Genomic DNA, 56751 nt, shown 5'->3' with positions numbered 1-56751 from the left:
CCAATAGAGCATCGTGTTGGTCAGGATGAAGTCGTCGTCGACGTCCTCACCGAACAACTGGGCGTTCCAGCCCAGCAGCCCGGCCGGCGAGTCGAAGATCCCGTACGACAGGGTCTGCGGCTGCTGCGAGTGGACCATGTTGAACGACATCTTGTTCTCGTAGAACCACTGCAGCACCTCCAGGCCCTTCCGCTCCTCGTCGGTGAGGTTCGCCATCTCGGCGGGGTCGCCGGAGGGGAAGGAGAAGATCTGCGTGACATGGACACCGACGACGTGCTCGGGGTCCACCCGCCCCACCTCGGGCGAGACGAACGAGCCGCCGTCGTTGCCCACCGCGCCATACCGGTCGTAGCCGAGCCTGCGCATGAGCTCCGCCCACGCCCGGGCCGTACGGAACCGGTTCCAGCCCCGCTCCCTCGTCGGGCCTGAGAAGCCGAAGCCGGGCAGCGACGGGATCACCAGGTGGAACGCCTGCGCCGGGTCCTCGGGGTTCGTCAGCGGTTGGATGACCTTGAGATACTCCACGATCGAGCCCGGCCAGCCGTGGGTGAGGATCAGCGGGAGGGCGTCCTCGTGCGGCGACCGCACGTGCAGGAAGTGAATGTCCTGCCCGTCGATCTCGGTGACGAACTGCGGATATCGGTTGATCTCGGCCTCGTGGGCGCGCCAGTCGTACCCGTCCCGCCAATACTCGGCCAGCCGCTTCACGTACGCGACCGGCACGCCGTACTCCCAGCCGGTTTCCGGGATCTCGTCGGGCCAGCGGGTCCGGCCGAGCCGGTCCTTCAGGTCGTCGAGGTCGGCCTGCGGGACGTCGATGCGGAAGGGCCTGATGGGCGGCGTGATCTGCGTGTTCTCGCTCATGAGGCCGACATTACGGACCCTTCCGGACAGGTTCCGTCCGGAAGTGCCGCCAGACTGAGAACATGCTGGAAACCTCGGCGCGGCTGCTGCGCCTGCTGTCGTTGCTCCAGGCCAGACGTGACTGGCCCGGCGCGATCCTGGCCGACCGGCTCGGCGTGAGCGAGCGGACGGTGCGCCGCGACGTCGACCGGCTGCGCGAGCTCGGCTATCCGGTGGAGTCCAGCCGCGGCACGGACGGCGGCTATCGGCTGGTCGCCGGGGCGGCGATGCCACCCCTGCTCCTGGACGACGAGGAGGCGGTGGCCGTGGCGATCGGGCTGCGGGCCGCCGCCGGTGTGACGGGCGTCGAGGAGGCGGCCGACCGCGCCGCCGCCAAGCTCGAACAGGTGCTGCCGGCCCGCCTGCGCCGCCGCGTGAGCGCTTTGCAGACGTACACCGAGCCGGTGCCGCCCGACCGCCCGGGTCCCGCCGTGGATCCCGCCGTGCTGAGCACGCTCGCCGCGGCCTGCCGCGACCGCGAGCGGCTGCGGTTCGACTACCGCGGCCACGACGGCTCCACCGGCGTCCGGCAGGCCGAGCCCCATCGGCTGGTGTCCTGGGGCCGCCGGTGGTACCTCGTGGCCTGGGACCTCGACCGTGACGACTGGCGCACGTTCCGGGTGGACCGGATCGCGCCGCGCACGCCCACCGGCCCGCGCTTCCCGCCCCGCGACCCGCCGGAGGGCGGCGCGGCGGCGTACGTCGCCCGCGGCGTGTCGGCGGCGGCCTGGCGGCACCACGCCCGGGCGCTCGTCCACGCCCCCGCCGAGGTGGTCGCCGCGCGGATCAACCCGGCCGTCGGCGTCGTGGAGGACGTCGACGGCCGCACCTGCGTGCTCGTGACGGGGGCCGACACCGTGGGCTCGCTCGCCGTCCACCTCGGCCTGCTCGACCTCGACTTCGAGGTGACCGGCCCGCCCGAGCTGGTGGAGCACCTGCGCGCCCTGACCGCCCGCTACGCCCGCGCGACCGCCGCAGCGGCAGGGAGGCCAGGCTGAGAGGCCGGGCTGAGGCTGCGAGGTCAGGCCGTGGCGCCGCCGTCGAGCACCAGGTCGAGCCCGACAGCGAATCCGGCGTCCTCGGAGGCGAGCCAGAGCGCGGTGCCGGTGATCTCGTCCATGGTGCCGACCCGGCCGATCGGCAGCTCCCTCTGCAGCCGGTTCGCCCGATCCGCCTCGGTCTCGCCCGGCCGCATCGACATCGGCGTGTCCAGCGGCCCCGGGCTGATCGCGTTGATCCGGATGCCGTCCCTGATGCACTCCAGCGCGGCCGTACGGGTCAGGACGCTGACGACGGCCTTCGACGCGCCGTAGGCGCCCAGCCCCGGCACCCGCATGTGCGCGCCGACCCGCGAGCCGATGTTGACGATCACACCGGCGCCCTGCGCGCGCATCGCGGCGATCTCGTGCTTCATCGCGAGGAACATTCCGGTCGCGTTGACCTCCATGACCCGTGCCCAGTCGTCCTCCGCCAGGTCGGCCACCGGGCCCGCGACGAACGTCCCCGCGTTGTTGACCGCGATGTCCAGGCGGCCGAAGTGCGCCACGATTCCCTGGACGAGCCCGGCCATGCCGGCCGAGTCGGTCACGTCCACCGTACGCGCGACGGCACGGCCGCCCTCGGCCTCGATGAGCTTGACGGTCTGCTCCAGCGCGTCACCTCCCCGGGCCGCCGCCACGACGACGGCGCCCTCCCGGGCGAACCCCTGGGCGATCGCCCGGCCGGCGCCGGAACCCGCCCCGGTGACCAGCACGACCTTGTCCGCGAACCTCATCTGTCGCTCCTTTGTCCATGCGAATTTGCCGGAATTCGTCCGCCGCGAACTTGTCCACTACGAACTCGTCCACTAGGGATTCGTCCGCTGCGGATTCGTCCAGGCGAACGCGACGGCGACCGTCGCCGCCGCGAGTAGGAAGGCCGGTGCCATGGCGGTGAGGGCGAACCCGTAGCCCTCCGTCATGGCCCGGGCACCGCCCGCGGGTACGGCTCCCGCGCGGGCGGCGGCGAGTGCCACGAGCGCGGCGAGGCCCACCGTCGGGCCCGCCTCCATGGCGGTGTTGACCAGTCCCCCGGCCGCCCCGGCGTCCTCCGCCCGAACGCCGTCGAGGGCCGCCACGGTGGCGCCGGAGAAGGCCAGCCCCGACGCGACCGGGAAGACCAGCAGCCCGGCGAGCACGGTCCCCCCGGACGCGACACGGCCGAGCAGCAGCATCGACACCGCCGCGAGCAGCAGCCCGGCGACCAGCACATGCCGTACGCCGAGGCGGCGCAGCAGGCGGCCGCTCACCGGGCCCATGACCACGACCAGGAGGAAGGGCAGGAAGGCCAGGCTCGTCGCGATCGGCGACAGCCCGCGCACCTGCTGCATGTAGAGACTGAGCAGGAACGTGATCGTCGCGCTGGCGGCCGCCGTGAGGAAGACGACGAGCAGGGCGGCGCCCCTGCGGGGATGCGCCACCAGCCGGAGCGGCAGCAGCGGCCGGGGCGTCCGCGCCTGGAGTGCGACGAAGCCCGCCGTCAGCACCAGGCCGGCGACGACGACGGCCGTCTCCCCCTCCAGCAGGCCGTACGCGAACGCGATCAGCCCGGCCGTGGCGAGCAGCGCGCCGGGCACGTCGAGGCGGGCCGCCGTACGCGGCACGGGCGGCAGCAGGGCGATCCCGGCGGCCACGGCCGCGACGCCGACGGCGGCGGGCAGGAGGAACGACCAGCGCCACGAGGCCACGGCGGCGACGAGGCCGGACAGCAGGCTGCCCGCGACGGCCCCGGTGACCGACAGGGTGCCCCACACCGCCAGGGCGCGCTCGCGCTCCCTGCCCTCCGGGCGCAGCCGCGTGACCAGCGAGACGGCCGCAGGGGCGGCCATCGCGGCGCCCGCTCCCTGCGCGAAGCGCGCGGCGAGCAGGACCGCGTTGCCCGGGGCCAGCCCGCCCGCCGCCGAGGCCAGCGCGAGCAGGGCCATCCCGGCGAGGAACATCTCCCGGGCGCCCCACCTGTCGGCGAGCCTGCCCCCGAGGAGCAGCAGCCCGCCGAAGGTCAGCCCGTACGCCGAGGTCAGCAGTGCCAGATCCCCCTGGCCGAGGCCGAACTCCCGCTGGATGGCCGGCAGCGGCACGGTCAGAAGTGTGATCGCCGCGACGAGCGTGACCTGCGCCCCGCCGAGCACGGCGAACGCCACCCTGTTTCTGGATCGATCGGTCAAGAATGAGGGCATGAAAACGCCCTCCCCTTCCTTTGCGAGACGGCTTCGGGAGACGGCTTCCCGGGAGAGATCAGCGGAGCAACGCGAGTGCCTGTGCTGCGGCGTCGCGGAGGCGGGCGGGGTCGCCATGCCCCTTGCCCATCACCCGCAGCCCTTGCAGGAAGACGAGCATGAAGCGCGCCAGCGCCCGGGGGTCGGACTCGGCGGAGATCTCCCCCTGGGCGCGGGCGCGGATGAGAGCCGAGGTCAGCGCCGTCTCCAGGCCCGTCCAGTTGGCCTCGACAAGCCGGGCGACCGGCTCGTCGCGTGGGAGGAGCTCGGTCGCCGCGTTCACGATCATGCAGCCGCGCCGTTCGCGGTCGCGGATCGAGTCCTCGGTGTAACGCTCGACCAGCGTCCGTACGGCCGGCAGAGCGGGGCCGGGCTGCGACAGCAGCTCGATGGGGTTGGGATCGCACGTCTGCGCGTAGCGCTCCAGCGCCTTCATGTACAGGTCGTGCTTGCCGCCGAAGGTGGCGTAGAGGCTGGCCCGGCCGATGCCGAGGTGCTCGACCAGGTCGGCCATCGAGGTGGCCTCGTAGCCGCGCCGCCAGAACAGATCCAGCGCCCGCTCCAGCACCACGTCGGGGTCGAACTCCTTGGTCCTCGCCATGTCCCCGACCTTAGACCAATTGAGAACGATCGGTCAATTAAGCCGCGACCGGATCGTCCCAGGTGATCCGGTAGTCGTGCATCCAGGCCAGCGCGTTGCGCTTCTCCACCTGCCGCATGACCACGGGAAGGATCAGGTCGCGGACGAAGGCCCCGCCGGCGCCCGGCGCCTTGCCGTTCCCGTTGCGCTTGCCCTGCGCCACGACACGCTCGACCCGGTCGCGCCGCAGCCGTTCGAAGGCGGCGAACGCCCCCGCGAGGTCCGGCACGTCGCGCAGGCACTTGCCGAGCACCACGGCGTCCTCGATGGCCATCGACGCGCCCTGCCCGGAGGACGGCGAGGTGGCGTGGGCGGCGTCCCCGACGAGGATCATGCGCTCGCCGGACCACTTCGGCACCCTCGGGAAGTCATAGGTGCTCCAGCCGGGCAGGATGTGCGGGGTCGCCGCGATGATCTCCCGCATCGGCCCGGTGTCGCCCTCGAACAGGTCCATGAGCCGTGCCCGCCACCGCTCGGGCGTGATCGCCGCGAGCTCCTCGGGGGTCATCTCCCTGCGGCTCGGCGGGTTGGCGAACCACCACACGTCCCCCTCCGGATGGATCAAGTATCCGAAGAAGCACCGCCTGCCGAAGATGAAGTTGCAGACTCCCGGCCTGCCCGGCACCCGCACCCCCTTCGCATAACCACCGGTGTTCAGCAGCCCGACATAACGCGCGCGGGGCGCGTTGGGGTCGATCAGGGTGCGGGTGCGCGAGCGCAGCCCGTCGGCCCCCACCAGCAGGTCGCCCTCCGCCCCGGTGCCGTCCGCGAAGACCGCCCGCACGCCGTCCGGGGTGGCCGAGGCGTCGGCGAGCCGCTTGCCGTAGTGGATCCGCACGCCCCGCCGTACGGCCTCGTCGCGCAGCGCCTGGTAGAGGTCGGCGCGCCGGAGCGTGCGGCTCGGCTGGCTCGTGGTCGCCAGCAGCCTGCCGCGCGCGTTGCGGATCTCCATGACCGGCGTGTCCATGCCGAGGTCGCCGACGAGGTCGCGGAGATCGAGCAGGCGCAGGGCCTCCAGGCCGTTCACCGCGAGCGTGAGGAAGGCGCCGACGCCCTCGGCTCCCCGGTCATAGGCCTCGAAGACCTCGCTGTCGATTCCGGCGCGTTGCAGCGCCATGGCCGTGACGGGACCCGCGATCCCGCCGCCGATGATCAGTGCTCTCTTGGTCATGAGATGACTATACATATTATGACTAATCGCCGACAAGGCCCCTATGATGGGGCGCATGTCGACGCGGCGCTCCCCTCTGGCCACGGCCGTGCTCGCCCTGGTCTGCGAGTCGCCGATGCACGCCTATCGGATGCAGCAGCTGATCAAGGAACGGCACCAGGACGACGTGGTCAACGTCGCGCAGCGCAACAGCGTCTACCAGACGATCGAGCGCCTGCTCCGCGACGGGCTGCTGGCGATCCGCGAGACCACCCGCGAGGAGAACCGGCCGGAACGCACGGTCTACGAGGCCACCGAGACGGGCCGCGAGACGCTCAAGCAGTGGATGCGGACCATGCTGTCCACCCCGGCCAGGGAGTTCCCCGAGTTTCCCGCCGCGCTCGCCTTCCTGCCCGTGCTGACGCCGGAGGAGGCGCTGGCGGCGCTGCGGCAACGCATCACCGCACTGGAGGCCCGGCTGTCCGCGCTCGACACCGAGATGACCGACAACCTGCCCTCCGTGCCCCGCCTCTTCCTCGTGGAGACCGAGTTTCAGCGGGCCCAGATCGCCACGGAGCTGGAGTTCGTACGCGGCCTCGCCGCCGACCTGAGCGAGGGCCGCCTCACCTGGGACTTCAAGATCTAGGGCGTGCCGGGCTGGCCTGGAGTCCACTCCAGGCACCTAGGGTGGAGGCCATGGAATACGGACACCTTGGCCGCACCGGCCTGCTGGTCAGCAAGCTCTGCCTGGGGACGATGAACTTCGGTCCGCTGACCACGGAGGAGGACTCCTTCGCGATCATGGATCGCGCCCACGAGCTCGGGATCAACTTCTTCGACACGGCCAACGTCTATGGCTGGAAGAAGGGCGAGGGGATCACCGAGAACATCATCGGCCGCTGGTTCGTCAAGGGCGGCGGCCGTCGTGAGCGTACGGTCATCGCCACCAAGCTCTACGGCTCGATGGGCGACTGGCCGAACGAGGAGAAGCTGTCCGCGCTGAACATCCGTCGGGCGGCGGAGGCCTCGCTGCGCCGGATGCAGACCGACTACATCGATGTCTACCAGGCCCACCACATCGACCGGGACACCCCGTTCGAGGAGTTCTGGGAGGCCATGGACATCCTCAAGCAGCAGGGCAAGATCCTGTACGTCGGCTCGTCGAACTTCGCCGGCTGGCACATCGCCAAGGCCCAGGAGGCGGCCCGCCGCCGCAACACCCTCGGCCTGGTCAGCGAGCAGTCCCACTACAACCTGCTCGTCCGCGCGCCCGAGCTCGAGGTCATCCCGGCCTGCGAGGACTACGGCCTCGGCCTGATCCCGTGGAGCCCGCTGGCGGGCGGCCTGCTCGGCGGCATCCTGCGCAAGATCGACAAGGGCCGCTCGGCATCCGACCAGATCGCGGCCCAGCTCGACAAGCACCGCGGCAAGATCGAGCAGTACGAGGCGTTCTGCGACGAGCTCGGCGAGGACCCGGCCAACGTCGGGCTGGCGTGGCTGCTGCACCAGCGGGCGGTCACCGCGCCGATCATCGGCCCCCGCACGGTCGAGCAGCTCGACGGCACGGTCCGGGCGCTGGAGATCAAGCTGGACGACAAGGCGCTCGCCCGGCTCGACGAGATCTTCCCCGGCTTCAAGACCGCCCCGGAGGAGTACGCCTGGTAGCCCAGGCACCGGTGATCGCAGATCAGGCGCTGTTGAGCAGCGCGCCGACGATCACGATGAACACGAGCAGCGCGAGCACCGTGGGCAGCAACCAGCGACGAGGACGATCCACGCCATGGAGCCTAGTCGCGGACGGCCAATGGGTACGCCTCGACCTGCTCATACCGCACAGTCGCGCCGGTGTGGCTGCGTACGAGGTGCACCGACGACACCTCCCAGCGCCGCCCGCCGAAGGCGCCCAGGGCGCCGACCAGGGGGCGCAGGTCGTCGCCGTGGCGTGACCGGGTCCGGGAACGGGCCAGGGTGAGGTGGGGATGGAACCGCTTGCGGTCCGTCTCCGCCGCCCCGGCCCGCCGGGCGCCGGCCGCGACCGACCCGGCGAGCCTGGTCAGCGCCGGCCCGGCCTCCAGGCCGACCCAGAAGATGCGTCCCCGGGAGGCCGAGGGGAAGGCCCCTGCGCCGCCGAACGACACCGTCTCGGGGGAATAGCGGGCGGCCGCGCGGGCCAGCCGCGCGCTCAGCTCGGGCAGCACCTCGTCGGGCACCTCGCCCAAGAAGGCCATGGTCACGTGCCACAGCGCGGGATCGACCCAGCGCAGCTCCGACCACTCGGCACGTACGGTCTCGACCGCCGTGGAGAGCTCCGCCAGCGCCTCAGGCGGCGGCAGCAGCGCCACGAACAATCTGCTCACGTGCCGATTCTTCCCTGCGCGCCACGCGAGCCGCGACCATCCGGGTCACCAGTACGGCCAGGCAGACGCCGCACATGCTCAGCAGGCCGGCGGCCACGACCGAGGCCCGGGGACCGGCCAGTTCGGAGAGCCAGCCCACCAGCGGCGCCCCGATCGGCGCTCCCCCGGTGAAGACCAGCACGTAGATGCCCATGACCCGGCCGCGCATCTCGGGGGAGGCGCCGAGCTGCACCATCGTGTTCGCGGTCGTGTTGACCGTGATCATCGCCATGCCCGCGGGGACGAGCATCAGCAGGAACGCCGCATACACGGGGGCGAGCCCGGCGACGACCTGGAACAGCCCGAAGCACAGCGCCCCGGCGATCAGGAACCTGCGGCTCGGCTTGACCCGGCGCGCGGCCAGCAGCGCCCCGCCGAACGCCCCGACGGCGAACGCGCTGGACGCCACGCCGAACGAGGACGCGCCCGCGCCGAACGCCTGCTTGGCCATCAGCGCGATGCTGGTCGAGAAGCTCTGGGCGAAGATCGCCATGAACGCCACGAGCAGCAGCGGCAGCAGCAGGTCGGGCCGGCCGCCGACGTAGCGCAGGCCCTCGCGCAACTGGCCCTTGCCGCGCGGCACGGGCTCCGGCGAGCGCAGCTCGGACGTCCGCATGAGCGCGAGCCCCGAGATGACCGCGGCGAACGACACGGCGTTCAGCACGAAGATCGGGCCGGTGCCCATCCAGGAGATCAGCAGACCGGCCACCGCCGGGCCGACGACCCGGGCGAGGTTGAAGGTCGAGCTGTTCAGCGCGATGGCGTTCGGCAGGTCGCGCCGGCCCACCATCTCGACCACGAACGACTGCCGTGTGGGCACCTCGACACAGGACACCAGGCCGAGCGTGAACGCCATGGCGTACACGTGCCAGACCTGGGCGGTGCCCGTGATGACCAGGACGCCCATGGTGAGCGCCAGCAGGCCCATGAGCGTCTGGGCCACGATGAGGATCCGGCGCTTGGGGTAGCGGTCCGCGATCACCCCGCCGAACATGCCGAACAGCATCGTCGGCAGGAACTGCAGCGCCACGGTGACGCCGAGCGCCGAGCCGCGGCCGTGCGCGAGGTCGAGGACCAGCCAGTCCTGGGCGGTTCGCTGCATCCAGGTGCCGACGTTGGAGATCACGCCGCCGGAGGCGAACAGGCGGTAGTTGTAGGTCCGCAGGGAGCGGAACATGCCGCCTACATCGTGGACAGCTTCTCCAGGATCGGCGCCGCCGCTCGCAGCGTCGCCCTCTCCTCCGGAGTCAGGTCCTTGAGCCGCTGCGCCAGCCAGGCTTCCTTGGTGCGGCGTTCCTCCTTCAGCAGCGCCGCTCCCTGCGGCGTCACGCTGACCGTCACCTGCCGGCGATCGGTCGGATGAGGTTTGCGCTCCAGCAGACCCCTGGCCTCCAGCTTCGCGATCACGCGGGTCACCGAGGGCGGCTGCACCTTCTCGTGCTCCGCGAGCTCGCCGGGGGTCATTGAGGTGTGGCGCTCGACGGCGACGAGCGTCGCGAGCTGTGTAGGCGTCAGTGAGTGGTGCGCGGCCTGCTTGCGCATCCGTCGCGTCAGCCGGGCGAGGGACACGCGCAGGGCCGACGCGAGAGCGGCGTCGCTGCGCAAGTTCTGGGCGTTCGTTAGCATGACTCATTACCTTTGCTAACTATATGACGCATGTCCGTATTCCTCCAACTCGTCCGACTATCCAGGCAAATTTTGTGACGCTGCACGCCGATCGCGACACACCGTACCGGCGCGGTCCGGGTCGGCGACCTCCGTCGCCTCGCACCACGATCCGGAGCCGCGCACCCGATCACGAGCCGCGCACGATCGGGAGCCGTGCGCACCGTGGGGCGGTGGTCATCTGCCCGTGAACGACCGAGGCCCGGCCCCCGCATGGGGACCGGGCCTCGTATGCGCCTCGCGTCAGGCGAAGTCCTCCGGCGTGAACTCCCTGGGCTCGACCAGGACGAGCCAGTTGCCCTGGTTGTCGCGGATGACCGCCTCCACCCCGTACGGCCGGTCGGAGGGCTCCTGGAGGATCGTCACGCCCTTGGCCGCGAGCTCCTGACAGGTCTTGCGGCAGTCGTCCACGCGCAGCCCCAGGCCGCCGGCCTGCCCCTTGTCGAGCTGCCTGCGGTAGAAGTCGGCGCCCTCGTCGTCGAGCGGCGGCCCCGGCTTCATCAGCGTGATTTCCAGCTCCGGGTGGTCCGGGTGGTTGATGGTGACCCAGCGGAACCCGTCCATCTGGATGTCGGTGTTGGAGACGAAGCCGAGGACGTCCACGTAGAAGTCGCGGGCCTCGTCCTGGTCGCGGCAGTAAAGCGTGATCAAGGAGACGTTCCGAATCATGTGGCGACGCTACTGCGACCCCTCTGACCTGGGCTTCTCCGAAATTGCACAATCGTCGTCGCGCTTGGGCGCACCACGCAGGTCGAGCACGCCGTTCATGAACAGGTAGCACCCGGGGACGCGGGGGCCGCCGCGCGCCGCCCACCGGTCGCGGTATTCGCTCGGGCTCTCCCCCACCATCCGGCGGAACTTGGCCGAGAACGAGCCCAGGCTGCTGAACCCGACGGACATGCAGACCTCGGTCACGGTCAGGTTGGCGAAACGCAGCAGGTCCTGGGCGCGCTCCAGCCGCCGCCTGGTGAGGTAGCGCATCGGCGTCTCGCCGTACGCCGCCTCGAAGCAGCGGACGAAGTAGAACTTGGAGACCCCGGCGACGGCGGCGAGCCCGTCGAGATCGAGCTCGCTCCGGTAGTCGCGGTCCATGCGGTCTCTGGCCAGGCGCAGTCGCGGCAGCAACTCCGCCGGCACCACCCGCTGTCCCCTCACGGCCACGTCACGACCCTATTCGGCCCCACCGACAGATTCCCGCACGCCAGGGCCCTGGGACAGGCGAAGGCCGCCGCGGCGTCGCCACGGCGGCCTCCGTACCGCGCGGATCAGCCCAGGCCGAGCAGGCTCTTGATGGGCTCCAGCGCGAAATACACGACGAACAGCGCGCCCACGACCCACATCAGCGGGTGGAGCTCGCGCGCCTTGCCGCGGAGCACCTTGATGACGATGTAGCTCACGAAGCCCGCACCGATCCCGGCGGTGATCGAGTACGTGAACGGCATGAGCACGATGGTCAGGAACGCGGGGATCGCGGTCTCGAAGTCGCTGAAGTCGATCTCCTTGACCTGGGTCATCATCAGGAAGCCGACGACCACGAGAGCCGGGGTCGCCGCCTCGAACGGCACGATCTCCGTCAGCGGGGCGAAGAACATGGCCAGGAGGAACAGCACGCCGGTGACGATGCTCGCCAGACCGGTGCGCGCGCCCTCGCCGACGCCGGCCGCCGACTCGATGTAGGTGGTGTTGGACGACACGCTGGCCGCGCCGCCGGCCGCGGCCGCGAGGGAGTCGACGAGCAGGATCTCCTTGGTGCGCTCGACGGTCCCGTCCTCCTGCACCAGGTTGGCCTGGCGGCCCACGCCGACGATCGTGCCCATCGTGTCGAAGAAGTCGGCGAGCATGAGGGTGAAGACGAACATCACGGCCGCCAGGCCGCCGATCTTGGCGAAGCTCCCGAACAGGCTGAACTGGCCGAGCAGCGACAGGTCGGGCAGCTCGATGAAGTTCTTCGGCCACGCGGGCACGTTCAGCGACCACCCGTTGGGGTTGCTCCCGTCCGGGGTCTGCGGCCCGATCTTGCCGATCGCCTCGACGATCATGGCGAGCACGGTCGTGCCGACGATGCCGAGCAGGATGGCGCCCTTGACCCTGCGTGCGACGAGGAAGGCAGTCACGAGCAGGCCGACGACGAAGACGAGCGTGGGCCACCCGGTCAGCGAGCCGTTGCCCAGCGCGCCGAGCTTGACCGGGACCGTGGTGTTGCTCGCGTCGGGCATGCGCCGTACGAACCCGGCGTCGACGAACCCGATCAGCGCGATGAACAGGCCGATGCCGACGCTGATCGCCGTCTTGAGCTGGGCGGGGATCGCGTGGAACACCGCCACCCGGAAGCCCGTCACCACGAGGATCGCGATGACGATGCCCTCAAGCACGACCAGGCCCATCGCGTCCTCCCACGACATCTGGCTGGCGATGCCGAAGGCGAGGAAGGCGTTCAGTCCAAGGCCGGTGGCCAGGGCGAACGGCACCCGGCCGAAGACGCCCATGATGATCGTGAGGATGCCCGCGACGAACGCCGTGGCCGCGGCGACCAGCGCGATGTTGGGGTTCTGCCCGTCACCGAGGAACTGGCCCGTCTTGTCGGCGACGGTGCCGATGATGAGCGGGTTGAGCACCACGATGTAGGCCATCGTGAAGAAGGTGGCGAAGCCGCCGCGGACCTCCTGTCCGACGGACGAACCACGCGCTGAGATGGAGAAGTACCGATCGAGAAAGCCAGACGTGTTCATGGGGTTCGCATTCACGCGCGCAGAGTCGCAGGCCCTTACCATCCACGGAAAGAGCCAGGGGGGCAGCGTTGTCTTTTCGTGACGGGTTTGTCATGAAGATACCGGCATGCTGCCATGACCTTCTAAGCTGGCTGGCGTGAGCGAGCGCCGGCCGGACCCCAAGCCTCTCAGGACGAGGGACACCCTCACGATCCTGGTCGGGACTTCCCTGTGGGCGATCGCCCTGGTCGTCGTGCTGCTCGTGGTCAGGCCGGCCGATCCGCGGCCGGTCTGGGTCTGCGTCGCCGGGATCGGCCTCGGCGTGTTCGGGGTCCTCTATATCCGCCGCCGCGACGCCCGCCTGCGCGAGCCCGTCCCCGCCGCCGAAACCGGCGACCCGGAACCCCGCCGCTGACCGCGGCCCCTCTCAGCGCGCTCCGGCGAGGAGCGTCGCGATGCCGTCGAGAAGCCGCTGCAGGCCGAACTCGAACAGGGCGTCCATGTCGAAGTCGTATCCTCCGGCCGCCTGGAGGCGCTCGAACAGCGGCAGCCCGCCCCCCGCCGTGATCGCGTCGAACGCCGACTTGCGGGCGTCCATCCAGGCGTCGGCGTCGAGCCCGGTCAGCGCCTCGGCCTCCGCCTCGAACTCCAGGTTGATCGCGGTGCCCCGGATGTGGTTGAACACGGTGATGTAGGCGGTGAGCATCGTCACGGCGTCGAGGCCGTGACCGTCGAGAGCGCCGAGCACCCATTTCATGAACGGCAGCGCGCTGGGGATGAGCTGCGGTCGTGTCACGGACATGGCCGGTGCGAGCCACGGGTGCCGCCGGAACGTCGCCCACAGCATCCGGGCGGCCAGCTCGATCCTGCTCCGCCAGTGCCGGGGCGGCTCCTCAGGAAACCGCATCCGCCCGAAGACCGCCTCCATGCGCGCCATGACGCGCCGGCCGATGCGGAACCTGATCGCGGCGCAGTTCGCCAAGGCGTCGAGCATCGACCTGCCCGACTACGACCTGCCTGCCCTGCGCTGAGACCCCACGGCGCTCCCGACGGGCAGTGGGCTACAGCGAGGCCGTGGGGTCGAGGTCGGCCTCGGCGAGCAGCAGGGGCACCCGGGCGGGGTCGCGCAGGAGCGCCGCCACGGCGAGGCGGTCGCCCCACTGGCCGGCCGCCCAGGCGAGACCCCTGGCCAGGCCGTCCACGCCGGTCGCGTGCACCGCGCCCTCGAAGAACCGCCACGGCACCGGCCTGCCGTCCACGAGCAGCTCGTCGTGCTCGACGTACGTCGCGGGGGCGCCGGGCAGCAACGAGCGCACCTCGGGCGGCACGGGCTTCTCGGTCCCGGCCGAGGTGACCGCTCCGGTGACCACCTCACCGGCGAGCGGCAGGTCGAGCACCTCCGACAGCGCCTCGGCGAGGTCGAACGGCGCGAGCACGAGCGGCCGGTCCTCCACCAGGGCGAGCAGGTCGGGCGCCTCCACCACGACCGGGCCGTCCTCGACGTCCGCGACCGTGACCGTGCCCTTCAGCACGGCCCGTACGGCCTCGGGCGGGCTCACCCGGTCGGGATCGACGGCCGCCAGCGCGATCCACAGCGAGCGCAGCTGGGCCCGGTCGACCTCAAGGGACGAGTCGGCCAGCAGGTCGAGCAGCTCTTCCGGGCCGCCGTGCGAGTCGAGCAGGTCGGCGAGCGTGGACCGGACGCCGATCATCTTCAGCGCGTCGTCGTCGATCCCCGCGGGCGCCTCGCCGTACAGGCCGAACAGCAGCGGGTCGCCCGTCGGGAGCCGCAGCTCCGTCGGCCTGCGCCCGGCGAGCACCTCGTGCCGCGACAGCCACCAGGCCGTGTAGGACGGCACCTCGACGGTCTCCCCCGCGGCGAGCACCCGCATGGGCCGCAGGGCGGCGCGCAGCGGGGGCCGCGACAGCAACGCGAGGGCGTTCTGCCAGTCGGCGACGTATTCCAGGTCGCGTACGGCGGTGAACTCCCGGACCACCGGCGGCACGTCGAGATCGGGCAGCAGGTCGAGCACGGCCTCCAGCCACTCGTCTTCGAGGTCGAGGTCGTGGTCGCACTCGGCGGGGTCGAGCAGCACGTCGGAGTCGTTGACCACGGCGAAGCCGTCGAGCACCCCGGCCGCCGCCAGCACGTGCGGGCCGAACTTCTCCACCAGGTCGGGGGCGGCGACGCCGAACGGCACCTCGGGGTCGATCAGACCGGCCAGCGAGCCCTCGGCCAGCAGCAGCTCGCCCGCCGCGTAGAGCTCGCCGTCGGCGCCGCGCAGCGCCAGCTCTGCCAGCCAGGGGGCCTCCCCCGCGGTCAGGCCCGCCGCGTCGACCAGGGCCAGCACGGCCTGGGCCACCGGCTCGGGGTCGGCGCTGTGCAGCGACTCGGCCACGGCCGCGTGGGTGAGCGGGTCCTCCAGGACCGTACGCGGGGTCGCCTCGGCCGCGCCCAGCCGCAGCAGCAGCGGGTGCGCGGCGTCCGGGTGGACGATCCGCAGCCCCAGCGGCGCGAGCAGAGCAGGGTCGAAAGTTCCCGATTCCTGTGACAGCACGAGCGTGCCGCGCGGGCCGCGCACCAGGCGGCCGTCGGCCAGCGGCACGGCGATCGCGCCGATCGCCTCCGGGTCGTCGGCGGGCAGCACGTCGTAGAGCGACCGCCACCACGCCGGGTCCTTGTCCTCCACTGCCTCGCCCGACAGCATGTCGACGACGTCGGCCAGCTCGACCCGGCGCACGCCGAGCGTGGTCAGGGCCGGGTGCCGGGAGGACCAGCCCGATGGCAGCAGCCCGGGCACGATGCCGGCGATCTTCTCCAGGAACTCGGCCTGCCCCTCGACCGCCCGCGCCTGGCTGCCCGGCACGACGCCCTCGGAGATCGTCGGCAGCAGCGGCGTGTCCGGCAGCGCCCTGACGATCTCCCGCCTGATCGCCGCGTCGAGCGCGCCCTTGCCCATCAGGCCGGGCACGAGGCCGAGCAGGTCCGGGGTCGCCGGAAGCTCCCCCAGCAGCCGTACGTACGCCTCGGCGGCCCTGGCGACCAGGAAGTCGGTGAGCGGCCCGGGGGCGACGTGCCGCCGGTCGGTGGTCATCGGGAACGACGCGATCAGCAGCGCGGGCAGGTCGAGCGGCTCGTCGCTCGGCGTCGGCGCGTGCACGACCCTGGGGACGTCGCCGCGGCGGCCACCGGGGACGGCCCAGCGGACCTCCCAGTAGGGCCGGGCCCGCTCCTCGGTCGGCCGGTCGGCGAACAGCTCGGCCACCTGATCCGGGGTGAACGTGCCCGACTCGGTGACCACGTGCCAGCCCTCGGCCGAGATCGTGCGGACCTGCCCGTCCACCTCGATCTCGACGGCCTCCAGCGCCGGCATCGACAGCGGCAGCGCGGGCCCCGCCTCTTCGAGCATCCGCCGTACGGCCTGCTCGGCGGCCTCGTCGCGCAGCGGGAGCCGTACGAGCGTGTCGAAGCCCTCGGGGACCTCAAGGGAGTCGTCGGAGAACGGCAGCCGCAGCAGCGGGACGTGCCCCTCTCGGCCCTCCAGCTCGGCCGCGAGCTGCGGCCGGGCGGCGACCAGCGCGGCGGTCTCCTCGCGGGACCAGCGCACCCCGTGGGCCTCGCCCGAGGGCAGCCGGGAGGCGATCGAGGGCGCGTCGGTGACCGACACCACGGCCGCGAAGCCGACGCCGAAGCGGCCGGCCGCGCCCACCTCGTCCTTCTTGCCCGAGACGCGCAGGGTGCACAGGCCCTCGACGCCGGTCTGGTCGAGCGGCGCGCCGACGTTGGCGGCCAGCAGCACGCCGTCGGCGAGCGTCAGCCGCAGGCGGCCCGGCACGCCGGCCCGCAGCGCGGCGTCGGCGGCGTTCTGGGCGAGCTCCACGACCAGCCGGTCGCGGTAGCCGCCGAGGGCGAAGTCCTCCTCGGCGTTGGCGTCCTCGCGGAAGCGGGCAGGCGAGGCCGTCCAGGCCGCGAGAACGGTGTCACGCAGGCGCGCGGTATCGAACATGATCAGGCGTGGCCCAGGGGTTCGGAGCCGGCCTCGTCCACGGAGCCCGACTCGATGAGGTCATATCCCATGTCGTCCAGGATCGGCGGCGCCGGATCCATGACCATCGAGGGCACGGTGGTCGCCTCGGAGTGCGCCCCGCAGCCGTGGTCGGCGGACACCACGCGGCCGTCGTCCGGCGCGTACTCGTTGGCGCAGACGCCGAAGCCGAGGCCCAGCGCTCCGGCGAGCGGCCAGTAGAAGCCGCAGGTGGAGCATTGCGCCGGGGCGGCGTGCGCGATCGGGGTGTGCGGTCCGGCCTCACCGGCGCGCCAGCGTCGCGCGGCGAGGTCACGGCCGAGCACGGACAGGACGCGGGCGCGTCCAAGCCCGAGCTCGAAGAGCATCTGCTTGTCGATGTCCTCGTCGGCGGAGGCGAACCCGGGCACGAGCCGGTCGTCGTCGGCCTCGGCGGGCAACAGGTCGCCCACGCCCAGGTCACCCGGGCGCAGGCGCTCGTTCCACGGCACCCAGCGGGGAGCGAGCAGCGCGCCCGAGCCGGGCAGCAGCACGGTCTCGCTCACGGTCACCACACGGGCGCGGGAGGCGCGGGTGACGGTGATCGCCCAGCGCCAGCCGTGGTAGGCGCGGTCGAGGCACTCGAAGTAATGGGTGACGACCCGGTCGCCCTCGTTGTCGAAGCCCAGGTGCTCTCCCACCTCCCCGGGGCGCGCGATGTCTTCGGCGGCCCGGCGGGCGAGGTCGACCGCCGCCGCACAGGCCTGGTCGACTGGAGTGCTACGGATTCGGGTACGACTCACACTCCATTTTCACCCACGCCGCGAGCGGACCGCACCGGCTCGATGGGCAAAACATGGAAGGACCCTCGGTGCCTATGGTGAAGATTTGGGCGAAAGTTACGCGTGTTGTGAGGGCACCGGCGCGTGCGACGCGCCGGTTGACGCACGCCCAGGGAGCCGGGCGCACCGGTCTCGGCCACCTCATCGAGGTGACCGCCGCCCATTCCGCCGGGGACGCTCTGGTCACCGTGGCCCTCGCCGGGGCGCTGCTGTTCGGGCTGCCGGTCGGCCAGGCCCGCGGCCAGGTCGCGGCATATCTGCTGATCACCATGCTGCCGTTCGCGGTGGTGGCGCCCTTCGTCGGGCCGGTGCTCGACCGGCTCCGATCGGGCCGCCGCTACATCATGGCCGGCACCCTGCTCGCGCGCGGCCTGCTGTGCTGGGGGATGGCAGGCGCCGTCCACGCCTCCGACACGGTCACGCTGTTTCCTTCGGCGCTCGCCGTGCTCGTCCTCTCGAAGGCCTACAACGTGTCACGGGCGGCGGTCATGCCGAGCGTGCTGCCCGCCGACATCCCGTTGGTGACGGCCAACGCCAGGGTCGCGCTGTTCGCGCTGGTGTCGGCCGGCGCCGGCGCCGGTGTCGCCGCCGGCCTGTCCGCCGTGGCCGGGGCCGACTGGGTGCTGCGCGTCGCCGTGCCGCTGTTCCTGCTGTCCGGGGCGTTCGCCGTACGGCTGCCGCGGCACGTGGACGCGCCCGACCTGGAGGAGGCCGGGCCGCGCCCCCGCTGGCGCACCGTGCTCAGCCTGGGCCCGGTGGTGGGCGAGGCCATGGGGGCCAACGCCGCGATCCGGGTGCAGTCGGGCTTCCTCGTGTTCTTCCTGCTGTTCCTCGTCCAGGACGGCCACCTGCGCGGCGTGGATCCAAAGGCCGCGCTGGCGCTGCTGGCCGCCGCCGCGGGCGCGGGCGGCCTGGCCGGGGCCGCCGCCGGCTCCTGGTCGCGATCCCGATCTCCGCACCTGACCGTCATGGCCACGCTCGCGCTGGCCACGGTCGCCACCGTCGCCGCGGCCTTCTTCTTCGACGTGTGGACCGCCGCCGCCGTGGCCCTCGTGGGCGCGTTCGCCCAGGGCCTCGGCAAGCTCGCGTTCGACGCCATCGTGCAGCGCGAGATCGGCGAGGAGGTGCGCTCCTCGGCGTTCGGCGTCGCCGAGACGCTGCTCCAGATCGCCTGGGTCCTCGGCGGCCTGCTGGGCCTGGTGATGTCGCTGTTCGTGGCCGGTCCCGCCGGGCTCGGCGTGATGTCCGCCGCCCTCGCGCTCGCGTTCGGCCGCCTCGTCATCCTCCGCCGCCGCAGGCTCGCCGCCCGCACCGCCACGGCCACCTGAACCGGCCACCTGAACCGGCCGCGTGGACCAGCGCCTTGAACCAGCCGCCTTGAACCAGCCGCCTTGAACCAGCCGCCTTGAATCGGCCACTCGCGCCACCACCCCCGCCTACGCGGCCCCGCACCCCGCCACGGCCCGCATCCGCCCAGGGGTTGGCCGGGCGGCGGGAACGGACGCGGCCGGTGAGGGGACCGGTCAGGCGTCGAGGTCGTCGGCGACGGCGCGCAGGACTGTGGCGATCTTCTTGGCGTGCGCCGCGTCCGGGTGCTTGCCCCGCTGGTAGGAGTTCGAGATGTCGTCGAGAAGCTTGATCAGATCCTCGACGATCACGACCATCTCGTCGGGCTTCTTCCGCTTCGCCTTGGCCTTGGCGGTCTTGGCCAGCGTCGGGGGCTGGTCGATCACCCGCACCGAGAGCGCCTGCTGACCGCGGCGGCTCTCGGCGACACCGAACTCGACCTTCTGTCCGGGCTTGAGCGCCTCGACCCCCTTGGGCAGGGCGGAGGAATGCACGAAGACCTCACCGCCGTCGTCGCGGGTGAGGAAGCCGAAACCCTTGTCGGCGTCGTACCACTTGACCTTGCCACTCGGCACAGGGGTGACCTCGTTCAGACTGTCGTGAAGGTGACTGTAGGTAGGTTATGCCCAGAGACCGGCCCCATGGACCCACTCGAAGGCCAATGAAGCGTCCCGTGACGAGATTCTTGTCGATCTTCCCGGCGAGTGCGCAAACCCCTGCCACACGGGCGCTCCGGCGGCCGGACGAAGGCCGAGCCCTACCATGGAGAGAATGACGGGCACGGACTTCGCCGAGTGGCTTCGCGGCCGTTCCGACGAGCTGCTGCGGGCGCTCGTGGCGGCGCGGCCCGAACTCGTGACGCCCGTCCCCGCGCACATCGACGGCCTGGCCGCCCGCGCCTCCAGCCCCTCGGCCATCGGCCGGGCGCTGGACCGGCTTGACCGGTTCACGCTCGCCGTCCTGGAGACGCTGGCCCTGCGGCCCGGTCCCGCCGATCGCGAGACGTTGCTTTCCCTGCTCCGCCGCGCCGTTCCCGCCGATCACGACGACGAGACCCTCGGGTCCGCCCTCGACGCCGCGCTCGGCGTGCTGACCACGCGCGCCCTGGTCTACGGCGCCGCCGACGCGCTGCTGCCCGCGCCGGGCGTGGCCGAGGCGCTCGAACCCCCGGCCTCCCTGGGACCGCCGGCCGCCGAGGTGTTCCGCCACCACCCGCCCGAACGGCTCGACGTGCTTCTGCGGGACATCGACCCGGCGTACGAGGACGGGCGGGCGGACGGCGAACGGCCGGCCAGGGAACGGCTCGCGGCGCTGCTGGCCGATCCCGCGACGGTCGCGCGGCTCGTCGGCGAGGTCTCCCCGCAGGCGCAGACGGCCCTGAACGAGCTCGTCTGGGGCCCGGCGAGCGGACGGCTGCCCAACGCCCGCCGCGAAGTGGACGCCGCGAACGCCCAGTCGCCCATCGAGCAACTGCTGGCCCGCGGCCTGCTCGGCGCGACCGGCGAGGAGACCGTCGCGCTCCCCCGCGAGGTCGCCCTCGTGCTGCGCGACGGCAGGGTGCACCGCGACCTGTCCCCCGGCCCGCCCGCCCTGGAGGGGTCCGTACGCGACCAGGACCTGGCCGACCGCACGGCCGCCGGGCAGGCGTTCACGTTCGTGCGCATGGTCGAGGAGCTGTGCGAGGTGTGGAGCGTCGACCCGCCGGGCGTGCTGCGCACGGGCGGCCTCGCCATCCGCGACCTCAGGCGTACGGCCCAGCTTCTCGACCTGCCGGAGTGGGCGGCCGGGCTGGTGGTCGAGGTCGCGCACGCGGCCGGGCTGGTCGCGGCGGGCGAGGGGGAATGGCTGCCGACGGGCGGCTACGACGGCTGGCGGATCAAGGCCACCGAGGACCGCTGGGCCGTGCTCGCCGACGCGTGGGCCGCGATGGAGCGCGCCCCCGGGCTGATCGGCGAACGGGACGACCGCGACCGTCCCATGAACGCCCTCCACCCCGATCTCCGCAGGCCGGGGGCGGCCCAGACGCGGGCGCGCACGCTCGCCGTGCTGGAGGCGGCGCCGCCCGGCCTCGCACCGACGCCCGAGTCGGTGCTGGCCCGGCTCGCCTGGGAGCAGCCCCGCCGTCGCCCCGCGCTGCGCGACCGGCTCGTACGCTTCGCCCTGCGCGAGGCCGAGCACATCGGCGTGACCGGGCTCGGCGTGCCGTCCTCACACGGCCGCGCCGTGGCCCGGGGCGACGGCACGACGGCCGGCCTGCTCGGCCCGCTGCTGCCCGAGGCGGTCGACCACGTGCTGCTGCAGGCCGACCTCACCGCCGTGGCGCCCGGCCCGCTGACCACCGACCTCGGCCGCAGGCTCGCGCTCATGGCCGATGTGGAGAGCAAGGGCGGCGCGACGGTCTACCGCTTCTCCGAGCAGTCGGTGCGCCGGGCGCTCGACGCGGGGCACTCGGCCGACGACCTGCTCACCGTGCTGGAACGCCACTCGGCCACCCCGGTGCCGCAGCCGCTGCGCTACCTGGTCACCGATGTGGCCCGCCGCCACGGTCGGATCCGGGTCGGCACGGCGTCGGCGTACATCCGGTGCGACGACCCTGCCCTGCTCGACGAGGTGCTCGCCGACAAGCGGGCCCACCCGCTGCGGCTGCGGCGGCTCGCGCCGACCGTGCTGGCGTCCAAGACGTCCAGGGCCGCGCTGGTCGACTCGCTGCGGGCGATGGGATACGCGCCGGTGGCCGAGTCGCTGGAGGGCGACGTCGTCGTCGCGCGGGCCGACGCCCGGCGGACCGAGGGGCAGCCCACCGCCCGGGTGACCGCGAACACCGCCCCCGACCCCGAGGTGGTCGCCGCGGCCGTACGGGCGATGCGGGCAGGGGACTCGCGGCGGCGGCCCGTGGAGGCGCCCGAGGGTCAGGTGCCCCGCTCCCCCGCGACCGCCACGATCAGCGCGCTCCAGGACGCCATCCGGCAGGGGACGCGGGTGTGGATCGGCTACCTCGACTCGCAGGGACACGCCACCAGCCGCATCCTCGAACCGGCGCGGATGGAGGGCGGCTACCTCACCGCGTACGACGAGACCCGGGCGACCGTCCACCGCTTCGCCCTGCACCGCATCACCGGCATCGCCGAGATCGGCCGATGACACATCCGTGGTAAATCTTGAGGTCCCCCGTAGTAAAGGATCTCAGGATGACGACTCCGGAGCAGCCGGGGCAGGGGCCCCAGGATTGGCGGACGCCGTCCAACCCCTATGGACCGCAGTCCGGCTCCACCCCCTACGGACAGCCCCCCTACGGACAACAGCAGTACGGCCCGTACGGCCCGCCGCCCGGACCCGACCCCAACCAGCAGTACGGGCAGTATGGCCAGTACGGGCAGTACGGGCAGTACGGGCAGTACGGGCAGCAGCCGTACGGCTACGGCTACTACCCTCCCCGGCAGCAGGGCCCGCGCACGCACGCGATCGTGGCCCTCGTCGTCAGCATCGTGCTGGCGCTGAGCTGCTACTTCACTCTCGGCGGCATCGCCGGGGCGATCCTGTCCGGGGTCGCGCTCGGCAAGGTGGACACCGAGCCGGACCAGTCCCGCAAGCTGCTCAAGTGGACGTGGATCTCCATCGGCATCAACGCCGCCCTGTTCGCGATCGGGATCGGCGCGCTCATCTGGGCCGGGATCAACGGCTACCTCGACGACTGATTCCCGCGACCGGGACTGATTCGGCCCGGCCTCGTGTTTGATAGGCGTTAGCCGTACGAGGGGGAGCAGGCATTGAGTGACGGGCCGCTGATCGTCCAGTCGGACAAGACGCTGCTGCTGGAGGTCGACCACCCGAGGGCGGACGAGTGCCGGAAGGCCATCGCCCCGTTCGCCGAACTCGAGCGCGCGCCCGAGCACGTCCACACCTACCGGGTCACCCCGCTCGCGCTGTGGAACGCCCGGGCCGCCGGGCACGACGCCGAGCAGGTGATCGACGCGCTGATCGGCTTCAGCCGCTATCCGGTGCCGCACGCGCTGCTCGTGGACGTCGCCGAGACCATGGCGCGGTACGGCAGGCTGCGGCTGGAGAAGCACCCCATCCACGGCCTGGTGCTCACCAGCACCGACCGGGCCGTGCTGGAGGAGGTGCTGCGCTCCAAGAAGATCCAGCCACTGGTCGGGGAGCGCTTCGGAGCCGACATCGTGGCCGTGCACCCCTCCGAGCGCGGCAACATCAAGCAGACGCTGCTCAAGCTCGGCTGGCCGGCCGAGGACCTGGCCGGATACGTCGACGGCGAGCACCACCCCATCGACCTGCGCGAGGACGGCTGGTCGCTGCGGCCCTACCAGAAGGAGGCGGCCGACGCGTTCTGGCACGGCGGCTCCGGGGTCGTGGTGCTGCCGTGTGGCGCGGGCAAGACGATCGTCGGCGCGGCGGCCATGGCGCACGCCCGCGCGACCACGCTGATCCTCGTCACCAACACGGTCTCCGCCCACCAGTGGAAGCAGGAGCTGCTCAGGCGCACCTCGCTGACCGAGGACGAGATCGGCGAATACACCGGCACCAAGAAGGAGATCCGGCCGGTCACGATCGCCACCTACCAGGTCATGACGACCCGGCGGCAGGGCACCTACCGGCACCTTGAGCTGTTCGACGCCCGCGACTGGGGGCTCGTCGTCTACGACGAGGTCCACCTGCTGCCCGCGCCGATCTTCCGGATGACCGCCGACCTCCAGGCCCGCCGGCGCATCGGCCTCACCGCCACGCTCGTACGCGAGGACGGCCGGGAGGGCGACGTCTTCTCGCTCATCGGGCCCAAGCGCTACGACGCGCCCTGGAAGGAGATGGAGAACCAGGGCTACATCGCCCCCGCCGAGTGCGTCGAGGTGCGGGTGACGCTCAGCGACGACGAGCGGCTGGCCTACGCGATGGCCGAGAACGACGAGCGCTACCGGTTCTGCTCGACCACACCCGCCAAGACGCGGGTGACCGAGGCGCTGGTGCGGCGGCACGCCGACGAGCAGGTGCTGGTCATCGGGCAGTACATCGACCAGCTCGACGAGCTGGGCGAGCACCTGAACGCGCCGGTCATCAAGGGCGAGACCAAGGTCAAGGAGCGCGAGCGCCTGTTCCAGGCGTTCCGCGACAAGGAGATCCGGGTGCTGGTGGTCTCGAAGGTCGCCAACTTCTCCATCGACCTGCCCGAGGCGTCCGTGGCGATCCAGGTCTCCGGCACGTTCGGCTCACGCCAGGAGGAGGCCCAGCGGCTCGGCCGGGTGCTGCGCCCCAAGGCCGACGGCGGCGGCGCACGGTTCTACTCGGTGGTCAGCCGCGACACGGTCGACCAGGAGTTCGCCGCGCACCGGCAGCGGTTCCTGGCCGAGCAGGGCTACGCGTACCACATCATCGACGCCGACGACGTGGGCGAAGAAGACCCCGCACGCTGACGACGCAGGCCAAGAGGACCCGGCGCTGACCGCGGCCCCGGCACAGAGCTTCGAGTTCGCGACGTACGGCTTCGCGCAGACCCCGATGCACGGATCCCGGGCCGACACAGCGCTCCGGGCTGGGCGCTGACCGCGGCCCCGGCACAGAGCTTCGAGTTCGCGACGTACGGCTTCGCGCAGACCCCGATGCACGGATCCCGGACCGACACAGCGCTCCGGGTTCCTGCACCTTTCGCGGCCCGGCGCAAAGCTTCTCGGCCCGGGGCAGAGCTTCGCGGCCTGGCGTAGGGCTTTCGGGGTCCCAGCCCAAGGCTTCGCGGCCCGGGGCAGAGCTTCGCGGGGCCGGGGCAGAGCTTCGCGGGCACCGGCCGGCGTGGCGCGAAGCAGGCCGCCGCGCCCGGCCTTGTTCACCGGCTGCGACCTTGTTCACCGCGCGCGACTCGATGCGCCGCGCGCGGGCTGATCGGCGACGAGGGGGCAACCACCGCCGCGGGGCGGGCGCTGCGCGACCAGGTCCAACGCATGACCGGCGAACCGGCGAGCCCGGTCCCGGTCCTCGCCAAGCCCGCTCCGCTCCCCGAGCCCGGTGGCGTGTGCTCACTAGGTCCAGGAGATGCCCTTGGGGCTGGTCACCACATCACCTCCTCGCGCTTTGCCCTCACATGATGCAGTCGTGATGGCGGCAATACCCAGCAGACAAGGCGAATCACACAATATGCGCATTTTTCGTCTTGATCCTGGTTTCTCGCTGCCCCTCATCCCGCCCGTCTATACGCCCGGCTCACGCAGAACGGCGAGCCCGGCTCACCCACGCGGCATATCAGGACAAATCACCCCACTACTGCATGTCGTTCTCCCGGGGGCCGACGATGGAGCGCTCCAACGCCTCCTCCGGAAAGCTTCTCGCGCCGGTCAAGGGGGCGCGGTCACTGGACAGTCAGGCCGCCGACGAACAACACCACCAGCGCGACGATCCAGGCCGCCACGGCGACGCCGTACAGGGACTCGCGCCGGGCGAACCAGGCGAACCCGGTGGCGCACACCGCAACCACTCCGACCATCACGGACACCGTGACCACCGAGGCGATCCGGTCCGCACAGCCCGGCGACGGTCCCACGCTCGTCGTGCAGAAGGCCTGCGTGCTCCAGTCGCCGAAAACCGCGAACCCCCACAGCGCGGCGAGCAGCAGGCTCGCCGCGGCCGGGATCGCCGGAGGAACCACGGTGCGCGTCACCCGGGTACAGATACCCGTCCCGGGAAAGAGCGACACGCGAGAGAAATACCGTTTCGGCATCGCGGTGTCCATCGCTAAGCTCTTGAGTTTCCCGCTTCCACAAGTCCCGACCTCGTCATGCCCAGAGGAGTTTTCGCATGCCCGGAGATGTGCTCGAAGCCGAGCGCGCCCATCTCGCGGCCTCCCGAGCCGCGCTGCGAGCGATGCGCGAGCACGCGCAGTCGCTGTCGGCGGACGCCGCCGGCGACTGGGTGTCGCAGCAGGTTCTGCAGGGCCTGCTCGACCAGCGGGTGGCCGCACTGGCCGACCACCCCGACGCGCCGCTGTTCTTCGGCCGGTTGGACCGTGCGGCCGGCGACGACCTGCCGAGCACGGTCTACGTCGGCCGCAGGCACGTTCACGACGAGAGCAGCCGGCCCCTCGTGATCGACTGGCGCGCCCCGGTCTCGCGCGCCTTCTACCAGGCCAGCCCCGCCGACCCGATGGGGGTGGCGCTGCGCCGCCGGTTCGGCTACCAGGGCGGCGACCTCACCGCGTACGAGGACGAGCCGCTCGACGGCCGGGCGCTCGGGCAGAGCAGGCTGCTGACCGAGGAGATCGAGCGGCCCCGCACCGGCCCGATGCGCGACATCGTGGCGACCATCCAGCCCGACCAGGACGAGATCGTCCGCGCCGACCTCGGCGTGACCGTCTGCGTGCAGGGGGCGCCGGGCACGGGCAAGACGGCCGTGGGCCTGCACCGCGCGGCCTACCTGCTGTTCACCCACCGGGAGAAGCTGGCGCGCTCGGGCGTGACGATCGTCGGGCCCAACCGGGCCTTCCTGTCCTACATCTCCTCGGTGCTGCCCGCGCTCGGCGAGGTGAAGGTCGACCAGACGACGGTGGCCGGGGTCCTGGGCGACCATGCCCATCCCGAGGACCGCGCGGTGGCGGCCGTGAAGGGCGACGCCCGCATGGCCGAGGTCGTCAGGCGGGCGCTGTGGCTGCACGTGACCAAGCCGGTCGACGGGGTGCTGTTCACCAAGGGCATCAACCGCTATCGGGTGCCCGATCACGAGGTCCGCGAGATCGTCGCCTCGCTGCGCGGCACGACCCGGTACGGCCCGGGCCGCGCCACCCTGGCCCAGCGGCTCGCCCACGCCGTGCTCGTCCAGATGGAACGGCGCGGCGAGTCGCCCGACGACCGGGTCCAGGACGCCGTGGCCCGGTCGAAGCCGGTCAAGGCCGTGCTCGACGCCGTCTGGCCGAAGCTCACCCCCGAGCAGGTGCTGTTCCGGCTGCTGTCGGACGCGGAGTTCCTCGCCAAGGCGGCGAAGTCGGACCTCTCGCCGGAGGAGCAGGCCCTGATCCTGTGGCGCAAGCCGTACAAGTCGCACCGCTCGGCCAAGTGGACGGCCGCCGACGCGGCGCTGCTGGACGAGCTGGCCGACCTCATCGAACGGACGCCGTCGCGGGGACACCTCGTGGTGGACGAGGCGCAGGACCTGTCGGCGATGCAGTTGCGGGCGCTCGGACGCCGCTGCCGCACCGGCTCGGCCACCGTGCTCGGCGACCTCGCCCAGGGCACCACTCCCTGGTCGGCGCGTTCGTGGAAGACCGTGCTCGACCACCTCGGCCAGCCGTCCGGCGAGGTCACCGAGCTCACGCTCGGCTTCCGTGTGCCTCGCGAGGTCCTCGACTTCGCCGCGCGGCTGCTGCCCTCCGTGGCGCCGGATCTCGCCCCGCCGCGCTCGCTGCGTCCCGGCGCAGGCTCCCTGTCCGTACGCCGCGAGGCCGACGTCACCGCCGCCCTCCCCGGGGCCGTACGGCAGGCTCTCGCGCAGGAGGGCTCCATCGGCGTCATCGCCCCGGACTCGGCCCTTCCCGCGCTCTCGGCGGCTCTGGAGGCCGCGGCGGTGCCGCACACGGTGCTCGGCCCCGACTCGACGGGCGACGACCGGGTGCTGCTGGTCCCGGCGACGCTCGCCAAGGGTCTGGAGTACGACCACGTGATCGTCGTCGAGCCGGCCGCGATCGTGGAGGCGGAGGAGCGTGGCCTCGCCCGCCTCTACGTGGTCCTCACCCGGGCGGTAACGTCGCTGACCGTCCTGCACGACCGCGATCTTCCGGAGGAGCTGCGATGACCTCTCCCGACGTACGCGTCCGCTATGGAGCGCTCGACGATGTCCCGGCCGTACTGCGGTTCTGGCTTGAGGCCGCGGAGAACACCGACAGGCACGACGACGCGGGCAAGGTGGTGGCCCTGATCGAGCGCGATCCCGAGGCGCTGCTCGTCGCCGAGATCGACTGCCGCATGGTCGGCACGCTCATCGCCGGATGGGACGGCTGGCGCGCCCACCTCTACCGGCTCGCCGTGGACCCCGCCCACCGGCGCATGGGCATCGGATCGCTGCTGATCCGGGCCGCCGAGGAGCGGTTCAGGAAGTTCGGCGCGTTCCGCGCCGACGCGATGGTCCTGCACGACAACGCCCTGGCGCATCACGCCTGGACGGCGGCGGGATACACGATGCAGACCGACTGCGCCCGCTGGGTCAGACGCCTCACCTGACGCGTTCAACGGGAAAGGGCGGTTCCCCCGAGGGGAACCGCCCTTCCGTTGAGACGAAGCAGGCAGATGGATCAGAAGTCCATGTCGCCGCCGCCGGGCATGGCGGGGGCCTTCTCCTTCTCGGGCTTCTCGGCGATGACGGCCTCGGTGGTCAGGAACAGCGCCGCGATGGACGCCGCGTTCTGCAGCGCCGAGCGGGTGACCTTGGCCGGGTCGATGATGCCGGACTCGAACATGTTGACGTACTCGCCGGTCGCGGCGTTGAGGCCCTCACCAGCCGGGAGGTTGCGGACCTTCTCCACCACGACGCCGCCCTCGAGGCCGGCGTTGACGGCGATCTGCTTCAGCGGCTCCTCAAGGGCCTTGCGGACGATCGCGGCACCGGTGGCCTCGTCGCCGTTGACCTCGAGCTTGTCGAACGCGTTGGCGCCGGCCTGCAGCAGAGCCACGCCACCACCGGGGACGATGCCCTCCTCGACCGCGGCCTTCGCGTTGCGGACGGCGTCCTCGATGCGGTGCTTGCGCTCCTTGAGCTCGACCTCGGTGGCCGCGCCGGCCTTGATGACGGCGACGCCGCCGGCCAGCTTGGCGAGGCGCTCCTGGAGCTTCTCGCGGTCGTAGTCGGAGTCGGTGCGCTCGATCTCGGCGCGGATCTCGTTGACCCGGCCGGCGATCTGCTCGGCGTCACCGGCGCCGTCGACGATCGTGGTCTCGTCCTTGGTGACGACGACCTTGCGGGCGCGGCCGAGCAGGTCGAGAGTGGCGTTCTCGAGCTTTAGACCGACCTCCTCGGAGATGACCTGGCCACCGGTGAGGATGGCGATGTCGCCCAGCATGGCCTTGCGGCGGTCGCCGAAGCCCGGAGCCTTGACGGCGACGGACTTGAACAGGCCGCGGATCTTGTTGACGACCAGGGTGGCCAGGGCCTCGCCCTCGACGTCCTCGGCGATGATGACCAGCGGCTTGCCGGACTGCACGACCTTGTCGAGCAGCGGCAGCAGGTCCTTGTTGGCCGAGACCTTGGAGTTGACGATCAGGATGTACGGGTCCTCGAAGACCGCCTCCATGCGCTCGGGGTCGGTCACGAAGTAGCCGGACACGTAGCCCTTGTCGAAGCGCATGCCCTCGGTGAGCTCCAGCTCCAGGCCGAAGGTGTTGCTCTCCTCGACGGTGATGACGCCTTCCTTGCCCACCTTGTCCATCGCCTCGGCGATGAGGGCGCCGATCTCGGTGTCGGCGGCGGAGATGGAGGCGGTGGAGGCGATCTGCTCCTTGGTCTCCACGTCCTTGGCGAGCTTCGACAGCTCCTCGCTGACGCGCTCGACGGCGGCCTCGATGCCCTTCTTCAGCGCCATCGGGTTCGCACCCGCGGCGACGTTGCGCAGACCCTCACGGACCAGCGCCTGGGCGAGCACGGTAGCCGTCGTGGTGCCGTCACCGGCGACGTCGTCGGTCTTCTTGGCGACTTCCTTGACGAGCTCGGCGCCGATCTTCTCCCACGGGTCCTCGAGCTCGATCTCCTTGGCGATGGAGACACCGTCGTTGGTGATCGTGGGGGCGCCCCACTTCTTCTCCAGCACGACGTTGCGGCCCTTCGGGCCGAGGGTCACCTTCACGGCGTCGGCGAGCTGGTTCATACCGCGCTCGAGACCGCGCCGGGCGTCCTCGTCAAACGCGATCATCTTGGCTGCCATTAGGCTAGACCTCCCAGTAGCAGGGTGTCTTCACGGACCGAGCCGACGCCCGCGACGGCATGGACCCGCTATCCCTGCGCGGGCCCCATCGCCCCGATCCCGATTGTTGTCACTCTCGACCTCAGAGTGCCAAACAAGTATTTAGCACTCTACCCCTGAGAGTGCAAGCGGAAGCCATGCTGACCAGCTTGTACGGTATGTCCGGAGCATCCCTTCGGTGCGCCGCGCCACCTGCCGAGACTCACCAGCCGAGCCGGCCGAGACCAAGGGGCCAGGCTCCCTCCGGAGCACCACACTCACCGGCCTGAACCGCGGGGCCGAGTAAGGCAAAGAAGGCGTACAGCAGGCGGAAGGCCCGGTGCGCGGGGTCGCGCACCGGGCCTTCCGTAGGTCGATGACGGGATCAGACGGCGCGTACGGCTTCCGCCTGCGGGCCCTTCTGACCCTGCGTGATGTCGAACTCAACCCGCTGACCCTGCTCGAGGGCCTTGTAGCCGTCCATCAGGATTGCCGAGTAATGGACGAACACGTCCTTACCACCGTCTACCGCGATGAAGCCGTAGCCCTTGTCCGCGTTAAACCATTTGACGGTGCCCTGCGCCACTTCCGACTCCTCTTGCTGGGCTGGGGACCACACCCAAGAAGCCCCCGGTTTTGTCGATCGACATCGACCATACCCGTGTCAAGCCGTAGGACAACAGAGTCAATCCGCAAACTACTACTTGGCGTTCGCTCAAAGCGGGACCGAAGAATATTCACTTTACTGTTTAATAGTTGAGAGCTGCACCATTTGCCATGGCACCGTATGACTTCTCCACCCGCAGAAGCGCATGTCAGGTGCTCGGCCCCGGTACGGCGGCTCAGCCTCCGGCGACGGCGGGGATGACCGAAATCTGCACTCCGTCCGGCGTGGCGGTGTCCAGACCCTCGGCGAATCGGACGTCCTCTTCTCCGACGTAGACGTTGACAAAACGCCGGATCTTACCCGTCTCGTCGAGGATGCGCCCGCCGATGCCCGGGTAGTCCGCGTCGAGCTTCTGCAGGACCTCGCGAAGCGTTCCTCCCTCGCCGCTCACCTCCGCGGCCCCGTTGGTGTACGTCCGGAGAATCGTCGGAATCCGCACGGAAACGCTCATTGTTCGCTCGCTTTCGTTACTGCCGATGGGCCTTTTGAAACGCTTTCAGTTGGCGAATGCCGCACGGAACGCGTCGAGAGAGGGACGGATGACGGCGGTGGGACGGGCGTGCTCGGCCACCGCGTCGAGCGTCTTGAGCCCGTCGCCGGTGTTCAGCACCACGGTCTCGGCGTCCGGGTCGAGGCGGCCCTCGCGGACCAGCTTGCGCAGCACGCCGACCGTGACGCCGCCCGCGGTCTCGGCGAAGACGCCCTCGGTCCTGGCCAGCAGGCGGATCGCGTCGACGATCTCCTCGTCGGTCACGTCCTCCACCGCGCCGCCCGTCCGGCGCGCGATGTCGAGCACGTACGGCCCGTCCGCCGGGTTGCCGATTGCCAGGGACTTGGCGATGGTGTCGGGCCGCACCGGCTGCACCACGTCCTGCCCGGCCTTGAACGCCCGGGAGACCGGCGAGCAGCCCTCGGCCTGCGCACCGAAGATCCGGTAGGGCCGCTCCTCGACCAGCCCCAGCTTGATCAGCTCACGGAAGCCCTTGTCGATCTTCGTGAGCTGCGAGCCGGAGGCCACCGGGATGACGATCTGGTCGGGCAGCCGCCAGCCGAGCTGCTCGGCGATCTCGTACGCCAGCGTCTTGGAGCCCTCGGCGTAGTAGGGCCGGAGATTGACGTTGACGAAGCCCCACTTCTCACCCAGCTCGTCGCCGATGAGCTCGGAGCAGAAGCGGTTGACCTCGTCGTAGGTGCCGTCGATGGCGACGAGGCGGCCGCCGTACACCGCGGCCATGGTCACCTTGGCCGGCTCCAGGTCGGCGGGGATGAACACGCAGGAGTCCAGCCCGGCCCGGGCGGCCGCCGCGCCCACCGCGCCGGCGAGGTTGCCGGTGGAGGAGCACGACAGGGTGTGGAAGCCGAAGTTGCGCGCGGCCTCCAGCGCGATCGCGACGACCCGGTCCTTGAAGGAGTGGGTCGGGTTGCCGGAGTCGTCCTTGACGTGCAGCGACCGCAGGCCCAGCTCGGCCGCCAGCCTGTCGGCCTTCACGAGCTTGGTCCAGCCTGGCTGGAGGTTGGGCTTGGCCGTCACGCCGGCGGGAACGGGGAGCAGGGAGCGGTAACGCCAGATGTTCGCCGGGCCGGACTCGATGTCCTCCCGACGGATCTCGCCGAAGTCGTACGCCACCTCAAGGGGGCCGAAACACTCCGTACAGGCGAAAATCGGGCCGAGTTCGTAAAGAGCGCCACATTCACGACACGAAAGTCCGGTGGCGGGGCCGAACTCGACGGTGTTCGCGGGAGTGCTAGCGGCAGTGCTGGTGTGCGCCATGAAGCGAGGCCTTTCCCTCATCTTCGCTCGCGACCACCTTGGCCACGAGCCGGAATTGGCACCTGTCCCGGCCGGGCCTCGTGGGCACGAGTTCGACACCGGGGAGGTTGCCGGGGCTTCGCAGGGCCGGTCCCTCCACCCCTCTGGATGAGCATGTTCAGTTGTAGGACCTTCCAGAGAAGGTCCTTAAGTGCCCCTCCTGCCAATCTTTGCCCCGTCGCGTCACCCAGAGCGGCACCTCGCGGCGTTGTCGTCGTCGCCCGTGGCCTCCGGCTACGAGCTCCTCCTCCGCCTTGCGATGCACCAGTCTGGCCACCGCCCCGTGCGGGCAAATCTTGTCAGTCGCGGCACTAGCACTGTACCCCGGCGTCCCCGGTGTCCGTTCTGACGTCTCATATGGCGAGACGTTTTGTATCAGCCGTACGCCTCGCCGAGGGCGCTCTGCACGTACTTGCGCGCTTGGTGGATGCGGGACTTGACCGTCCCGAGGGGGATTTTGAGCTGGTCGGCGACCTCCGCGTAGTCGAGCTGGCAGATGTCGCGCAGCACGAGCGCCTGGGCGAGGTCGGGCCGCTCGGCCTCCAGCGCCTCCATCGCGTCGAGCAGGTCGAGCCGCGAGCCGGCGATGACGCTCACCCGCCGGGGATCGGGCCGCTGCTCGGGCAGCTCCTCCACCTGTTCGGACGAACGCCGCTTGAGTGAGCGATAGGTGGTCCTGGCGCAGTTGACGGTCACGATGTGCAGCCAGGTGCTGAACCTTGCCCGCCCCTCGAACCTCGCGATGTTGCGCGCCACGGCGAGCAGCGTGTCCTGCGCCGCCTCCTCGGCGTCCTGCCGATACGGTAGAAGCCTCTCGCAGTGCCGCAGCACGTCGGGCTCGATGCGCCGCAGCAGTTCGCCGAGCGCGCGATGGTCCCCCCGGGCAGCAGATCGGGCCAGGTCCTCGGTGGTGTCGTCCAGTGCCATGCCGTATCCAGCCCTCCCGCGATCGGTTGACATCCTATTGACGGAGGTCGGCTTTTATTAATCTTCCGGCATGCGCGCCCGCTCTGATCGAGGGAACCCGAAGATGAGCAGCACCGTTCTGATCGCGTCCAACCGGGGCCCGGTGTCCTTCACGCTGTCTGAAGACGGCGGCCTGACCATGCGCAGGGGCGGCGGCGGGCTCGTCTCCGGCCTGTCCGAGGTGGTCAAGGACACCGACGTCCTGTGGGTCTGCGCGGCGCTGTCGGACGGCGACCGGGGGGCGGTGCGCCGGACGCACGGCGGGCGGCTCGACCGGGCCTTCGACACGGGCCCGATCCGCATGCTGGACATTCCGCCCGCCGTCTTCCACCGGGCCTATAACGCCGTGGCCAACTCGACCCTGTGGTTCGTCAACCACCTGCTTTACAACACGCCCTTCTCCCCCGAGTTCGGCACGCGGTTCCGCCGCGAGTGGGAGTCGTACCGCACGTACAACGGCGCGTTCGCGCTGGCCCTGGCCGAGGAGGCGGCCCACCGGGCGCGCGTCATGGTGCAGGACTACCACCTGACGCTGACCCCGGCGATGCTCCGGGTCGAGCGGCCCGACCTGCGCATCGCCCACTTCTCGCACACGCCCTGGGCGCCGCCGGAATACTTCGCACTGCTGCCCGAGGACGTCGTGGCGGAGGTGCTGACCGGCATCCTCGGCGCCGACCACGCCGGATTCCTCACCGCGCGCTGGGCCCGCGCCTTCATGGACTGCTGCGAAGCCCTGCTCGGCGCCGACGTCGACCACGCCGCCCGGACGGTCACGTACGAGGGGCGGACCACCAGGATCGGCGTGCACCCGCTCGGCGTGAACGGCGAGGCGCTGCTGGCCCGGGCCGCCGAGCAGGACGTCGAGTCGCACATGTCCGTGATCAGAGACCTCGTGGGCGACCGCAAGCTGATCGTGCGCATCGACCGCACCGAGCTGTCCAAGAACATCGTGCGCGGCCTGCGCGCCTACCAGGAGTTCCTGGCCACCCACCCCGAATGGCACGGCCGGGTCGTCCACCTAGCGTTCGCCTACCCCTCCCGCCACGACCTGCCGGAATATCGCGAATACACAGCGGCCGTGCAGCGCTGCGCCAAGGAGATCGAGGACGAGTACGCGACCGAGGACTGGGACCCGCTGATCCTCAACGTGAACGACGACTATCCGCGCTCGCTGGCCGCCTACCGGCTGGCCGACGTGCTGCTCGTCAACCCGATCAGGGACGGCATGAACCTGGTGGCCAAGGAGGGCCCGATCCTGTCGCCCCGGTGCGCGCTCGTGCTGTCTCGCGAGGCGGGCGCGGCGGCCGAGCTGGGGGCCGACTCCCTGCTCGTCAACCCCTACGACGTGTCCGGCACCGCTGCGGCGCTGCACGACGCGCTGACGCTGCCCGAGCAGGAACGGCTCAGGCGCGGCCTGCGGCTGCGCGAGGCCGCCACCGCCCTGCCGCCCCAGCGCTGGTTCGACGACCAGCTCGCCGCACTGCCCTGATCCCGGCCGACCCCGCCCGGCGCTGACGTGCCGTCGCCTTGCGCTGATCCGGTGCGGGTGCTGTACGCCACAGCGTCCGGCCCTCGTCCCGGATGATCGGCTGCGCTAGCCTTGCCTGACTTTGGACCGCAACATAAAGGTCATCAGGGACAGCCCCACCTGGTTGATCTATCTCCAGCTCGCCACCTTCGCCACCTACCTCTACGGCCTGTCCGCCGCCCTCCCCCTCCTGCGCGCCGAGCTCGGCGTCTCCCAGGCCGTCGCCGGGCTGCACGGCACCGGGATGGCGCTGGGCGGCATCGCCGGCGGGCTGGCCCTGCCGGCGCTGACCAGGCGGTTCGGACGGCGCGTCGTCACCTGGGCCGGCCTGACCGGGATGAACGCCGGGGTGCTCCTCGTCGTGTTCGGACACGCCCTCCCGTTCACCCTGGCCGGTTTCACGCTCGCCGGCTGCTGCGGTTCGACGGCGCTCTACGTGATGATGGCGGTGCTCAGCGACCACCACGGCCAGGCTGGGGCGGCCGTCATCAGCGAGGCCAACGCGGTCGGCGTGATCGCCGGAATCGCCACCACCTACGCCTTCAGCGTGGTGGCCGAATCACCGGCCGGCTGGCGGCCCGCGCTGTTCGTGCCGGTGGCCTCCACCCTCCTGCTGGCCCTGCTCATGGGCCGGATCTGGGTGCCATCACCGTCCGCGGCGGTGCCAGAGGGGCCGGGCAGCGGCACAATGCCGGAGGCATCAGATGGCAGGGCGCCGGAGGCATCAGATGGCAGGGCGCCGTACGGCTGGCGCTTCCACATCGCCGGGGTGGTCCTGCTGTGCTGCGTGGCCATCGAGTTCGCCTTCAACCTGTGGGCCGCCGAGCTGCTCTCCCAGCGGACCGGGTTGTCGCCCGGCCTGGCGGCGACCGGGCTGAGCGCGATGCTGGCCGGCATGGCGGCAGGCCGGTTCGGCGGCGCCCGGCTGGCCCTGCGCTTCGCGCCGGGTTCGGTGCTGCTCGGCTCGCTCGGGGTGACCCTGGCGGGCTGGGCGCTGTTCTGGGCCGGGACCTCGGCGCCGGTCTGCTACGCCGGGCTCGCGCTCAGCGGGCTCGGCATCTCGGTCCAGTTCCCCATGGGCCTCACCCGCATGATCGAGGTGTCGGGAGGCCGGCCGGACCAGGCGTCCGGCGCGGCCTCGATCTGGGCGGGCGTGGGCTCGGGCAGCGGGCCGTTCGTGCTCGGCGCGCTGGGCGACGGCTTCGGGACGCACACGGCGTTCCTGCTCGCGCCCGCCCTGATCGCGGTGGCCGCCGGAGGAGCGGCCGCCTCCCGGACGCGTTCCTAGCGCCGTCCATCGACGCGCGTGGAGGGAGCGGAGCGGAAGGGAGCGAGGACCGCAGCGAAGGCCCAGCGAAGCGGGTTTCGCGAGGACCGGAGCTTCCTTGCGGCGCAGTGACCGACTTGCCCAAGATCCGGCGACACGTCCACCAGGCACCACCAAGAACCAAAACCCCCCGCACAGCGACCGACGTGCCCCAGGCGCAGGCCGGAGCCGGTCGTCAGTGCCAGGTCGCGTTCTTGAGAATCGTGCTCAGGCCCGGGGTCCGCCACTGGTCGATCACCAGGATCTTCGACATCGGCAGATACCATTCGCGCTGGTTGTAGCGGGCCCTCACCTTGCCCGAGGTCATGGTGCCGCAGGTGCCCGCCCAGTCGCGGTAGTACGCCTTGTGTCCCGGCCCGATCTGCCGCAGCCCCTTCTCGGCGAGCGTGGTCCTGCGGATGACGAGGTTCTTCTTCACCGGGCAGGGCCCGACGTCGGTGGCCGGATAGAACGGGCCGTCCGGCGTGTACTTCTGGAACAGCTCGTGGCCTATGGCGATGGCCTTCGGCCCCATGATCCAGAAGCTGTGGCAGCCCGAGTCGCGGAAGCCGTACATGTCCGTGCCCTTGGTGGGGCACGAGCCGGTGATGACGCGCAGCCAGTCCTTGCGGACGGCGTCGACCTTCCAGGACGACGGGATCCTCAGCGTCAGCCCCTTGCGCAGATGCAGAGCCTTCGTCGCCGCACTGCCGCTCGCGAACGCCGTCACCGGAGCCGCCATAGACGCCACCGGAGCCGTCATGGACGCCGCCGCAGACGCCGCAGACGCCGCCGGAGCCGCCAGGGACGCCGCCAGTGACGCGGCGAGAGATGTAGCGAGCACGGTCAGACCGGCCGCCACGGCCGGGATCTTTGTCCTCATGCCCGGCACGCTAGGCCCCGCCGCTTGCAGACGACTTGCCGAGGCGTGCCACGAGGTCGCCGAGCAGGGCCACGACGCCGTCGGGGCCGTCCACCACCAGGTCGGCGCGCTCCGCCAGGGCGGTCACCTCCGCCGAGCCGCTGCAGACCCGTACGCCGGGGATGCCGGCCGACTCGACCGCGTCGAAGGCCGCGAGGTCCCCCAGGTCGTCGCCGACGAACATGACCGAGCGGGCGTCCCGCTCGGCGAGGAAGGCCGACAGGGCCTTGCCCTTGTCCATTCCGGCCGGCCGCAGCTCCAGCACCATGCGGCCCGGCTCGACCGCCAGCCCGGCCTCCTCGGCCAGCGCCGCGACCGGCCCGCGCAGCGCCTCAAGCGCCCCTGCGGGGTCGGCGCACCGCCGGGTGTGCACGGCGACGGCGCGGTCCTTGTCCTCGATCCATGCGCCGTCGAGGCCCTTCACGAGCTCGGGCAGCCGGGCGCGGACGAGGCCGAGCCCGGGAGGCGGCGGCGGGGCCGTCAGACGGCCGTCCTCCCAGCGTTCCAGCCCGTAATGGCCGAGGATCACCAGGCCGGGCACGTCGGCGAGGGACGGCACGCCGGCTACCTCTCCGAGTGCGAGAGCCGTACGCGGCGGGCGGCCCGTGACGATCACGACGGCGCGCACCAGCGGGGCGAGGGCGGCCAGCACGCCGGGCACGCCGGGATGCACGCGGGCGGCGGCGGGGTCGGGCACGATCGGGGCGAGCGTGCCGTCGTAGTCGAGCCCGATCACGGCTCCGGCCGGATCGGCGATGATCGCGTCGAGTCCTGCGTGCTCGGGCAGGGTCATGGCCTCACTCCGAAGGGGGTTCCGTGCGTACGCCTCGACGGCCTCATGCCCCGGATGCGGGGCTCATGCGTGAAGGGGAGGGAAAGCTAGGAGTTGAACCCGAAGCGGCGGGCCGAGCGGTCGCGCCGCCTCCCGGCTCTCATCCGGCGCAGCCGCTTGACGAGCATGGGGTCGTGCTCCAGCGCTTCGGGCCGGTCGATGAGCTCCCCGAGTAACTGGTAGTACCGGGTCGCGGAGATGCCGAACGCCTCCCTGATCGCCTGTTCCTTGGCGCCCGCGTAACGCCACCACTGGCGCTCGAACGCGAGCATCTCGCGGTCGCGGTCCGAGAGGTCCGGCCCGTCGCCGCCGGCCGGTTCGGTGTCCATCGGCTCCTCCTCGATCGGCTCGCGGGCCCGTCCCATGGTAATGCCAAGCCCGCGAGACGAACCCGGGGTGTTCAGGCCGGGCGGGACAGACGTAATGTCACGTGGTGTGAGCTCTGTAATCACGCTTCTGACCGACTACGGGCTGGAGGACGGGTACGTCGCCGCGTGCCACGGCGTGATCGCGGGCATCGCCCCGCAGGCTCGGATCATCGACGTGGGCCATCTCGTCCCCTCCGGGGACGTACGCCGCGGCGCGGCCATCCTCGCGCAGACCCTGCCCTACCTGCCGGCGGGCGTCCACCTGGCGGTGGTCGATCCCGCGGTGGGCGGCAACCGGCGACCGGTCGCCGTGGAGGCGGGGGGACGGGTGTTCCTCGGCCCCGACAACGGCATCCTGTCATGGGCCGTCCGCGCCGCGGGGGGCGCCGACGCCGCCTACGAGATCACGAACAAGGACCTGTGCCTGGAGAACGTCTCTCCGACCTTCCCGGGACGGGACCTGTTCGCCCCGGTGGCCGCCCACCTGTGCACCGGACGCTCGGTCGCCGACGTGGGGCCGCCGATGCCGGTGGACCGCCTGGTGACCCTGCCCGCGCCGACCTGCCGGTTGCGGGACGGCGCGGCCGAGGGCGAGGTGCTGTCGGTGGACAGGCACGGCAACGTCCAGTTGTCGATCACCGCCACCGACATGGCCGAGATCGGCGTACGGCTCGGCGACACCGTCGCCGTGTGGCTGGGGCGCCGCCAGGTCGCCGTGCCGTACCGGGAGACGTTCACCGCCGTGCCGCCCGGCGACCTGGTGGCGTTCACCGACTCCGCCGGGCTGGTCGCGATGGCGATCAACGCCGGGGACGCCTCCGACCGCCTGGGTCTGCCCCCGGGCGCGCACGTACGGCTGTCGCCCGGGCGCTGACCCGGCCGGTTCTACTGGGCGTTCACCACGTCGCGGACCTCCGCGAAGTGGCAGGCGCTGGGGTGGTCGCTGCCCGGGCGCGGCTCCAGTGCGGGCGTCTGCTCGGCGCAGATGTCCTGCGCCTTCCAGCAGCGCGTGCGGAAGTGGCAGCCCGACGGCGGGTTGGCCGGCGAGGGCGGGTCGCCCTGCAGGATGATCCGCTGGCGGGTCTCCCGGCCCTCGGGGTCGGGCACGGGCACGGCCGACAGCAGCGCCTGGGTGTACGGGTGGGTCGGGCCTTCGTAGATCTGGGCGTCGCTGCCCAGCTCGACGATCTTGCCGAGGTACATCACCGCGACCCGGTCGGAGATGTGGCGGACCACCGACAGGTCGTGCGCGATGAAGATGTACGCGAGGTCGAACTCGTTCTGCAGCCGCTCCAGCAGGTTCATGACCTGGGCCTGGATCGACACGTCGAGCGCGGAGACCGGCTCGTCGCAGATGATGATCTCAGGCTGGAGCGCCAGGCCGCGGGCGATGCCGATGCGCTGACGCTGGCCGCCGGAGAACTGGTGCGGGTAGCGGTTGATGTGGTCGGGGTTGAGGCCCACCACTTCGAGCAGTTCCTGCACCCGGCGCCGGCGGCCGCCCTTCGGCACGACGTCCGTGTGGATCTCGAACGGCTCCCCCACGATGTCGCCGACGGTCATCCGCGGGTTCAGCGAGGTGTAGGGGTCCTGCATGACCATCTGGATGTTGCGGCGCATCCGCTTGAGCTCGGCGCCCCTGGCCGAGGCGATGTCCCTGCCATGGATGCGTACGGAGCCCGAGGTGGGCCGCTCCAGCGCCATCAGCAGCTTGGCCAGGGTGGACTTGCCACAGCCCGACTCGCCGACGATCCCGAGCGTCTCGCCCCGGTGCAGGTCGAAGGAGACCCCGTCGACGGCCTTGATCGCGCCGATCTGCCGCTTGACGACGATGCCCTGGGTGAGCGGGAAGTGCTTGACGAGGTCGCGGACTTCGAGGATCGACTCAGCGTTCGCCTTCATCGATGACCTCCCTCCAGTAGTGGCAGGCGCTGCCGCGGGTGCCACTGATCGTGTACAGCTGGGGAACGTCGGTCACGCAGTTGTCCCGCCGGTACGGACAGCGCGGGTGGAAGGCGCAGCCCGTCGGCATCTCCAGCAGGTTGGGCGGCAGGCCCTTGATCGCGTAGAGCTCCTGGCCCTTGTGGTCCACCCTGGGGATGGACTCCAGCAGCCCCTTCGAGTAGGGGTGGGCCGGGTTCTTGTACAGGTCGTGCACCGGGGCGTTCTCCACGATGCGCCCGCCGTACATGACCGCGATCTTGTCCGCGACGTCGGCGACGACGCCGAGGTCGTGGGTGATCAGGATCAGGCCCATGTTGCTGTCGCGCTGCAGCTCCGCGAGCAGACCCATGATCTGTGCCTGGACCGTCACGTCGAGCGCGGTGGTCGGCTCGTCGGCGATCAGGATCTCCGGGTCGAGCGCGATCGCCATGGCGATCATGATGCGCTGCCGCATGCCGCCGGAGAACTGGTGCGGGAAGTCGTTGACCCGGTCCCTGGCGGCCGGGATCCTGACCCGGTCCATCAGCTCGATGGCCTTCTTCTTGGCGTCCGCCCGCGACGTGCCGCGGTGCATGCGGAACATCTCGGCGATCTGCCAGCCGACCGGGAAGACCGGGTTCAGCGCGGACAGCGCGTCCTGGAAGACCATGGAGATGCCCTCTCCGCGGATCTTCCTGCGCTGGTCGTCCGGGAGCTTGAGCAGGTCGACGCCCCGGAACCGGATCTCGCCACCGGTGATCTTGCCCGGGGGCATGTCGAGTATGCCCATGATGGTCTGGGCGGTGACGCTCTTGCCCGAACCCGACTCGCCCAGCACGGCGAGCGTCTCACCGGCGTCCACGCTGTACGTCACGCCGTTGACGGCCTTGGCCACGCCCGCCCGGGTGCGGAACTCCACGTGGAGGTTGTCCACCTCCAGCAGGGCGCCGCTGTGTGAGCCTCTGCCCACCTGCTCGGAAAGCACTTCCGTCACTCGCTGTGCCTCCTCATCGAAGCTTCGGGTCGAGGGCGTCGCGTACGGCTTCGCCGAGCATGACGAAGGTCAGCACGCACAGGGACAGGAACGCCGCGGGGAAGAGCAGCGCGTGCGCCCCGGTCCGCATGTACGACGCGTGGTCGGCGATCGCGATACCCCAGGAGATGACCGGCGGACGCAGGCCGATGCCGAGCAGCGACAGCGTGGCCTCGGCGCCGATGTAGCTGCCGATCGTGATCGTGGCGTACACGAGGATCGGCGCCAGCGAGTTGGGCAGCAGATGCCGGAAGATGATCCGCAGCGGCCCGGCCCCGAGCGCCCTCGCGGCCTGCACGTAGTCCTGGTGCTTGGCCTGGATGACGGCGGAGCGGGCGATGCGCATCAGGATCGGCCAGCCCAGCAGGGCGAGCACGATGATGACGACCGCCATGATCATCGCCTTGCCCGGGTTCGACTGGGCAGGCGCCACGGTGCCGAGGATGATGATCGCGCCCAGCACGTACGGCAGGCCGAGGAACATCTCGCCGACACGGGAGACGATCGCGTCGATCCAGCGTCCGAAGTAGGCCGCGAGCACGCCCGTCAGGCCGCCCAGCAGGATGGTGGCCAGCGTGGCCAGCACACCCACGATGATCGAGGTGCGGGCGCCGTAGATCGTCCTGGCCCACACGTCCCGCCCCTGCAGGTCGTAGCCGAACCAGGCGTCCGCGCTCGGCCCCTCCATGCTCTTGGCGAGCGTGGCGTACTCCGGGTCCTTGTGCGTGAACAGCGTCGGGAACGCCGCCATCAGGAGGAACAGGATCAGCATCACGAGCGAGACCCAGAAGATCTTGCGTCGCTTGAGGATGTCCCACGTGTCGCGCCACAGGCTGCGCCTGTCGCCCCGGACCGCGACCGGACTCGCGGCCGGCTCGTCCGCACCCTTGATGAGGTCTTGCGTCACGGTCGGGTCACTCATAGCGGATCCTCGGGTCGAGCACGCCGTAGAGGAGGTCGACGAGCAGGTTGGACACCAGGTACACGAGCACGAGCAGCGTGGCCACGGGGACCACGATCGTGTAGTCCTGGCCGTTGATGGCCCGCCACAGCAGGCCGCCGATGCCGTGGATGTTGAAGATGCCCTCGGTGATGATCGCGCCGGACATCAGCGAGCCGATCTCGGTGCCGAGGAACGTCAGCACCGGGATGAGCGAGTTGCGCAGCAGGTGGATCCCGACCACCCGCCGGTTGCTCAGTCCCTTGGCCACGGCCGTCCGCACGTAGTCGGCGCGCAGGTTCTCCACGATGCTCGTACGGGTGAGCCGCGCGGTGAAGGCCATGTTGAGGCTGGCCAGCACGAGCGCCGGGACGACCAGCTCGGGGACCGTCGCCGCGTCCGACACGGTCGGCTCGATCACGCCGAACTGCACGCCGAGGATCCACTGCAGCAGATAACCGGTGACGAAGATCGGCAGGGACAGCAGGATCAGCGTGGCGACCGTCACCACGTTGTCGACGAAGCCGCCGCGCTTGAGCCCCGACAGCACGCCGGCGCCGATTCCGATGATCGCCTCGAAGAGCACCGCCATCAGCGCGAGCCTGATGGTGATCGGCCAGGCGTCGCCGAGCTGGGTCGCGACGGAAACGCCGTTGAAGTCGGTGCCGAGGTTGCCGGTGAACAGGTTCTTCAGGAAGTTCCAGTACTGCACCAGAATGGGCTGGTCCAGCCCGAACTGCTCGCGCATGGCCGTGACATAGCTGTCCGGACAGGGCCGCTGGCCGCATCTCCCGGCGAACGGGTCGCCCGGGAGCTGCCAGACCATGTAGTTGATGATGAAGGTCGTGCCCAGCACGACAGGCACGAGTTGCAGCAGGCGCCGGATCGCGTATCGGCCCATGCGCACCTCCGATCTGACGCTAAAGGTCGTACATGCGCTCCCCGTGGGTCAACACGGGAAGTCGCGAATGGACAGCCCACGAGGCCGGCCCCGGGTGGGGAACCGGCCTCGGGGGGTTCACCTACGAGCTGTCCTACGCTTCCTTGATCGCGATCGACAGCGGGTCGAGCACGCCGAAGGGAGTGACCTTCACGCCGGTCACCCACTTGGAGGTGCCGGCCTGCAGACCGTACGACCACAGCGGAATAGCGGGCATGTCCTGCTGCAGCATAGCCTCGGCCTCCTGGTAGAGGGCGTTGGCCTGGGCCGGATCGGTGGCGGTGTCGGCCTCGTGGAGCTTCGCGTCGAGAGCCTTGTTGCTGTAGAGACCGTCATTGGACGAAGCGCCGGTCTTGTACAGCGGGTTCAGGAAGTTCTCGATGTGGGGGTAGTCCATCTGCCAGCCGGTGCGGAACGCGCCCTTGATCTTGTGCTGGGTGATGGTGTCACGCAGCTCGGCGAAGGTGGGCATGTCCTTGTGCACGAACTTCACGCCGGAGTCGGCGCCGAAGGCCTGGTTGATGCTGTTGACCGTGGCCTCGATCCACTCCTTGTGAGTGCCGTCGGCGTTGGACCAGATCGGGAACTCGGCCGGCGGGGTGTAACCCTCGGCCTTGGCCTTGGCGAGGTACTCCTTCGCCTTGGCGGGGTCGTAGGTGCACAGGTCGCCGCAGGCGCCGTCCTTGAAGCCCTCGACGATCGGCGAGACCCAGCCGTTGATCGGCACACGGCCCTTGTTGAAGATCTTGTCGGTGATCGTCTTCCGGTCGATCGCGTACGACACGGCCTTGCGGAAGTCCGCGTTGCCGCCGAACTCCTTGTCGTACAGCGGGAAGGTGATCGTCTGGATGACGCCCTGCTGGCCGTCGATCGCGCGGTCGCCGAGGTCGGTCTTCCACTTGTCGCCGGCGAGCGCCGACGGCGGGATCAGCTCGGTGAAGTCGAGGTTGTTGGAGACCAGGTCCGCGTAGGCCGCGTTGTCGTCCTTGTACATCTTGTAGACGATCTTCTTGACCTTGGGCTTCTCCGGCCCGGGGTAGTCGGGGTTCGCCTCGACGATGATCTGCGAGTTGTGGTCCCACTGGACGAACTTGAACGGACCGTTGGTGACCGGCTTCTGCGCGAAGCCCTTCGGGTCCTTGAAGAAGGCGTCGGGCAGCGCCGAGAACGACGAGTACCCCAGCTTGGTGCGGAACACGGCGACGGGCGCGGTCAGCGTGACCTTGAAGGTGAGGTCGTCGATGACCTCGAGGCCCTTCAGCTTGTCGGTCTCCGGCTTGGGGGCCTCCTTCGGGCCGTCGGGGCCGTCCGGGTCGGCGGTGTTGACCTTGTCGAAGCCCTCGATGTCACCGAACCAGAAGCTGCCGAGCTGAGCGTTCGGCGAGTACGCGGTGTAGTTCCACGCGTCGACGTAGTTCTTCGCGGTGACCGGCGTGCCGTCGGTCCACTTCAGGCCGGGCTTGAGCTTGATCGTCCACACCTTGTTGTCGGTGGTCTCGATCGACTCCGCCTGGTCGAGCTCGGGAGCGGCCGTGTCCGAGTTGTACTTGACGAGACGGCTGTACACGAAGTCGTTGATCGTGCCACCGCAGGTCTCGTTGATGTTTCCGGGGACGAAGCCGGTCTGCGGCTCACAACCGCGGATGTAGACGGTCCCGGTCGCGGCCCGGGGGTTGTCCCCGCCGCCGCTACTGGACCCGCCGCCCCCGCCGCACGCGGCGACGCCGAGCGCAAGCAGCGCGGTGCCGGTGGCGATCTTCGCGCCCTTAGTCACGCGCATAGTGGATTGGTCCTCCCTCTAAGGATGGGCGTTCGCGCTGGTTGGCACCCGGTTTGCCGGGCATCGTCAAACCAGCTGACGTCCTGCCAGTCGTCCGGAGCATCCCTTACCGGACGCACCAGAGGAGTCTCCAGCACGTTGCAGTTCGGTCACACGTGCGTCAGTCGGGCGTCACACACAATCCTGCGAGCCCAACCTTAAATGCCCAGCACGGCATCAAACTCCCCTTTAGGGTACATATACCAACAGAACGCCAGTCCTTTGATCCGGAACAGGGGCGACACCCCGTGCCCCGGTCCCCGGATCAAGATGTCCTGGGCTACCTTTGACCAGTCGCAGCCACGTTCGGTGCGACAGCCGTCCCACCGACCTCCATCCAATAGAGTCCATGCCATGAGCCAGCCGGAATCCGCGCTCGCGGAGGCCCAGGGTGGCGGCCGAGCCCCGGAGTCGCTGGCCGCGCTTGCCGAGCGTCACGGACTACGACGCGCCATCGCACGCCCCAGCATGCCCGCCTACCTGCGCCAACTGTGGGACCGGCGGCACTTCATCCTCACGTACGCCACCTCGCGCAACGTCTCCAAGTATTCCGAGTCGATGCTCGGCCAGCTCTGGCAGGTGCTGACCCCGCTGCTCAACGCCGCGGTGTACTGGCTGATGTTCGGCGTCATCCTCGGGCAGAGCAAGAAGATCGAGAACTACCCGGCCTTCCTCATCACCGGCGTCATGGTCTTCACCTTCACCCAGCGCACGGTGATCAGCGGGGCCAAGTCCATCTCGTCGAACCTCTCCCTGATCCGGGCGCTGCACTTTCCCCGGGCCGCCCTCCCCCTGGCGTACGTCATCCAGGAGCTCCAGCAGCTCGGCTACTCCATGGCCGTGCTCCTCCTCCTGGTGCTCGTCACCGGAGAGCCGGTGAGCCTGCTCTGGCTGCTGATCCCCGTGGTGCTGCTCATGCAGCTCGTCTTCAACATCGGCACCGGCATGTTCATGGCCCGCCTCGGCGCGTTCATGCGGGACATGAACCAGCTCCTGCCGTTCATCACGCGCACCTGGCTGTACGCCTCCGGCGTCTTCTACGCGATCGACGACCGCACCAAGGACCTGCCGGACTTCCTCCGGTGGGCGCTGGAGTTCAACCCGGCCGCCGCGTACATCGAGTTCATGCGCGATCTGCTGATCTACCAGCGGTTCCCCGAGCGCTGGGCGTGGGTGACTTGCATATTCTGGGCAGTGTTCGCGCTGATCGTCGGCTTCTGGTACTTCTGGCGGGCCGAGGAGAGGTACGGCCGTGGCTGAGCTGACCGAGGAGCTGTCGCAGGTGGCGCCCCAAACTTCTGAGACGCAGAACCACGAGACGCAGAACCCCAAGGCCGGGACCCCGACCGTCATCGTCGACGACCTCCACATCGTCTACAAGGTGTACGGCTCGGCCAGCGACGCCGAGAAGGGCAACGCGGCCAGCGCGCTCATGCGCATCCTGCGGCGGCAGGGCCGGCCGCAGATGAAGGAGGTCCACGCCGTCAAGGGCGTGAGCTTCGTCGCCCACCACGGCGACGCCATCGGCATCATCGGCCGCAACGGCTCGGGCAAGTCGACCCTGCTGCGCGCGATCGCCGGCCTCCTGCCCCCGCACAAGGGCGCCGTCTACACCAACGGCCAGCCGTCCCTCCTCGGCGTCAACGCGGCCCTCATGAAGGAGCTGACGGGCGAGCGCAACATCATCCTCGGCTGCTACGCGATGGGCATGACGCCGAGCGAGGTGCGCGAGAAGTACGACGAGATCGTCGACTTCTCCGGCATCGGAGACTTCGTCCAGTTCCCCATGTCGACGTACTCGTCCGGCATGGGAGCCCGGCTGCGCTTCGCCATCTCCTCGGCCAAGACGCACGACGTGCTGCTCATCGACGAGGCGCTCGCGACGGGTGACCGCGAGTTCAAGAAGAAGAGCCAGCAGCGCATCAAGCAGATGCGCGACGCGGCCGGCACGGTCTTCCTGGTCGCCCACAACCTCGACGTGATCGAGGAGACGTGCAACCGGGTGATCTGGTTGCACAAGGGAAAGATCAGAATGGAAGGCGACCCCCAGGAGGTCCTGGAGGCGTACAACAAGGCCTGACAGAAACGGAGGGGTGACCGTGCCGACGCCGCCACCGATCCCGTACGACCATCTGCCCGAGGTGCCCGCGCTGACCGTCGAGAGCGACGACATACGCGACGGCGAGCGGCTCCCCGAGGCCCACGTGTTCAACGACTGGGGCATGAACGGGCAGAACCTCTCCCCGCACCTGCGCTGGTCGGGCGCCCCGGAGGGCACCAAGAGCTACGCCGTCACCTGCTTCGACCCCGACGCGCCGACGGGCAGCGGTTTCTGGCACTGGGTGCTGTACGACATCCCGGCCACCGTCACCGAGCTGCCGACCGGCGCGGGCAACGGCCCCGACTTCAAGGGCCTGCCGGAGGGCGCCAAGCACGCGCGCAACGACTTCAGCACCAAGGAGTACGGCGGGGCGGCGCCACCGCCCGGCCACCCGCACCGCTACGTGTTCGCCGTGCACGCCCTGGGCGTGGAGTCCCTGGGCCTCGACACCGACACGCCACCGGCCGTGGTCGGCTTCAACATCACCGCCAACACGCTCGCCCGGGGTTATATCGCACCTGTGTACGAAACCTGACGCGGAAGGGCCGCTCGTTCCACTATGATTCGAACGGAGATTCGACATAGGGGAGGGGCGGATGAGCGACCTCGCGACGGCGATCGACAATCTGGCCGCTGAAGATCCCTCGGAGCTTCCCGTCGGGCTGATCGCGGAGCAGCTCATCGAGCTGCACTGGCAGATGGCCCGTCTGCAGGCCCAGATCGCCAGGCGCACCCACCTGCGCGCACGTTTCGACTCGCCGGCCTCGCCCAACTGAGGCCCGGCCTGCCCTGCCGCATGGTGTTCGCCGCCGGGCGGCCGCGGGTGAGCGCCCGTGTCCGCTCCACGGCGGGCACCCCGGCAGGGCTCGATCCGGCAGGGCTCGATCCGGCAGGGCTCGATCCGGCAGGGCTCGATCCGGCAGGGCTCGATCGGGCAGGTCGGCCTGGCGTGGACACCTTGGCACAACGACCAGGCGTTACGGCCCGGCACAACGGTCCGGCACAACGGTCCGGCATAACGCCTTGGTATGACACCGGACGGCCGGCGCCCCTCGGGGGTGCCGGCCGTTCTCGTCGTTCGACGTCTTTCTGACAGCCCTGCCGTACGTGTCCGATGGCCGTGCAGCAGGGTCACCGGCGAGCCGCCTCGACGGTGACGGCGGCCTCAGGCGAGGCTCACCGGCCGTACCCGCGGCTCCCGGTCGGCGCGACGTCGGCCACCGTGTCAGGGGCGGACGAGACCGTGCTCGACGCCGCGGCGTCGGCCGTGGCCGAGGCGGAGGCGGCGATGTCGGCCGCGGCCCCCGCCGTCGCGGCGGCACCCTGCGCCGGAGCGTCCGCGGTGTTCCTGATGGTCTTGGTGACCGCGCGGGTGTTGGCGTCGGCCTGGGTGGCGGCGTCGGTCGCCGCCGTCTGGGTGCTGCTCATGGCGCTGTCCGCCGGCGTCTCGCACGGCACCAGCGCCAGCAGGCCGCCCGCGCTGCCGGCGGTCGCCGCCACGGCGCCCTTGAGGCTGAGCAGCGCGTTGAGCCGCGCGGTGACGTTGAGCCCGGCGTTGACCACGGCGCCCACGTTCGCGACGGCCGCCGCCGAGGCGTCCACCGCCGTGGCGGCCTGGCCGGAAGCGGCGACGACCGGCTTGCCGACCTGGGCGACGAGGCCCGCGGCGACGGTCGCCTTGGCGGCGAGAGCCGCGTTGACGTCCGCGACCGCGACCAGGGCGGCGGAGAGGTGGGCCTCCAGCCGGGCGATGACGTTGGCGTCGACGGTGACGGCGGCGTCGGCCACGATGTCGGCCGCGATGGCGGCGGCCGCGCAGATGTGCGCGTTCGCCTCGGCGGACAGGTTGGCGGTGACGGTGCCGGCGAGCTTCGCGACCGCGACGAGGTTGGCCCTGATGTCAGCGGTCAGGTCCACCGCCACCCCGGCGGCCACGTCGGCGGCCACGTCGGCTGCCGCGTCGGCCTGCGCGACGACGCCGCCCGTGGCCCCGCCGACGACCGTGCCCTGCAGATCGGCCAGAAGCCTCGCCACCGTCGTGACCCGCTTCTCCGTGCACTTCTTGGCGCACACGTCAGCCTGTGCGGGCGCGGCCAGCATGCCGGCGATGCCGATCGTGACGGCGACGACGGCTGTCCTAACCACTCGTTTCATTGACTTGCCCCCGGTTCATATTCCTTTTCACGAGAGTGGGAATGACGAACCCAAGAACCCCCGTGCGTCGGCGAGCACGCCGACAAAGACGTCGGCATTTCTATCACTGCCGATCACAGGGGAAAGCCCTGCTGACCAGGGGATGTAGGGCCGGCACCCCGTCCGGAAAGTCGGTATATCGAGCACCGGACGAGCACTTGACGGTCACCCCAATCCCGCCTCCGGAGAAAGCGACGGTAAACACCGCGCCCAGGCCCCGGGGCAGATCTTTCCGCTCACTTTTAGCGACGCGCCGGCGGACGTCGCGGCCCGGCCGGTCGGAGGCCGTCCACGAATCCGCCCTATCGCGACATATCTCGATAGGGGTTACGCTGGTGAGGTGACCTCCCTCACCCCGTACGCGGGAGACGACCCCGCACAGCGCGCCTCGGACGCCGACCGCGACCGAGTGGCGGCCGTCCTCGGCGAGGCGCTGGCCACCGGCCGCCTGACGAGCGTCGAACACGCCGACAGGCTCGACGCCGCCTACAGCGCCGTGACCATCGGCGACCTCGCACCTCTGATCAAGGACCTGCCCGACACGGCCCACCCGCCGGCCGTGCTCTCCACGGAACGGCAGCAGGTCTCCGCCGTGTTCAGCAAGATCATACGTCGTGGGCGCTGGGTCGCCGGGCGGCACACCGAGCTGAGCTCGGTGTTCGGCGCGCTGATCGTGGATCTCAGCGACGCGGTCCTGCCCGGCCGTGAGGTGACGCTGGAGCTGAACTCCCTCTGCGGCAAGCTCATCGTCACCGTGCCGGCCGACGCCAGGGTCGTCGACGAGGGCAGCGCGATCTTCTCCAAGCGCTCGGTGACCGGCGGGAGCGCCGACGGCGACGGCCCGCTGATCCGCGTCACCGGCAACGCGCGCTTCGGCAAGATCGTGGTCTACCGCGGGACCCGTCGCTGACGCCCTACGATGCGGCCATGCAGCCCGCCGGACGTGCGCTGCCCGTGGCCCTCGACGCCATGGGCGGCGACAACGCGCCCGGGGAGATCGTCGCGGGAGCCGTACAGGCCGTCCGGGAGCGGGACGTGCCCGTCGTGCTCGTCGGCCATCCCCGCCTGCTCTACCAGGAGCTGGCCCGGCACGACGCGGTCACCGAGATCCCCATCGTGCGGGCCGAGGAGGCGCTGGCGATGGACGAGGGGGCTCTGGCGAGCCTGCGACGCCCCCGTTCCAGCATCGCCATCGCCTGCCATCTCGTACGGCGCGGCGACGCCTGCGCGGTCGTGTCCGCGGGCTCGACGGCGGGCGTCGTCGCCACCGGCCGGCTGCGGCTGCGGGCCCAGCAGGGAGTCGTACGCCCCGCGATCGCGGTCGGCCTGCCGACCCTGCCCCAGCCGACCGTGCTGCTCGACGCGGGTGCCACGGCCGACGCCAAGCCGGAGATGCTGGTGCAGTTCGCCCACCTCGGTGTGGCGTACGCCGAGACGGCGCTCGGCATGCGGCGCCCCCGCGTCGGCCTGCTCACGATCGGCGCCGAACCCGAGAAGGGCAACAAACTCGCCAAGCGGGCCCACGAACTGCTCGCCGCCGCGCCCGGGATCGACTTCACCGGCAACATCGAAGGGCACGACCTGCTCACCCGGAAGGTCGACGTGATCGTCACCGACGGGTTCACCGGCAACGTGGCGCTCAAGACCGTCGAGGGCACCGTGCGGTACGCGTTCGAACAGGTCAGGGAGACGATCGCGGAGAGCCGGGTGGCCAGGCTCGGCGGGATGCTGCAGCGCGCCCGGCTGCGGGAGCTGGCCGGCCGGCTCGACCCCGAGGCACATGGCGGGGCCGTGCTGCTCGGCCTCAGCGGCACCGTGGTGATCGCCCACGGCTCGTCGCGGGCACGTGGTGTGGCCGCCGCCTGCGAGCTCGCGGCCCGCCTGTCGGCCCAGGGCATCATCGCCAGGATCGGCGAGCGGGTCGCCTCCACCAACAAGTCGCACCGCCGCTGGTGACCCCCGATATGGAAAGGCGGGCAGAAGGCGTACGCCGATAAGCTTGGCTTCATGACCGACCCGCAGCTCGTGCTCACCGAGCGGGTCCAGCAGGCGCTGGGTTCCGCCTTCGGTCCGGAGCACGCCACCGAAGATCCGCTGATCAGGCCCTCCCAGTTCGCCGACTATCAGGCGAACGTCGCGCTCAGCCTGGCCAAGCGGCTCCGACGTGCCCCGCGGGAGGTCGCTCAGGCCATCGCCGACCACCTCGACACGACCGACGTCAGCGTGGAGGTCAGCGGGCCGGGGTTCCTCAACCTGACGCTGCGCGACGGCTGGATCGCCGGGCAGGCCGAGCAGCGGCTGCTCGACGAGCGCATCGGCGTGCCGCAGCCGGCCCCGCAGACCGTGGTCGTCGACTACTCCGCGCCGAACGCCGCCAAGGAGATGCACGTCGGCCACCTGCGCACGACGATCGTCGGCGACACCCTCGCCCGCACCCACGAGCACCTGGGCAACCGGGTGATCCGGCAGAACCACCTCGGCGACTGGGGCACGCAGTTCGGCATGCTCATCGAGCACCTCCTCGACATCGGCGAGGACAAGGCGCTCGGCATGCTGGCCGCCGGCGACGGCAACGCCTTCTACCAGGCGGCGCGGCACAAGTTCGACAACGACCCCGAGTTCCAGCAGCGGTCCCGCCGCAGGGTGCCGCTGCTGCAGGGCGGCGACCCGGAGACCCTGCGCCTGTGGCGCGAGTTCATCGAATACAGCAACCGCTACTTCCGCAAGGTCTACCAGACGCTGGGCGTCACGCTCACCGACGACGACATCGCGGGCGAGAGCATGTACAACCCCATGCTCCCCGACGTCTGCGACGAGCTGGAGCGCACCGGCGTCGCCGAGATCAGCGAGGGCGCGCTGTGCGTGTTCCCGCCCGGCTTCAAGGGCCGTGACGACCAGCCGCTGCCGCTCATCGTCCGCAAGAGCGACGGCGGGTACGGCTACGCCACGACCGACCTCGCCGCGATCCGCTACCGGGTGCGCGACCTGAAGGCCGACCGCATCCTGTACGTCGTGGGCGCCACCCAGTCGCTCCACTTCCAGATGGTCTTCGCCGCGGCGCGCATGGCCGGCTGGCTGCACGACGACGTCAGGGCGGAGCACGTCCAGATCGGCAGCGTGCTCGGCAGCGACGGCAAGATGTTCAAGACCCGCAGCGGCGAGTCGATCAAACTCACCGAGCTGCTCGACGAGGCCGTCGTACGGGCCGAGGCCGTCATCGCCGACCGCGGCTACGACCCGGAGGCCCGCAGGCAGATCGCGCGCCAGGTCGGCATGGGCGCGGTCAAGTACGCCGACCTGTCGGTCAGCCACGACAGCGAGTACGTCTTCGACTTCGACCGCATGCTCGCCCTCACCGGCAACACCGGGCCTTATCTCCAGTACGCCACCGCCCGCATCCGGTCGATCTTCCGCAACGGCGGGATCGATCCGGAGTCGGTCACCGGTCCGATCACGCTGGGCCACCCGGCCGAGCGGACGCTCGCGCTGCAGCTGCTCGGCTTCGGCTCGGTCGTCGCCGCCGTCGCCCAGCTGTCCGAGCCGCACCGGCTGTGCAACTACCTGTTCGACGTGGCCCAGGCGTTCACCTCGTTCTACGAGAGCTGCCCGGTCCTCAAGGCCGAGGACGAGTCCGTACGGCAGTCGCGGCTGGCTCTGTCGGCGCTCACCCTGCGGGTGCTGCTGCGCGGGCTCGACCTGCTCGGCATCGAAGTCCCCGAACGGATGTGAGCGGGGTGCCTGATTCCGCTTCGGCGGACACGGGAGAAGGCGACACCGGCACCTCCAGTGCGGGAGGCGCCGGTGTCGAGCCCGGAGATCACGTCCCCGGGGCACGAGATGGTGCCTTCGAGGCGGGAGATCGCTTCTGCGCGACCAAGGGCAGCCTCCCCGGGGCACGACATCGCCTGCGCGAGACCGGAGATGGCGCCTCCAAGGCAGGAGATCGCCCGCGTGAGGCCGGGAACGGCGCCCTTACGCGATCACAGGCCGTCCGATTCAGGGCGGTCCGTCCTTTCCGTTCCCGCCGGTCAGGCCCGTCCACGGCGCGCCTCGTCCGTGACTGTCGCACCAAGCCTCTAGTCTGGCGCGGTCAAGGGAGTGCCAGCCGACTCCTCGGGGAGCGTTTCGCGTGAGCATGGACCTGACCACGAGTCCGGACCCAGGAAACCTGGCCGAGGCCACGGAACTGCACCGCTACGCCGAGGCGCTGATCGTCAGCCTGGCGGCCGACGGCACGGCGCCCGACCTGCCGCCGGGGATCAACGACGTGCCGGGCTACTGGCTCGGGCCCGCCGTCGAGGCCCTCGTCCTCATCCTGTCCGGCAAGGACGCCCTGGAGCCGCTGGCCCTGGCCAACGAGCTGGACGAGCGGCGCACCTCTCTGTTCCTGTGCCTGGCCCTCGCCGTCTGCGGTCACGGCGACCGCATCCACGCCTCCTGGCTCGGCACCGCCTTCGGCGACCTGTCCGAAGACCGTCCGGTGGCACCCGGCCAGCGGGCGCTGTGGCTCGCCGCCGCTCGCGGGGCGTACGGGCCGGTCGGCAAGATCTTCGTGCTCCGCAAGCTCGACGCGGTGGACGTGCCGGCCACCGACGACCGGTGGCTGAAGGCCCTCGTGCCCGGCCTGCCGGAAACGTCCGTACCCGCCTCTCTGGAACCGTTCCCCGAGCTGGCGAAGGTCGCCGAGATCGAGCGGTCCTTGCAGGCGTCGGCCACCCTGCGCCGTCTGCGCGAACGCTGCACCGAGATCACCTCCATCCGGCAGGCCGGCGAGGTCACCAGGGTCGTACGCGGCACCGTATGGGCCGAGGACGAGCCGCTGGCCGTGCTCCGCGCCCTGGCGGGACAGGGCGGCCAGGAGGGGCCGCTGAGCTCGCTCACCGGGCATCTGCTCCAGGACCTCGCTCCCGACGCCGATCCCCACATCGCCGCGCTCGCCCTGCACGTGGCGGCGCCGGCGATCAAGGCGGCGGCGGAGTCCCTCGTCGAGGTGGTGCGCGAGCCGCCACCCGACACCCTGGACGTGCCGATCCTCGGCTATCCGATCAGGCTCAGACCCGAAGGACCCGACCAGGAGTCGATGGCGGCCGCCGAGCAGCGGCTCGTCACCGAGTGCGTGCCGAAGCGCACCCGGCCATGGCCCGGATATGTCCTCCTGGTCCTCGCCGTCGTCGTCATCGTCAGCGGGTTCGTGGTCGCCCTGCCGCTCGCCCTCGTCGGCCTGCTGATCGCCGCCGTAGGCGGGCATCTGCTGTGGCGGCACCGCGTCCGGGAACACTCCGATGTACGGTTCGTCCAGACCCGGGCGGGCAAGCTCGCCGACCTCGCCGACAAGGCCGTCTGGGCTCTGCACGAGTACGCCAGAGAATCCGAGGAGCGCGTCTCCGTGGCCGAGCGGGACCTGACCGAGGTGTCCACGCTCCTGCGCCGCGGCCCCCGGGCCGCATAGGGACGCCGCGCCGACCCCTACGGCCAAGCCGGCTACGGAGCGCGAGTGCGCCGAGCGGATGGGCCGTAAGCATGGTGCGGAGCCTGCCCGCTGTCGGCCGCGTGGGCGCTGTCGGCCAGGTGCTTGTGCGGAGCCTGCCGATGTGGACTCACTGCGTTGACGGTCTGGGCGTGGGGGGTGTAGCCCGCGCGTGTGAGCCCTACGTGTGGTGTTGGCCGCGGACGCCTCACCCGGCGCTGTGAGCGCGCGAGACGGTCCGCACGTTGCCACAAGGCACAAGAACGCGGGGGAACGGCTGGCGCCGGGCCTGCTCATGCGCATGAAACCGGGCCAGGCGCCACTGCGCCCGCCGACCGAGTGGGCGGCGGGCACACGACCAGAAGTCGAGCCGACCGGCTCAGGCCGTGGAAACCTCCACCGTCGCCGGAGTGATCAGAAAGACCTTGTCCGCGATCCGCTCGATACGTCCCTCGCAGCCGTAGGCCAAGCCCGCGGCGAAGTCCACCATTCGTGTGGCCTCCGCCGTCGACATGCCCGCCACGTCCATGACCACCGTGTGGCCCTCGCGGAAGTGCCGGCCGATCGTCAGGGCGTCGTCATACTTCCTCGGGCGGACCATAACGATACGGGCCGGATCGGCGTTGGGCTGCCAACGCTTGGCGGCACGCTCGGCCGCCGGCATCCAGTCGTCCTCGTACTCGTCCTCGGCGTAGGTCTCGTCGTCGTACTGCTCTGCCCCACCCAGGCCAAGGTAGCTCGCCACCTTGCGCACAGCCCCCATCGGTTCGTCCTTTTCCGGCTTGTCCTTTTCCGGGCTCGTCCCGACACACGGGACCGTATCCGACGATTCAGCGAACCCCCGCCGACACGCCCGGCCGTTTAAGTGTTGTTGGCTGGAGAATGTGGAGGCCGGGTAAGCGTGTCTTCATCGTCAATTTGTCAGCCCTTCCAGGGTAACTCGCGAACCCGTCTACCCCATGGAACCCTTCGCAAACATTTTTCACAGTCACCTCTAACGACGGCACACCTTCAGTAGATCACAACGGATGCTGCCGATGTCGGGTTCCCGAAATACGATCTTGCTGGTCGGAGCAGGTACGCCATCGACGGGAGCCGCGATTCGCGGCGGCAGCGATGAAGATCGAATTACGCACCGAGACCCTCCGAATTCGCATATCGAAAACATTTTCGACGGTAGCGCGCCGAGTTGATCATCGTTCTCCAGGCGGCGGGCCGCGAACCACACCGGCCGCGATTTCGGGAACGGCCAGCGAGAACTCTTTCTTCTCAGCAGCTTCCGCGGAAACGATATCGAGCACAATTTCGACCGGCCATCGGTTTTTGCAGCCGTACGGACCCGCGTCCTACTCACCCTCCGCATCGGGAGGGCAGATGCACTGGAGAAGCGGCCGAGGCCGGTGGAAACCCAGGAGCCAGGCCGTCCCTCCGAGCTCACGGCCGCCGAGAGACACCGGCCGCACCGCGGACTGGTGAACGAGGCCGGCTCTCCAGCGGTGGACAACCCAGGACGCCGTACGGCCCAGTGCGGCCACAGCGGGCGCTGAAATGCTCGGGGTTCTTGGGAAGCTCGGAGCTTGTGGAGCTGCGCTCGCTGCGGCGGCCGGAGCACATGAGTGCCTTCGCGCCCCTGTGCCTGGAGCCGCCGCGCTCGCCGAAGCCGGTGCGGTCGCTGAAGCCGGTGCGGTCGCTGAAGCCCGTGCGCTCGCTGAAGTCGCCCCGATCGCAGGCGGTCCGCATCGACCGCAGTCGCGGTCTCAGCCCGGCAGCGGCGTACCCACAGCCGTGGTCTCTCCAGAAGCACCTGCCGATTCTCTCGCGCGAGCACTGGGCCGGTCGATGGCCCCCACCCCTGAATTTCGGGCTCTCCGGCGGCGCGGACCCGGATCTTGATCGAGACTGGGACGTGGCGTGTGAAGCGCGGAAGGCTTTCGCGATGAGGCGGGCCTTGTGGTCGAGTGGACCGAGGCATTGGGTCGGCGCCAGCTACGTCGAGGCCAGTTGGGCCGGGGGCAAGCGTGTCGAGATCGGCGTTCGAGCCGCTTGGATCGAGGCCTTGGACGGTCGGGTTGGCGTGCTGAATGGGTGGGTTGGGGCCTAGATAGGTGCG

At 70.6% G+C, this 56751-nt stretch carries 53 protein-coding genes and 1 riboswitch (1 of these 54 only partly in view); of the genes, 22 read left to right on the top strand and 31 right to left on the bottom strand.

The features are described from left to right. Positions 1-864: the 5' portion of an epoxide hydrolase family protein gene (locus HCK04_RS31120; protein ID WP_142650943.1), read on the bottom strand. The gene continues 282 nt to the left of window position 1, outside the view; only the first 864 of its 1146 coding nucleotides appear in the window; its start codon is at positions 862-864; its stop codon lies off the left edge, out of view. Positions 865-926: 62 nt separating this feature from the next. Between HCK04_RS31120 and HCK04_RS31115 the strand changes: the two genes are divergently transcribed. Then, on the top strand, positions 927-1901 hold the full coding sequence (locus HCK04_RS31115; protein ID WP_142650942.1) for a YafY family protein: 975 nt from the start codon (positions 927-929) through the stop codon (positions 1899-1901). 23 nt (positions 1902-1924) lie between these two features. On the opposite strand, the gene HCK04_RS31110 is transcribed toward HCK04_RS31115, so the two are convergent. From HCK04_RS31110 to HCK04_RS31095, 4 genes are all read right to left on the bottom strand, one after another. Beyond that, positions 1925-2677 (bottom strand): SDR family oxidoreductase, encoded by a 753-nt coding sequence (locus HCK04_RS31110; protein WP_142650941.1) that lies wholly within the window; start codon positions 2675-2677, stop codon positions 1925-1927. Positions 2678-2749: 72 nt separating this feature from the next. Then, positions 2750-4117 (bottom strand): MFS transporter, encoded by a 1368-nt coding sequence (locus tag HCK04_RS31105; protein ID WP_142650940.1) that lies wholly within the window; start codon positions 4115-4117, stop codon positions 2750-2752. Positions 4118-4175: 58 nt separating this feature from the next. Then, a complete protein-coding gene (locus tag HCK04_RS31100) occupies positions 4176-4757 on the bottom strand; it encodes a TetR/AcrR family transcriptional regulator (RefSeq protein ID WP_142650939.1) in 582 nt (193 codons plus the stop codon). 37 nt (positions 4758-4794) lie between these two features. Continuing rightward, on the bottom strand, positions 4795-5967 hold the full coding sequence (locus HCK04_RS31095) for an FAD-dependent monooxygenase (RefSeq protein ID WP_142650938.1): 1173 nt from the start codon (positions 5965-5967) through the stop codon (positions 4795-4797). 55 nt (positions 5968-6022) lie between these two features. Between HCK04_RS31095 and HCK04_RS31090 the strand changes: the two genes are divergently transcribed. Both HCK04_RS31090 and HCK04_RS31085 read left to right on the top strand, forming a co-directional pair. Then, entirely contained in the window at positions 6023-6592 is a 570-nt protein-coding gene (locus HCK04_RS31090) for a PadR family transcriptional regulator (protein ID WP_147943111.1), read from the top strand. 50 nt (positions 6593-6642) lie between these two features. After that, on the top strand, positions 6643-7611 hold the full coding sequence (locus HCK04_RS31085; protein ID WP_142650937.1) for an aldo/keto reductase: 969 nt from the start codon (positions 6643-6645) through the stop codon (positions 7609-7611). Positions 7612-7733: 122 nt separating this feature from the next. Here HCK04_RS31085 and thpR read toward each other — a convergent pair whose 3' ends face one another. The 6 genes from thpR to HCK04_RS31055 all read right to left on the bottom strand — a co-directional run bounded on the left by thpR (position 7734) and on the right by HCK04_RS31055 (position 12736). Next, a complete protein-coding gene (gene thpR, locus HCK04_RS31080; RefSeq protein ID WP_142650936.1) occupies positions 7734-8303 on the bottom strand; it encodes an RNA 2',3'-cyclic phosphodiesterase in 570 nt (189 codons plus the stop codon). After that, positions 8266-9519 (bottom strand): MFS transporter, encoded by a 1254-nt coding sequence (locus HCK04_RS31075; RefSeq protein WP_142650935.1) that lies wholly within the window; start codon positions 9517-9519, stop codon positions 8266-8268. Before HCK04_RS31075 ends, thpR begins: the two co-directional genes overlap by 38 nt. 5 nt (positions 9520-9524) lie before the next feature. Next, positions 9525-9968, bottom strand: a complete 444-nt coding sequence (locus HCK04_RS31070; protein ID WP_142650934.1) for a MarR family transcriptional regulator — start codon at positions 9966-9968, stop codon at positions 9525-9527. Between the two features lie 282 nt (positions 9969-10250). Beyond that, positions 10251-10676 (bottom strand): VOC family protein, encoded by a 426-nt coding sequence (locus HCK04_RS31065; protein WP_142650933.1) that lies wholly within the window; start codon positions 10674-10676, stop codon positions 10251-10253. 9 nt (positions 10677-10685) lie between these two features. After that, a complete protein-coding gene (locus tag HCK04_RS31060) occupies positions 10686-11168 on the bottom strand; it encodes a helix-turn-helix transcriptional regulator (protein ID WP_260617476.1) in 483 nt (160 codons plus the stop codon). Positions 11169-11272: 104 nt separating this feature from the next. Beyond that, entirely contained in the window at positions 11273-12736 is a 1464-nt protein-coding gene (locus HCK04_RS31055; protein WP_205830931.1) for an NCS2 family permease, read from the bottom strand. Positions 12737-12872: 136 nt separating this feature from the next. Between HCK04_RS31055 and HCK04_RS31050 the strand changes: the two genes are divergently transcribed. Then, entirely contained in the window at positions 12873-13130 is a 258-nt protein-coding gene (locus HCK04_RS31050) for a DUF2530 domain-containing protein (protein ID WP_221889998.1), read from the top strand. Positions 13131-13142: 12 nt separating this feature from the next. Here HCK04_RS31050 and HCK04_RS31045 read toward each other — a convergent pair whose 3' ends face one another. The 3 genes from HCK04_RS31045 to HCK04_RS31035 all read right to left on the bottom strand — a co-directional run bounded on the left by HCK04_RS31045 (position 13143) and on the right by HCK04_RS31035 (position 17522). Next, positions 13143-13643: a TetR/AcrR family transcriptional regulator C-terminal domain-containing protein gene (locus tag HCK04_RS31045; RefSeq protein ID WP_205830930.1), complete on the bottom strand. Its 501-nt coding sequence runs from the start codon at positions 13641-13643 to the stop codon at positions 13143-13145. A 133-nt stretch (positions 13644-13776) separates the two neighbouring features. Further along, the gene (locus tag HCK04_RS31040; RefSeq protein ID WP_142650929.1) at positions 13777-16722 is read right to left on the bottom strand and encodes a hypothetical protein; all 2946 of its coding nucleotides are present in this window, start codon (positions 16720-16722) and stop codon (positions 13777-13779) included. Positions 16723-16724: 2 nt separating this feature from the next. After that, positions 16725-17522, bottom strand: a complete 798-nt coding sequence (locus tag HCK04_RS31035; protein WP_142650928.1) for a DUF3027 domain-containing protein — start codon at positions 17520-17522, stop codon at positions 16725-16727. Positions 17523-17659: 137 nt separating this feature from the next. On the opposite strand from HCK04_RS31035, the gene HCK04_RS31030 reads away from it, so the two are divergent. Beyond that, positions 17660-18889, top strand: coding sequence for an MFS transporter (locus HCK04_RS31030; RefSeq protein WP_240971978.1), 1230 nt, complete (start codon positions 17660-17662; stop codon positions 18887-18889). A gap of 195 nt (positions 18890-19084) precedes the next feature. Here HCK04_RS31030 and HCK04_RS31025 read toward each other — a convergent pair whose 3' ends face one another. Continuing rightward, a complete protein-coding gene (locus HCK04_RS31025) occupies positions 19085-19483 on the bottom strand; it encodes a cold-shock protein (protein WP_142650926.1) in 399 nt (132 codons plus the stop codon). A gap of 196 nt (positions 19484-19679) precedes the next feature. Between HCK04_RS31025 and HCK04_RS31020 the strand changes: the two genes are divergently transcribed. The 3 genes from HCK04_RS31020 to HCK04_RS31010 all read left to right on the top strand — a co-directional run bounded on the left by HCK04_RS31020 (position 19680) and on the right by HCK04_RS31010 (position 24331). Beyond that, the gene (locus HCK04_RS31020) at positions 19680-22049 is read left to right on the top strand and encodes a helicase-associated domain-containing protein (protein WP_142650925.1); all 2370 of its coding nucleotides are present in this window, start codon (positions 19680-19682) and stop codon (positions 22047-22049) included. A 47-nt stretch (positions 22050-22096) separates the two neighbouring features. After that, positions 22097-22603 (top strand): hypothetical protein, encoded by a 507-nt coding sequence (locus tag HCK04_RS31015; RefSeq protein WP_142650924.1) that lies wholly within the window; start codon positions 22097-22099, stop codon positions 22601-22603. Between the two features lie 72 nt (positions 22604-22675). Then, entirely contained in the window at positions 22676-24331 is a 1656-nt protein-coding gene (locus HCK04_RS31010) for a DNA repair helicase XPB (RefSeq protein WP_142650923.1), read from the top strand. A 926-nt stretch (positions 24332-25257) separates the two neighbouring features. Here the strand turns inward: HCK04_RS31010 and HCK04_RS31005 are convergent. After that, positions 25258-25638: a hypothetical protein gene (locus tag HCK04_RS31005; RefSeq protein ID WP_142650922.1), complete on the bottom strand. Its 381-nt coding sequence runs from the start codon at positions 25636-25638 to the stop codon at positions 25258-25260. Between the two features lie 65 nt (positions 25639-25703). Here HCK04_RS31005 and HCK04_RS31000 point away from each other — a divergent pair, with 65 nt between their 5' ends. Together HCK04_RS31000 and HCK04_RS30995 are read left to right on the top strand one after the other, a co-directional pair. Continuing rightward, positions 25704-27689, top strand: coding sequence for an AAA family ATPase (locus tag HCK04_RS31000; protein ID WP_142650921.1), 1986 nt, complete (start codon positions 25704-25706; stop codon positions 27687-27689). After that, positions 27686-28114 (top strand): GNAT family N-acetyltransferase, encoded by a 429-nt coding sequence (locus HCK04_RS30995; protein ID WP_142650920.1) that lies wholly within the window; start codon positions 27686-27688, stop codon positions 28112-28114. The genes HCK04_RS31000 and HCK04_RS30995 overlap by 4 nt, the downstream gene beginning before the upstream one ends. A 71-nt stretch (positions 28115-28185) precedes the next feature. Here HCK04_RS30995 and groL read toward each other — a convergent pair whose 3' ends face one another. The 5 genes from groL to HCK04_RS30970 form a co-directional block, all read right to left on the bottom strand. Next, entirely contained in the window at positions 28186-29808 is a 1623-nt protein-coding gene (gene groL / locus HCK04_RS30990; protein ID WP_079319299.1) for a chaperonin GroEL, read from the bottom strand. Between the two features lie 403 nt (positions 29809-30211). Next, the gene (locus HCK04_RS30985; protein ID WP_079319298.1) at positions 30212-30412 is read right to left on the bottom strand and encodes a cold-shock protein; all 201 of its coding nucleotides are present in this window, start codon (positions 30410-30412) and stop codon (positions 30212-30214) included. A gap of 256 nt (positions 30413-30668) precedes the next feature. After that, entirely contained in the window at positions 30669-30944 is a 276-nt protein-coding gene (locus HCK04_RS30980) for a MoaD/ThiS family protein (protein WP_142650919.1), read from the bottom strand. Positions 30945-30989: 45 nt separating this feature from the next. Continuing rightward, complete coding sequence (gene thrC / locus HCK04_RS30975; RefSeq protein ID WP_142650918.1) at positions 30990-32264, bottom strand: threonine synthase; 1275 nt, start codon at positions 32262-32264, stop codon at positions 30990-30992. 14 nt (positions 32265-32278) lie between these two features. Next, positions 32279-32418: riboswitch (SAM riboswitch) on the bottom strand. A gap of 260 nt (positions 32419-32678) precedes the next feature. Beyond that, positions 32679-33230 carry an RNA polymerase sigma factor gene (locus tag HCK04_RS30970; protein ID WP_142650917.1) on the bottom strand — a complete coding sequence of 184 codons (552 nt, stop codon included), beginning with the start codon at positions 33228-33230 and terminating at the stop codon, positions 32679-32681. 103 nt (positions 33231-33333) lie between these two features. Here HCK04_RS30970 and HCK04_RS30965 point away from each other — a divergent pair, with 103 nt between their 5' ends. Further along, positions 33334-34758, top strand: a complete 1425-nt coding sequence (locus HCK04_RS30965; protein ID WP_142650916.1) for a trehalose-6-phosphate synthase — start codon at positions 33334-33336, stop codon at positions 34756-34758. A 121-nt stretch (positions 34759-34879) separates the two neighbouring features. Continuing rightward, positions 34880-36085: an MFS transporter gene (locus tag HCK04_RS30960; RefSeq protein ID WP_142650915.1), complete on the top strand. Its 1206-nt coding sequence runs from the start codon at positions 34880-34882 to the stop codon at positions 36083-36085. Positions 36086-36299: 214 nt separating this feature from the next. Here HCK04_RS30960 and HCK04_RS30955 read toward each other — a convergent pair whose 3' ends face one another. The 3 genes from HCK04_RS30955 to HCK04_RS30945 form a co-directional block, all read right to left on the bottom strand. After that, a complete protein-coding gene (locus HCK04_RS30955; protein WP_142650914.1) occupies positions 36300-36986 on the bottom strand; it encodes a hypothetical protein in 687 nt (228 codons plus the stop codon). Positions 36987-36996: 10 nt separating this feature from the next. Further along, entirely contained in the window at positions 36997-37818 is an 822-nt protein-coding gene (otsB, locus tag HCK04_RS30950) for a trehalose-phosphatase (RefSeq protein ID WP_142650913.1), read from the bottom strand. A gap of 86 nt (positions 37819-37904) precedes the next feature. Beyond that, positions 37905-38186 (bottom strand): DUF3263 domain-containing protein, encoded by a 282-nt coding sequence (locus HCK04_RS30945; RefSeq protein WP_185949070.1) that lies wholly within the window; start codon positions 38184-38186, stop codon positions 37905-37907. A 106-nt stretch (positions 38187-38292) separates the two neighbouring features. On the opposite strand from HCK04_RS30945, the gene HCK04_RS30940 reads away from it, so the two are divergent. Next, entirely contained in the window at positions 38293-39099 is an 807-nt protein-coding gene (locus tag HCK04_RS30940) for an SAM-dependent chlorinase/fluorinase (RefSeq protein WP_260617475.1), read from the top strand. 11 nt (positions 39100-39110) lie between these two features. Here the strand turns inward: HCK04_RS30940 and HCK04_RS30935 are convergent, their stop codons facing one another. The 5 genes from HCK04_RS30935 to HCK04_RS30915 form a co-directional block, all read right to left on the bottom strand. Beyond that, complete coding sequence (locus HCK04_RS30935) at positions 39111-40127, bottom strand: dipeptide ABC transporter ATP-binding protein (protein ID WP_142650910.1); 1017 nt, start codon at positions 40125-40127, stop codon at positions 39111-39113. After that, positions 40111-41142, bottom strand: a complete 1032-nt coding sequence (locus HCK04_RS30930; protein ID WP_185949069.1) for an ABC transporter ATP-binding protein — start codon at positions 41140-41142, stop codon at positions 40111-40113. The genes HCK04_RS30935 and HCK04_RS30930 overlap by 17 nt, the downstream gene beginning before the upstream one ends. Before the next feature lie 13 nt (positions 41143-41155). Continuing rightward, positions 41156-42103: an ABC transporter permease gene (locus HCK04_RS30925; RefSeq protein ID WP_142650909.1), complete on the bottom strand. Its 948-nt coding sequence runs from the start codon at positions 42101-42103 to the stop codon at positions 41156-41158. After that, a complete protein-coding gene (locus HCK04_RS30920; protein ID WP_142650908.1) occupies positions 42096-43022 on the bottom strand; it encodes an ABC transporter permease in 927 nt (308 codons plus the stop codon). Before HCK04_RS30920 ends, HCK04_RS30925 begins: the two co-directional genes overlap by 8 nt. Before the next feature lie 133 nt (positions 43023-43155). Beyond that, positions 43156-44835 carry an ABC transporter substrate-binding protein gene (locus tag HCK04_RS30915; RefSeq protein ID WP_205830929.1) on the bottom strand — a complete coding sequence of 560 codons (1680 nt, stop codon included), beginning with the start codon at positions 44833-44835 and terminating at the stop codon, positions 43156-43158. A gap of 399 nt (positions 44836-45234) precedes the next feature. Here HCK04_RS30915 and HCK04_RS30910 point away from each other — a divergent pair, with 399 nt between their 5' ends. The 5 genes from HCK04_RS30910 to HCK04_RS30890 all read left to right on the top strand — a co-directional run bounded on the left by HCK04_RS30910 (position 45235) and on the right by HCK04_RS30890 (position 48000). After that, complete coding sequence (locus tag HCK04_RS30910) at positions 45235-46140, top strand: ABC transporter permease (RefSeq protein WP_142650906.1); 906 nt, start codon at positions 45235-45237, stop codon at positions 46138-46140. A 22-nt stretch (positions 46141-46162) separates the two neighbouring features. Further along, positions 46163-46960 carry an ABC transporter ATP-binding protein gene (locus HCK04_RS30905; RefSeq protein WP_168066413.1) on the top strand — a complete coding sequence of 266 codons (798 nt, stop codon included), beginning with the start codon at positions 46163-46165 and terminating at the stop codon, positions 46958-46960. Positions 46961-46979: 19 nt separating this feature from the next. Next, positions 46980-47516 carry a YbhB/YbcL family Raf kinase inhibitor-like protein gene (locus tag HCK04_RS30900; protein ID WP_142650969.1) on the top strand — a complete coding sequence of 179 codons (537 nt, stop codon included), beginning with the start codon at positions 46980-46982 and terminating at the stop codon, positions 47514-47516. Between the two features lie 61 nt (positions 47517-47577). After that, on the top strand, positions 47578-47757 hold the full coding sequence (locus tag HCK04_RS30895) for a hypothetical protein (RefSeq protein ID WP_142650904.1): 180 nt from the start codon (positions 47578-47580) through the stop codon (positions 47755-47757). A 57-nt stretch (positions 47758-47814) separates the two neighbouring features. Then, positions 47815-48000 (top strand): hypothetical protein, encoded by a 186-nt coding sequence (locus tag HCK04_RS30890; RefSeq protein WP_168066403.1) that lies wholly within the window; start codon positions 47815-47817, stop codon positions 47998-48000. Between the two features lie 157 nt (positions 48001-48157). On the opposite strand, the gene HCK04_RS30885 is transcribed toward HCK04_RS30890, so the two are convergent. Further along, a complete protein-coding gene (locus tag HCK04_RS30885; RefSeq protein ID WP_142650902.1) occupies positions 48158-49126 on the bottom strand; it encodes a hypothetical protein in 969 nt (322 codons plus the stop codon). A 388-nt stretch (positions 49127-49514) separates the two neighbouring features. Between HCK04_RS30885 and HCK04_RS44385 the strand changes: the two genes are divergently transcribed. From HCK04_RS44385 to HCK04_RS30865, 4 genes are all read left to right on the top strand, one after another. After that, positions 49515-50084 (top strand): DUF1707 domain-containing protein, encoded by a 570-nt coding sequence (locus tag HCK04_RS44385; protein WP_142650901.1) that lies wholly within the window; start codon positions 49515-49517, stop codon positions 50082-50084. Positions 50085-50101: 17 nt separating this feature from the next. Continuing rightward, positions 50102-51130 carry a phosphate acyltransferase PlsX gene (gene plsX, locus HCK04_RS30875; protein ID WP_142650900.1) on the top strand — a complete coding sequence of 343 codons (1029 nt, stop codon included), beginning with the start codon at positions 50102-50104 and terminating at the stop codon, positions 51128-51130. 51 nt (positions 51131-51181) lie between these two features. Beyond that, positions 51182-52903 carry an arginine--tRNA ligase gene (argS, locus tag HCK04_RS30870; protein WP_142650899.1) on the top strand — a complete coding sequence of 574 codons (1722 nt, stop codon included), beginning with the start codon at positions 51182-51184 and terminating at the stop codon, positions 52901-52903. A gap of 406 nt (positions 52904-53309) precedes the next feature. Beyond that, on the top strand, positions 53310-54623 hold the full coding sequence (locus tag HCK04_RS30865) for a hypothetical protein (protein ID WP_142650968.1): 1314 nt from the start codon (positions 53310-53312) through the stop codon (positions 54621-54623). A gap of 397 nt (positions 54624-55020) precedes the next feature. Here HCK04_RS30865 and HCK04_RS30860 read toward each other — a convergent pair whose 3' ends face one another. Beyond that, complete coding sequence (locus HCK04_RS30860) at positions 55021-55404, bottom strand: cell division protein SepF (protein ID WP_142625402.1); 384 nt, start codon at positions 55402-55404, stop codon at positions 55021-55023. Between the last annotated feature and the right edge of the window lie 1347 nt (positions 55405-56751).

This window comes from Microbispora sp. CL1-1 (genome assembly GCF_012034195.1).
In the GTDB taxonomy this organism is placed as follows: domain Bacteria; phylum Actinomycetota; class Actinomycetes; order Streptosporangiales; family Streptosporangiaceae; genus Microbispora.
Note: the sequence above shows the minus strand (reverse complement) of the source record. Positions and strands in the feature narration are given on the sequence as shown.

Coding starts and splice junctions, on each gene's coding strand:
- HCK04_RS31115 (WP_142650942.1), top strand. CDS start 927: ATGCTGGAAACCTCGGCGCGGCTGCTGCGCCTGCTGTCGTTGCTCCAG.
- HCK04_RS31110 (WP_142650941.1), bottom strand. CDS start 2,677: ATGAGGTTCGCGGACAAGGTCGTGCTGGTCACCGGGGCGGGTTCCGGC.
- HCK04_RS31105 (WP_142650940.1), bottom strand. CDS start 4,117: ATGCCCTCATTCTTGACCGATCGATCCAGAAACAGGGTGGCGTTCGCC.
- HCK04_RS31100 (WP_142650939.1), bottom strand. CDS start 4,757: ATGGCGAGGACCAAGGAGTTCGACCCCGACGTGGTGCTGGAGCGGGCG.
- HCK04_RS31095 (WP_142650938.1), bottom strand. CDS start 5,967: ATGACCAAGAGAGCACTGATCATCGGCGGCGGGATCGCGGGTCCCGTC.
- HCK04_RS31090 (WP_147943111.1), top strand. CDS start 6,023: ATGTCGACGCGGCGCTCCCCTCTGGCCACGGCCGTGCTCGCCCTGGTC.
- HCK04_RS31085 (WP_142650937.1), top strand. CDS start 6,643: ATGGAATACGGACACCTTGGCCGCACCGGCCTGCTGGTCAGCAAGCTC.
- HCK04_RS31075 (WP_142650935.1), bottom strand. CDS start 9,519: ATGTTCCGCTCCCTGCGGACCTACAACTACCGCCTGTTCGCCTCCGGC.
- HCK04_RS31070 (WP_142650934.1), bottom strand. CDS start 9,968: ATGCTAACGAACGCCCAGAACTTGCGCAGCGACGCCGCTCTCGCGTCG.
- HCK04_RS31065 (WP_142650933.1), bottom strand. CDS start 10,676: ATGATTCGGAACGTCTCCTTGATCACGCTTTACTGCCGCGACCAGGAC.
- HCK04_RS31055 (WP_205830931.1), bottom strand. CDS start 12,736: ATGAACACGTCTGGCTTTCTCGATCGGTACTTCTCCATCTCAGCGCGT.
- HCK04_RS31045 (WP_205830930.1), bottom strand. CDS start 13,643: ATGGAGGCGGTCTTCGGGCGGATGCGGTTTCCTGAGGAGCCGCCCCGG.
- HCK04_RS31040 (WP_142650929.1), bottom strand. CDS start 16,722: ATGTTCGATACCGCGCGCCTGCGTGACACCGTTCTCGCGGCCTGGACG.
- HCK04_RS31020 (WP_142650925.1), top strand. CDS start 19,680: ATGACGGGCACGGACTTCGCCGAGTGGCTTCGCGGCCGTTCCGACGAG.
- HCK04_RS31015 (WP_142650924.1), top strand. CDS start 22,097: ATGACGACTCCGGAGCAGCCGGGGCAGGGGCCCCAGGATTGGCGGACG.
- HCK04_RS31005 (WP_142650922.1), bottom strand. CDS start 25,638: ATGGACACCGCGATGCCGAAACGGTATTTCTCTCGCGTGTCGCTCTTT.
- HCK04_RS31000 (WP_142650921.1), top strand. CDS start 25,704: ATGCCCGGAGATGTGCTCGAAGCCGAGCGCGCCCATCTCGCGGCCTCC.
- HCK04_RS30995 (WP_142650920.1), top strand. CDS start 27,686: ATGACCTCTCCCGACGTACGCGTCCGCTATGGAGCGCTCGACGATGTC.
- groL (WP_079319299.1), bottom strand. CDS start 29,808: ATGGCAGCCAAGATGATCGCGTTTGACGAGGACGCCCGGCGCGGTCTC.
- HCK04_RS30980 (WP_142650919.1), bottom strand. CDS start 30,944: ATGAGCGTTTCCGTGCGGATTCCGACGATTCTCCGGACGTACACCAAC.
- thrC (WP_142650918.1), bottom strand. CDS start 32,264: ATGGCGCACACCAGCACTGCCGCTAGCACTCCCGCGAACACCGTCGAG.
- HCK04_RS30970 (WP_142650917.1), bottom strand. CDS start 33,230: ATGGCACTGGACGACACCACCGAGGACCTGGCCCGATCTGCTGCCCGG.
- HCK04_RS30965 (WP_142650916.1), top strand. CDS start 33,334: ATGAGCAGCACCGTTCTGATCGCGTCCAACCGGGGCCCGGTGTCCTTC.
- HCK04_RS30955 (WP_142650914.1), bottom strand. CDS start 36,986: ATGAGGACAAAGATCCCGGCCGTGGCGGCCGGTCTGACCGTGCTCGCT.
- otsB (WP_142650913.1), bottom strand. CDS start 37,818: ATGACCCTGCCCGAGCACGCAGGACTCGACGCGATCATCGCCGATCCG.
- HCK04_RS30945 (WP_185949070.1), bottom strand. CDS start 38,186: ATGGACACCGAACCGGCCGGCGGCGACGGGCCGGACCTCTCGGACCGC.
- HCK04_RS30935 (WP_142650910.1), bottom strand. CDS start 40,127: ATGAAGGCGAACGCTGAGTCGATCCTCGAAGTCCGCGACCTCGTCAAG.
- HCK04_RS30925 (WP_142650909.1), bottom strand. CDS start 42,103: ATGAGTGACCCGACCGTGACGCAAGACCTCATCAAGGGTGCGGACGAG.
- HCK04_RS30920 (WP_142650908.1), bottom strand. CDS start 43,022: ATGGGCCGATACGCGATCCGGCGCCTGCTGCAACTCGTGCCTGTCGTG.
- HCK04_RS30910 (WP_142650906.1), top strand. CDS start 45,235: ATGAGCCAGCCGGAATCCGCGCTCGCGGAGGCCCAGGGTGGCGGCCGA.
- HCK04_RS30895 (WP_142650904.1), top strand. CDS start 47,578: ATGAGCGACCTCGCGACGGCGATCGACAATCTGGCCGCTGAAGATCCC.
- plsX (WP_142650900.1), top strand. CDS start 50,102: ATGCAGCCCGCCGGACGTGCGCTGCCCGTGGCCCTCGACGCCATGGGC.
- argS (WP_142650899.1), top strand. CDS start 51,182: ATGACCGACCCGCAGCTCGTGCTCACCGAGCGGGTCCAGCAGGCGCTG.
- HCK04_RS30865 (WP_142650968.1), top strand. CDS start 53,310: ATGGACCTGACCACGAGTCCGGACCCAGGAAACCTGGCCGAGGCCACG.
- HCK04_RS30860 (WP_142625402.1), bottom strand. CDS start 55,404: ATGGGGGCTGTGCGCAAGGTGGCGAGCTACCTTGGCCTGGGTGGGGCA.